Origin of the sequence: Salinivibrio sp. IB643 (genome assembly GCF_001996105.1) — a bacterium.
GTDB lineage: Bacteria > Pseudomonadota > Gammaproteobacteria > Enterobacterales > Vibrionaceae > Salinivibrio > Salinivibrio costicola.
Genome location: NZ_MUFF01000014.1, coordinates 1 through 57,671, shown reverse-complemented (window position 1 = coordinate 57,671; position 57,671 = coordinate 1). Strand labels below are relative to the sequence as shown.

The 57,671-nt window shown below is 48.6% G+C and carries 48 protein-coding genes and 1 pseudogene (1 of these 49 running past the window's edge); 25 read left to right on the top strand and 24 right to left on the bottom strand.

What is annotated here, in order from left to right:
* From BZG77_RS08160 to BZG77_RS08135, 6 genes are all read left to right on the top strand, one after another.
* Positions 1-1,069, top strand: partial view of a M13 family metallopeptidase gene (locus tag BZG77_RS08160; RefSeq protein WP_077646879.1) — the 3' portion only. It extends 1,010 nt beyond the left edge of the window; only the last 1,069 of its 2,079 coding nucleotides appear in the window; its start codon lies off the left edge, out of view; the stop codon is at positions 1,067-1,069.
* Between the two features lie 53 nt (positions 1,070-1,122).
* Positions 1,123-1,338, top strand: a complete 216-nt coding sequence (locus BZG77_RS08155; RefSeq protein ID WP_021022754.1) for a DUF4177 domain-containing protein — start codon at positions 1,123-1,125, stop codon at positions 1,336-1,338.
* Complete coding sequence (gene yidD / locus BZG77_RS08150; RefSeq protein WP_077646878.1) at positions 1,338-1,562, top strand: membrane protein insertion efficiency factor YidD; 225 nt, start codon at positions 1,338-1,340, stop codon at positions 1,560-1,562. Before BZG77_RS08155 ends, yidD begins: the two co-directional genes overlap by 1 nt.
* Positions 1,563-1,955, top strand: coding sequence for a hypothetical protein (locus tag BZG77_RS08145; RefSeq protein ID WP_021022756.1), 393 nt, complete (start codon positions 1,563-1,565; stop codon positions 1,953-1,955).
* 108 nt (positions 1,956-2,063) lie between these two features.
* Positions 2,064-2,591: a nucleotidyltransferase family protein gene (locus tag BZG77_RS08140; RefSeq protein WP_241844134.1), complete on the top strand. Its 528-nt coding sequence runs from the start codon at positions 2,064-2,066 to the stop codon at positions 2,589-2,591.
* Positions 2,592-2,680: 89 nt separating this feature from the next.
* Complete coding sequence (locus BZG77_RS08135; RefSeq protein ID WP_077646876.1) at positions 2,681-3,103, top strand: GNAT family N-acetyltransferase; 423 nt, start codon at positions 2,681-2,683, stop codon at positions 3,101-3,103.
* A 177-nt stretch (positions 3,104-3,280) separates the two neighbouring features.
* Here the strand turns inward: BZG77_RS08135 and BZG77_RS08130 are convergent, their stop codons facing one another.
* Entirely contained in the window at positions 3,281-4,123 is an 843-nt protein-coding gene (locus BZG77_RS08130) for a universal stress protein (protein ID WP_077646875.1), read from the bottom strand.
* A gap of 10 nt (positions 4,124-4,133) precedes the next feature.
* A complete protein-coding gene (locus tag BZG77_RS08125; RefSeq protein WP_077646874.1) occupies positions 4,134-5,621 on the bottom strand; it encodes a SulP family inorganic anion transporter in 1,488 nt (495 codons plus the stop codon).
* A gap of 276 nt (positions 5,622-5,897) precedes the next feature.
* Between BZG77_RS08125 and BZG77_RS08120 the strand changes: the two genes are divergently transcribed.
* Positions 5,898-6,638 carry a FadR/GntR family transcriptional regulator gene (locus BZG77_RS08120; protein ID WP_077646873.1) on the top strand — a complete coding sequence of 247 codons (741 nt, stop codon included), beginning with the start codon at positions 5,898-5,900 and terminating at the stop codon, positions 6,636-6,638.
* A 105-nt stretch (positions 6,639-6,743) separates the two neighbouring features.
* The gene (gene betA, locus BZG77_RS08115) at positions 6,744-8,435 is read left to right on the top strand and encodes a choline dehydrogenase (RefSeq protein WP_077646872.1); all 1,692 of its coding nucleotides are present in this window, start codon (positions 6,744-6,746) and stop codon (positions 8,433-8,435) included.
* Positions 8,436-8,485: 50 nt separating this feature from the next.
* Here betA and BZG77_RS15205 read toward each other — a convergent pair.
* From BZG77_RS15205 to BZG77_RS08100, 3 genes and pseudogenes are all read right to left on the bottom strand, one after another.
* A pseudogene (locus tag BZG77_RS15205) lies at positions 8,486-10,384 on the bottom strand (ATP-binding protein).
* A 91-nt stretch (positions 10,385-10,475) separates the two neighbouring features.
* Positions 10,476-12,434 (bottom strand): sensor histidine kinase, encoded by a 1,959-nt coding sequence (locus tag BZG77_RS08105; protein WP_077646871.1) that lies wholly within the window; start codon positions 12,432-12,434, stop codon positions 10,476-10,478.
* Between the two features lie 59 nt (positions 12,435-12,493).
* Entirely contained in the window at positions 12,494-14,038 is a 1,545-nt protein-coding gene (locus BZG77_RS08100; RefSeq protein WP_077646870.1) for a DUF3369 domain-containing protein, read from the bottom strand.
* Positions 14,039-14,417: 379 nt separating this feature from the next.
* On the opposite strand from BZG77_RS08100, the gene BZG77_RS08095 reads away from it, so the two are divergent.
* Entirely contained in the window at positions 14,418-16,301 is a 1,884-nt protein-coding gene (locus tag BZG77_RS08095) for a methyl-accepting chemotaxis protein (protein ID WP_077646869.1), read from the top strand.
* A 156-nt stretch (positions 16,302-16,457) separates the two neighbouring features.
* Entirely contained in the window at positions 16,458-16,691 is a 234-nt protein-coding gene (locus tag BZG77_RS15200; protein ID WP_077646868.1) for a DUF3955 domain-containing protein, read from the top strand.
* 41 nt (positions 16,692-16,732) lie between these two features.
* Here the strand turns inward: BZG77_RS15200 and BZG77_RS08085 are convergent, their stop codons facing one another.
* The 3 genes from BZG77_RS08085 to BZG77_RS08075 are packed head-to-tail and all read right to left on the bottom strand — an operon-like array spanning position 16,733 to position 18,831.
* The gene (locus BZG77_RS08085; RefSeq protein WP_021022769.1) at positions 16,733-17,053 is read right to left on the bottom strand and encodes an AzlD domain-containing protein; all 321 of its coding nucleotides are present in this window, start codon (positions 17,051-17,053) and stop codon (positions 16,733-16,735) included.
* Positions 17,050-17,772: an AzlC family ABC transporter permease gene (locus tag BZG77_RS08080; protein WP_077646867.1), complete on the bottom strand. Its 723-nt coding sequence runs from the start codon at positions 17,770-17,772 to the stop codon at positions 17,050-17,052. Before BZG77_RS08080 ends, BZG77_RS08085 begins: the two co-directional genes overlap by 4 nt.
* A gap of 33 nt (positions 17,773-17,805) precedes the next feature.
* The gene (locus BZG77_RS08075) at positions 17,806-18,831 is read right to left on the bottom strand and encodes a bZIP transcription factor (protein WP_077646866.1); all 1,026 of its coding nucleotides are present in this window, start codon (positions 18,829-18,831) and stop codon (positions 17,806-17,808) included.
* A gap of 370 nt (positions 18,832-19,201) precedes the next feature.
* Here BZG77_RS08075 and BZG77_RS08070 point away from each other — a divergent pair, with 370 nt between their 5' ends.
* Entirely contained in the window at positions 19,202-20,053 is an 852-nt protein-coding gene (locus BZG77_RS08070) for a universal stress protein (RefSeq protein WP_077646865.1), read from the top strand.
* A gap of 86 nt (positions 20,054-20,139) precedes the next feature.
* Here the strand turns inward: BZG77_RS08070 and BZG77_RS08065 are convergent, their stop codons facing one another.
* The 3 genes from BZG77_RS08065 to BZG77_RS08055 form a co-directional block, all read right to left on the bottom strand.
* On the bottom strand, positions 20,140-20,688 hold the full coding sequence (locus BZG77_RS08065; RefSeq protein WP_077646864.1) for a hypothetical protein: 549 nt from the start codon (positions 20,686-20,688) through the stop codon (positions 20,140-20,142).
* 134 nt (positions 20,689-20,822) lie between these two features.
* Positions 20,823-21,323 (bottom strand): response regulator, encoded by a 501-nt coding sequence (locus tag BZG77_RS08060; protein WP_077646863.1) that lies wholly within the window; start codon positions 21,321-21,323, stop codon positions 20,823-20,825.
* Entirely contained in the window at positions 21,320-23,263 is a 1,944-nt protein-coding gene (locus BZG77_RS08055) for an ATP-binding protein (RefSeq protein ID WP_241844132.1), read from the bottom strand. The genes BZG77_RS08060 and BZG77_RS08055 overlap by 4 nt, the downstream gene beginning before the upstream one ends.
* A gap of 271 nt (positions 23,264-23,534) precedes the next feature.
* Between BZG77_RS08055 and BZG77_RS08050 the strand changes: the two genes are divergently transcribed.
* Positions 23,535-24,821 carry a DUF945 family protein gene (locus BZG77_RS08050; protein ID WP_077646861.1) on the top strand — a complete coding sequence of 429 codons (1,287 nt, stop codon included), beginning with the start codon at positions 23,535-23,537 and terminating at the stop codon, positions 24,819-24,821.
* 164 nt (positions 24,822-24,985) lie between these two features.
* Positions 24,986-25,726: a flagellar brake protein gene (locus BZG77_RS08045; protein WP_077646860.1), complete on the top strand. Its 741-nt coding sequence runs from the start codon at positions 24,986-24,988 to the stop codon at positions 25,724-25,726.
* Positions 25,727-25,770: 44 nt separating this feature from the next.
* Here BZG77_RS08045 and BZG77_RS08040 read toward each other — a convergent pair whose 3' ends face one another.
* On the bottom strand, positions 25,771-27,402 hold the full coding sequence (locus BZG77_RS08040; RefSeq protein ID WP_077646859.1) for a VRR-NUC domain-containing protein: 1,632 nt from the start codon (positions 27,400-27,402) through the stop codon (positions 25,771-25,773).
* Positions 27,403-27,450: 48 nt separating this feature from the next.
* On the opposite strand from BZG77_RS08040, the gene BZG77_RS14790 reads away from it, so the two are divergent.
* The 3 genes from BZG77_RS14790 (at position 27,451) to BZG77_RS14830 (ending at position 32,376) form a co-directional block, all read left to right on the top strand.
* The gene (locus tag BZG77_RS14790) at positions 27,451-28,932 is read left to right on the top strand and encodes a bifunctional NUDIX hydrolase/phosphatase PAP2 family protein (protein ID WP_198532403.1); all 1,482 of its coding nucleotides are present in this window, start codon (positions 27,451-27,453) and stop codon (positions 28,930-28,932) included.
* A gap of 127 nt (positions 28,933-29,059) precedes the next feature.
* Positions 29,060-32,152 carry a D-2-hydroxyglutarate dehydrogenase YdiJ gene (ydiJ, locus tag BZG77_RS08025; RefSeq protein WP_077646858.1) on the top strand — a complete coding sequence of 1,031 codons (3,093 nt, stop codon included), beginning with the start codon at positions 29,060-29,062 and terminating at the stop codon, positions 32,150-32,152.
* A gap of 68 nt (positions 32,153-32,220) precedes the next feature.
* Positions 32,221-32,376 (top strand): hypothetical protein, encoded by a 156-nt coding sequence (locus tag BZG77_RS14830; protein ID WP_158011426.1) that lies wholly within the window; start codon positions 32,221-32,223, stop codon positions 32,374-32,376.
* Between the two features lie 142 nt (positions 32,377-32,518).
* Here BZG77_RS14830 and BZG77_RS08020 read toward each other — a convergent pair whose 3' ends face one another.
* Positions 32,519-34,609 carry a YgiQ family radical SAM protein gene (locus BZG77_RS08020; RefSeq protein ID WP_241844133.1) on the bottom strand — a complete coding sequence of 697 codons (2,091 nt, stop codon included), beginning with the start codon at positions 34,607-34,609 and terminating at the stop codon, positions 32,519-32,521.
* A 327-nt stretch (positions 34,610-34,936) separates the two neighbouring features.
* On the opposite strand from BZG77_RS08020, the gene BZG77_RS08015 reads away from it, so the two are divergent.
* A complete protein-coding gene (locus BZG77_RS08015) occupies positions 34,937-36,154 on the top strand; it encodes an MFS transporter (RefSeq protein WP_077646856.1) in 1,218 nt (405 codons plus the stop codon).
* Positions 36,155-36,239: 85 nt separating this feature from the next.
* Here BZG77_RS08015 and BZG77_RS08010 read toward each other — a convergent pair whose 3' ends face one another.
* Positions 36,240-37,547 (bottom strand): GGDEF domain-containing protein, encoded by a 1,308-nt coding sequence (locus tag BZG77_RS08010; protein WP_241844131.1) that lies wholly within the window; start codon positions 37,545-37,547, stop codon positions 36,240-36,242.
* A gap of 75 nt (positions 37,548-37,622) precedes the next feature.
* Here BZG77_RS08010 and BZG77_RS08005 point away from each other — a divergent pair, with 75 nt between their 5' ends.
* Together BZG77_RS08005 and BZG77_RS08000 are read left to right on the top strand one after the other, a co-directional pair.
* Positions 37,623-38,372 (top strand): hypothetical protein, encoded by a 750-nt coding sequence (locus BZG77_RS08005; protein WP_131826143.1) that lies wholly within the window; start codon positions 37,623-37,625, stop codon positions 38,370-38,372.
* Between the two features lie 191 nt (positions 38,373-38,563).
* A complete protein-coding gene (locus BZG77_RS08000) occupies positions 38,564-40,147 on the top strand; it encodes a CHASE domain-containing protein (protein WP_077646854.1) in 1,584 nt (527 codons plus the stop codon).
* Between the two features lie 102 nt (positions 40,148-40,249).
* Here BZG77_RS08000 and BZG77_RS07995 read toward each other — a convergent pair whose 3' ends face one another.
* On the bottom strand, positions 40,250-40,750 hold the full coding sequence (locus tag BZG77_RS07995; RefSeq protein WP_077646853.1) for an META domain-containing protein: 501 nt from the start codon (positions 40,748-40,750) through the stop codon (positions 40,250-40,252).
* Positions 40,751-41,350: 600 nt separating this feature from the next.
* Between BZG77_RS07995 and folE the strand changes: the two genes are divergently transcribed.
* The gene (folE, locus tag BZG77_RS07990) at positions 41,351-42,007 is read left to right on the top strand and encodes a GTP cyclohydrolase I FolE (RefSeq protein ID WP_077646852.1); all 657 of its coding nucleotides are present in this window, start codon (positions 41,351-41,353) and stop codon (positions 42,005-42,007) included.
* A gap of 61 nt (positions 42,008-42,068) precedes the next feature.
* Here the strand turns inward: folE and BZG77_RS07985 are convergent, their stop codons facing one another.
* The 4 genes from BZG77_RS07985 to BZG77_RS07970 form a co-directional block, all read right to left on the bottom strand.
* Entirely contained in the window at positions 42,069-43,622 is a 1,554-nt protein-coding gene (locus tag BZG77_RS07985; protein ID WP_077646851.1) for a methyl-accepting chemotaxis protein, read from the bottom strand.
* A gap of 164 nt (positions 43,623-43,786) precedes the next feature.
* Positions 43,787-44,980, bottom strand: a complete 1,194-nt coding sequence (locus BZG77_RS07980) for an amino acid aminotransferase (protein WP_077646850.1) — start codon at positions 44,978-44,980, stop codon at positions 43,787-43,789.
* Positions 44,981-45,063: 83 nt separating this feature from the next.
* Positions 45,064-46,464, bottom strand: a complete 1,401-nt coding sequence (asnS, locus tag BZG77_RS07975; RefSeq protein ID WP_077646849.1) for an asparagine--tRNA ligase — start codon at positions 46,462-46,464, stop codon at positions 45,064-45,066.
* Positions 46,465-46,566: 102 nt separating this feature from the next.
* Positions 46,567-48,186, bottom strand: coding sequence for a methyl-accepting chemotaxis protein (locus tag BZG77_RS07970; protein WP_077646848.1), 1,620 nt, complete (start codon positions 48,184-48,186; stop codon positions 46,567-46,569).
* 263 nt (positions 48,187-48,449) lie between these two features.
* Between BZG77_RS07970 and queD the strand changes: the two genes are divergently transcribed.
* The gene (gene queD / locus BZG77_RS07965; RefSeq protein ID WP_021022792.1) at positions 48,450-48,812 is read left to right on the top strand and encodes a 6-carboxytetrahydropterin synthase QueD; all 363 of its coding nucleotides are present in this window, start codon (positions 48,450-48,452) and stop codon (positions 48,810-48,812) included.
* Positions 48,813-48,998: 186 nt separating this feature from the next.
* On the opposite strand, the gene queE is transcribed toward queD, so the two are convergent.
* Positions 48,999-49,664, bottom strand: coding sequence for a 7-carboxy-7-deazaguanine synthase QueE (gene queE / locus BZG77_RS07960; RefSeq protein WP_077646847.1), 666 nt, complete (start codon positions 49,662-49,664; stop codon positions 48,999-49,001).
* A gap of 265 nt (positions 49,665-49,929) precedes the next feature.
* On the opposite strand from queE, the gene mlc reads away from it, so the two are divergent.
* A complete protein-coding gene (gene mlc, locus BZG77_RS07955) occupies positions 49,930-51,144 on the top strand; it encodes a sugar metabolism global transcriptional regulator Mlc (protein WP_077646846.1) in 1,215 nt (404 codons plus the stop codon).
* A gap of 90 nt (positions 51,145-51,234) precedes the next feature.
* Here the strand turns inward: mlc and sstT are convergent, their stop codons facing one another.
* From sstT to BZG77_RS07935, 4 genes are all read right to left on the bottom strand, one after another.
* Positions 51,235-52,452, bottom strand: a complete 1,218-nt coding sequence (gene sstT, locus BZG77_RS07950; RefSeq protein WP_028569616.1) for a serine/threonine transporter SstT — start codon at positions 52,450-52,452, stop codon at positions 51,235-51,237.
* Positions 52,453-52,758: 306 nt separating this feature from the next.
* A complete protein-coding gene (locus BZG77_RS07945; protein WP_077646845.1) occupies positions 52,759-53,463 on the bottom strand; it encodes a ChrR family anti-sigma-E factor in 705 nt (234 codons plus the stop codon).
* Positions 53,460-54,029, bottom strand: a complete 570-nt coding sequence (locus BZG77_RS07940; protein ID WP_108743965.1) for a sigma-70 family RNA polymerase sigma factor — start codon at positions 54,027-54,029, stop codon at positions 53,460-53,462. Before BZG77_RS07940 ends, BZG77_RS07945 begins: the two co-directional genes overlap by 4 nt.
* A 126-nt stretch (positions 54,030-54,155) precedes the next feature.
* Complete coding sequence (locus BZG77_RS07935; RefSeq protein WP_077646843.1) at positions 54,156-54,725, bottom strand: LON peptidase substrate-binding domain-containing protein; 570 nt, start codon at positions 54,723-54,725, stop codon at positions 54,156-54,158.
* Between the two features lie 154 nt (positions 54,726-54,879).
* On the opposite strand from BZG77_RS07935, the gene BZG77_RS07930 reads away from it, so the two are divergent.
* The 3 genes from BZG77_RS07930 to BZG77_RS07920 all read left to right on the top strand — a co-directional run bounded on the left by BZG77_RS07930 (position 54,880) and on the right by BZG77_RS07920 (position 57,554).
* Positions 54,880-55,677 (top strand): MetQ/NlpA family ABC transporter substrate-binding protein, encoded by a 798-nt coding sequence (locus BZG77_RS07930; RefSeq protein WP_077646842.1) that lies wholly within the window; start codon positions 54,880-54,882, stop codon positions 55,675-55,677.
* Between the two features lie 165 nt (positions 55,678-55,842).
* Positions 55,843-57,057 carry a multidrug effflux MFS transporter gene (locus BZG77_RS07925; RefSeq protein WP_077646841.1) on the top strand — a complete coding sequence of 405 codons (1,215 nt, stop codon included), beginning with the start codon at positions 55,843-55,845 and terminating at the stop codon, positions 57,055-57,057.
* A 215-nt stretch (positions 57,058-57,272) separates the two neighbouring features.
* A complete protein-coding gene (locus BZG77_RS07920) occupies positions 57,273-57,554 on the top strand; it encodes a GNAT family N-acetyltransferase (RefSeq protein WP_158011425.1) in 282 nt (93 codons plus the stop codon).
* Positions 57,555-57,671: the final 117 nt, after the last annotated feature.

The window sequence follows — 57,671 nt, the reverse complement described above, 5'->3', positions numbered from 1 at the left end:
TGAGTTGGTTGAACGTCAATTTGCGTTCTATTCCAAAACCCTCAACGGTATTCCTGAGCAGCGTGACCGCTGGAAGCGCGGCGTGCAAGCCACCGAAGGGGTATTGGGTGAAGCGCTTGGCCAAGAATATGTCGCGCGTTATTTCCCGCCAGAAGCCAAAGCGCGTATGGAAACCTTGATTGATAACTTGCGTGCCGCGTTTAAAGACTCGATTGAGTCCTTAGCCTGGATGAGCGATGAAACCAAAGCGAAAGCATTGGATAAGCTGAGTAAATTCACGCCTAAAATCGGCTATCCAGAGCAATGGGAAGATTACAGCGCGCTGACCATTAACGTCGATGACTTGGTTGGCAACAGCAAACGTGCCGCACGCTGGGGCTATCAAGATATGCTGTCGCGGATTGGTGCGCCAGTTGATCGCAAAGAGTGGGGTATGACCCCGCAAACGGTCAACGCCTATTACAGCCCAACTGCCAACGAGATAGTGTTCCCCGCTGGGATCTTACAACCGCCGTTTTTTGATATGAATGCGGATGATGCCGTGAACTACGGCGGTATCGGCGCGGTGATTGGCCATGAAATGGGGCATGGTTTTGATGATCAGGGCTCGCGTTATGATGGCGATGGCAACCTATCAAACTGGTGGACGGATGAGGACCGGGCGCGCTTTGATGCACGCACCCAAAAGCTGGCCGAGCAATTTAGCCAGTTTGAGCCATTGCCGGACTTGTTCATTGACGGCAAAGTGTCTTTGGGTGAGAACATTGGTGATTTAGTCGGCTTGACCACCGCTTTCCGCGCCTATCAAAAATCGTTGCAGGGTGAATCGTCTCCAGTGATGGACGGGTATACCGGCGAGCAGCGATTCTTCCTCAGCTGGGGGCAGATTTGGAAAATGAAGATGCGTGAAGATGCCTTGCGTGAGCGCGTGTCGCTGGGTCCGCATGCGCCACCGCAATATCGCGTACTTGGTGCACCGCGCAATGTCCCTGCGTTCTATGAAGCCTTTGATATTAAAGAAGGTGATGGCATGTATTTACCCGAAGATCAGCGGGTGAATATCTGGTAATCTCGGATGCCGCCGCAAGGGCGGCATTTTTGTTTCGGAGAGGGAGAATGTTGATGAGCAAGTTTACCGAGTACAAAGTTGTTCATATTGTTGAAGGTGGTTGCGGCACCTTATTGCTGGGCTCAAGTGGCTTGCCGTTGCAACGCCTCGAAGCCGAACTCAATCAATACGCGCAAGATGGCTGGCAGGTTGTTTTTCAAGTCATTGAAAAGAAAAGATACATGCTGTTTTGGCAGCGTGAGGCAGTGATTGTCACCCTAGGTCGCTAATGCTCAAGTATTTGTCGCTTACTTTAATCCATCGTTACCAAGCTAAAGGTGGATCAAAGAAACGGTTCAATATTGCGTGTAATTTCGAGCCGAGCTGCTCGGAGTACACGCGCCAAGCGATCGAAAAGTACGGCACACTTCGCGGCTGGCAACTCGGCTTAGCGCGCATTCGTCGTTGTAATGATCCCGATGCAGTAGAAATAATTCACGATGAGGTGCCTTAGATGCGGATAACGCAACCATGGCAAGAGCTGAAAACACAGGAAGCCTTGCTGCGTGATCAAGTGAATGGCTTAACCCCAAGCCAGAAAAAACGCTATTTTGCCGAGCAAACCAGACAACTGAAAGATCCAGACACCTATGCGGTACTCAATTGGGCTTTCTTAGGCGGATTCCATCATCTTTACTTGCGAAAGTACCGGTTGTTTATCGTAGAATGTACGTTATTGGTAATCGCCATTATTGGCTTAGTGATGAGCCAGCCGTATTTCGCTTTGATTTTGGTTGGTTTAGTGCTATTTGAATTACCACAGCTTTTTTTGGCCCAAAAAATTGCCAGGCAGTACAACTACCATGTATCACGCTCAATTTATGAACACGTCCGCCACGGTGATTAATCCATGAAGCGCCGTCGGATCCGTAAACGCCACCAGCATCAATTCTTTTTATGCCAGAAGACATATCGTCGCGCCTTAATTGATTTAATTGAAGCAGATCCTGTGAGGATGCGAGCATTACGATGTGTTCAGTCTCTCAATTTGCCTCAGTGCTATATCGCCGCCGGGTTTGTGAGAAACCTTGTCTGGGATGCGATGCATAAATATCCGCCCAGTGCGCTGAATGATATCGATGTGATCTACTATGATCCGAGCGATACCAGTCGTGAGCGTGAGCAATATCTTCAAGGGTTACTACAAAAAACCATGCCAGAGATTACCTGGCAAGTCCGTAACCAAGCACGGATGCACGAAAAGCATCACGACCCCGCGTATGCTGGCACCCTGGACGCCATGCGATTTTGGCCTGAAAAAGAAACGGCCATTGCAGTCCGTCTCGATATGAATCAGCGCTGTGAGATCATTGCCGCGTTTGGGGTTCAGTCGCTGTTCGAGTTGAAGCTGAGCCATAACCCGGCACGGCCATGGGCGGTTTTTCAGCAGCGTATTGAAGAAAAACAATGGTTAACCCATTGGCCTAAACTGACCGTGACCACCCAGTGCTCAGTCGCTGCCAAGCCGATTGATGAAGAGTAAAGCCAAATAGAGTGCGCCTTGGCACAGATTGGCGAAAACACAAAGGGCATACTATCCCAATCTTCTGATTGGTAAGTAAATGGACGACAATGAAATACCGCATGGACGCAAGCCCGAGTGATGACGATATTACCGCTATCCGTCAGGGGCTAAAACAAAGCAACGCCCCCTTCTTAGCCGGTCTCCCTGAGGGCACGCTTGCCGGCTACGCCTATAATGATAATGATGAGCGCATCGGTGGCATTGTTGCCAATACCTGGGGCCAATGGCTATTGATTAAATACCTTTGGGTCGATGATGCTTTTCGCCATCGTCATGTCGGCAGCCATCTATTAGATAATCTGGAAGAATATGCCAAGGACATAGGCTGTAAAATGGCGTTTGTCGATACTTTCAGCTTTCAAGCCAAGCCCTTCTATGAAAAGCACGGTTATCAGTGTCAAATGACATTGACGGACTACCCTGTTGATCATGCACTGCACTTTATGACCAAGGTGCTTAACGAAGCTTAACGAAGCTTAACGAAGCTTAACGAAGCTTAACGGCCACGTTTGTCTTGTTCGTTATGTCAGTGTCTTGTTCGTTGTACCAGTGATAAGTATGAACGCGTTAAAGTAAATGAATTGGCTTGATACAAAAACGCCACGAGCAAGGCTCATGGCGTTTACGTATGATTCAATAGATAACCTTTATCGAATCAATAACAGAGGGACGGGCGAATCAATCACAATGCGTGTGGTGGTGCTACCCACAAACAGCTGACGCAGCTTAGTATGACCGTAAGCGCCCATGGTGATTAAGCCCACATTTTGTTGCGCTTGGTACGCCAATAGAGCCTGAGCGGGCTCGCCCGATAAACGTGCTTGAACAACATCGACACCTTGGGCGGTTAAGCGTTGGGCTGCACGTTCAAACGCCTCTGAATGTGCGTCGTTATCCACCATCACCAAATGACAGGTCATGCCCTTGAGAAGTGGCGTGTTCAGGGCTTTCTCTACCAGTTTTTCACTGACCTCACTGCCATCAAACGCGAGAAGGTAGCTATCGGGTGGGGTGACATCCCCGGTGGCAATCAAAATATGATTGTGAATACGGCGGACGACGCTTTCGAGTTGCGATCCAATCGCTTTGGCATCGTTCTGGTGCAAATCACCGGACCGGCCAATCACCAGCACCCGCATGGTCGATTCAAGCGCTAGCAAAGATTCAAGCAAGTGGCCATGTTGCTGCAAGCGCGTGACCTCGGTCAGCCCCTTTGATAGCGCCACTTCTTCGCACTCATGCAATAGGGCCTTACCATGTTGCAAGGCCAGTTTGGCACGCTTTTCATCCAGCTCGACCAGCTCACTCATGAGCTGATCGCGACTGCCTAAACCAATACTGCCTGATAACTCAGAATCGCTACTCGCGGGTTTCTCCAACACATGTAAAAAAGTCAGCGGTGCAGACAGGCGTGAAGCCGCCCAAACGCTGAGATCTGTCACCGATTGGGTGTACGACGAACCATCAATACAAGCAATAATTTTATTCATCGTGCGCTCCTTAGTGTCCGCCCATCATTTTTTCCACTTCTTCCGGATTATCATGGACGCCAAACTTGTCCACAATGGTGGCGGTTGCTTCATTCATGCCCACTAAATTTACCTCGGTGCCTTCGCGGCGGAATTTAATCACCACGCGGTCGAGCGATGAGACGGCAGTAACATCCCAAAAATGCGCATCAGAGAGATCAATGGTGACGCGTTCAACGGCTTCTTTAAAATCAAACGATGCAATGAACTGCTCGGAAGAGGCAAAAAAGACCTGCCCAACAACGCGATAGGTACGCTCGTCAGCTTGGGTTTGCTCGCTTTTAACCACCATAAAGCGACCAATTTTGTTGGCAAAGAACAAGGATGCCAATAACACACCGACCAAAACACCAATGGCCAAGTTATGGGTTGCCACCACCACAATCACGGTGGTGACCATCACAATATTGGTTGATAAAGGATGAGTTTTAAGATCTTTGATAGAGCTCCACGAGAATGTCCCAATCGAGACCATGATCATTACCGCCACCAGGGCCGCCATGGGGATCAACTTAATCCAGTCGCTTAAAAACACCACCATGATCAACAGAAGTGTACCGGCACACAGGGTGGATAAGCGTGAACGACCGCCGGATTTGATGTTAATGATCGATTGACCAATCATTGCACAACCGGCCATACCACCAATAAAGCCGGTGGCAATGTTCGCGATACCTTGGCCTTTACACTCGCGGTTTTTGTCACTACCAGTGTCGGTCAAATCGTCCACAATGGTGGCGGTCATCATCGATTCGAGCAAACCGACTACCGCTAGTCCCGCTGAGTACGGGAAAATAATCATCAAGGTTTCAAGGTTAAGCGGCACATCGGGCCATAAAAACACCGGTAAGGTATCTGGCAACTCGCCCATATCACCCACAGTCCGAATATCTAACCCAACGCTAATGGCAAGCGTTGTTAGGACCAAAATACACACCAATGGCGATGGCAATAATTTACCGACCACAGGAACGTATGGGAACAAATAGATAATGGCTAATCCTGCCAGCGTCATGGCATACACGTGCCACGTCACGTCAGTGAGCTCGGGTAACTGGGCCATAAAAATGAGGATCGCAAGGGCGTTAACAAATCCAGTGACCACCGAGCGTGATACAAAGCGCATGAGATCGCCGAGCTTGAGGTAACCGGCCAGAATTTGCAAAACACCCGTTAGTACGGTGGCGGCCAATAAATATTCAAGGCCGTGCTCTTTAACCAGTGTCACCATCAGTAACGCCATGGCGCCGGTTGCCGCAGAGATCATCCCAGGTCGGCCACCGACAAAGGCAATGATCACTGCAATACTGAATGAGGCATACAGCCCCACTTTTGGGTCGACACCCGCAATAATAGAAAAAGCAATCGCTTCTGGAATTAACGCTAGAGCTACCACAATGCCAGCCAGCACGTCACCACGCAGATTGGAGAACCAATCACGTTTCATCGTTTCAATCATGAACAGTCTCAGTCTTTTAAAGGAATATGATTATACAAGGTGAAAAAATAAGGCGGGAACGACTAGGGCGGCGTCATGCGCATGGCAACTCTCCTTTATAAATAAAAAACGTGATGATAGTCACTGACTACTCTCTATTCAAGACCCAACCCCAAATATCGAGGTTTAATCGCCAAGCTCATCGTTAAGGTACTACCAAAAGAGGTTTTTAAAGATAAATTTGACGATATTACGATTATTTTGCTAGTTTGGTAGGACCAAAAAAGAGGAGCCATCATGACAGCATCCACAACCAGTCTGTTTCATCCGGTACAAATGGGACGTGCCAGTGAAGACGTTGCCTTGCAGATCGAATCTGCGATTTTATCGGAAGCGCTGAAGCCGGGAGACAAGTTACCCAGTGAACGTGAGCTACAGCAACAGTTTGGGACGGGGCGTGGGGTAGTGCGCGAGGCGATTCAATCACTCAAACAAAAAGGCTTGATTGAAATTCGTAAAGGGCAAAAAGGTGGAGCGGTTGTCCGCCAAGTTGACGTGCACAATATTAGCGAGTCACTGGCATTGTTCTTAAAACAAAGTCACGTCAAAGCAGACAAAGTGGCGGAATTTCGTGAAACCGTCGATCACAGCTTAGTACTGCTTGCGATCAGTCGTGGAACAACAGAACAAAAGCAACAGTTAAACGATAAGGTCGCCGAGCTTGCGGCACTTGCCAAAGATGATGAGCCCGATCTCGCTCGCTTAGGGGAGCTCGACCGAGCACTGAACTTGTTGATTGCTACCATGTCGGGAAATCCGATTTTTGAGTGGGTGATGCATGCGATACAGCAAGGGTTTAGCTCACACGACTATGCGCTTTATCAGGCGACGGATTACCGTCGTCTTACAGTGGAAAACTGGCAACAGACCGTTAACCACATTATCGCTGCGGAGCCGTTTAAGGCACAAGCAACGATTAGCCACCATTATCGGTTGCTACAACAATGCATTGATGCACAAGTATCAAGCGAATTATAAAAATCATCAAAAAGGAAACCTCTACACAATCATACCCGTCACCCGTGTTGCGATTATTTCGGGCTTATGCCCCTGCGCGCGGGAAGGACAAAAACTGGAGGTTTTATGGGACAGCAACAAAATTACGACTACATCATTGTTGGTGCAGGCTCGGCAGGCTGCGTACTGGCGAATCGTTTAAGTGCTAATCCAGATAACAAGGTGCTGTTACTCGAGGCGGGACGCCCTGACTATCGTATTGATTTTCGTATTCACATGCCTGCGGCGTTAACCTATCTGCTAACAGATAGCACCTATAACTGGCTCTATGAATCCGAGCCCGAACCGAATATGCATAATCGCCGCATTGCGCAGCCGCGCGGTAAAGTGCTGGGTGGTAGCAGTAGTATTAATGGCATGATTTATATTCGTGGTAATGCGCTGGATTATGAAAAGTGGGCCAACGATCACGGGCTGAAAAAATGGGATTATGCCCATTGCTTACCGTATTTCCGCAAGTGTGAGACGCGATTAAAAGGCCAAGATGACTATCATGGCAACAATGGTCCGCTGGCGATTGAAACCGCACAATGTGATAACCCTCTGTTTAGTGCGTTCTTTGACGCGACGCAACAAGCGGGCTATCCATTGACCGACGACGTGAATGGTTATCAGCAAGAAGGCTTTGGTATTTTTGATCAAAATATCTATCGCGGCCGTCGTCACAGTGCTGCCCGGGCGTATTTACACCCGGTCATGAACCGTAAAAATCTGACAGTACTGACAGGGGCAACGACCGATAAGATCGTGTTTGAAGGTAAAACCGCGATTGGGGTGGAATACCGTAAGTGGGGTCGCAAAAAAACCGCTTATGGGGCTGAAATTATCAGCTGCGGCGGCGCTATTAACTCACCCAAGCTCTTACAATTATCCGGTGTAGGTGATGAGAATACGCTGAAAAACTTAGGTATCAAACCGGTGCATCATTTGCCAGGCGTGGGAGAAAACTTACAAGATCACTTAGAGCTGTATGTGCAGTACGAATGTAAAGAGCCTGTGAGTATGTATCCGGCCTTGAAGTATCACAATCAGCCCAAAATTGGTTTTGATTGGCTTTTCCGTCGTAAAGGTGCTGCCGCGACTAACCACTTTGAAGCGGGTGGATTTGTGCGCGGTAACGACGAAGTCGCCTACCCGAATTTACAGTTCCACTTTTTACCGTTGGCGATCCGTTATGATGGTTCGGCACCGAACAAAGGACATGGCTTCCAGTTACACGTTGGGCCGATGAATACCGATGTGCGTGGCCATGTCAAAATTCGTAGTACCAACCCGGATGAGAAGCCAGAGATCTTCTTTAACTACCTTTCAACGCAACAAGAGCGTAAAGAGTGGGTGGAAGCGATCCGTGTCTCTCGCGATATCATCGCCCAGCCGGCTTTTGATCATTTACGTGGCAAAGAACTTTCGCCGGGCAGCGAGGCACAGACGGATCAGGAGATCCTCGACTTTGTGGCTCGAGAAGGGGAAAGTGCCTATCACCCAAGCTGCACATGTAAGATGGGCCTTGAAAGTGACGAAATGGCCGTGGTGGATGAATCGCTGAACGTCCATGGCGTGAATAACTTGCGTGTGGTGGATGCCTCCGTGTTCCCTGCGATTACCAATGGTAACCTGTATGCGCCGACGATCATGGTGGCAGAAAAGGCCGCTGATATGATCATGGGCCACACGCTTTCGCCGGCGAAAGATGCGGAATACTACCGCTATTTTCCTGAGCATGCCCCCGCACCGGAAGAAGACGCGGCGCTGGCTTAAATTCGGTCTGCGTTAGGCGTTAATCACCAAGAGCCAGCGATGCTGGCTCTTTACTCGTTTAAAGCCCCGCCACTTTTTGTTTCTGTGTCTTCCAAATGGGGAGATGCTTGAAGAAACTTGGGTAACGTTAATGTGACCGTCACGCCTTGGTTAACGTCAGAGTCAAATCTGAGCTGGCCTTGCAGCTTTTGATATACCAAATTAAAAACAAGGTTCAGCCCCAATCCTGACCCTCCTTTGCCGCGCTTGCTCGTATAAAAGGGCTCAAAAATGCGTTGATGTAAGTCGGGAGGCACCCCCACACCATTGTCAGTATATACGATGCCAACCTCGTCGTTATGGTCTATCACTTTGATGTGGATATTCGGATTGCTTACCCCTTCAAAGGCATGGCGAACGCTGTTCATCACTAAGTTTGAAATGACTTGCGTTAATACGCCCGGCAAGCTACTCATCAGTCGTTCCGCATCGCCCTCGACAACAGGTGTTACTGGGACTTTTTTCGTTTCAGGATGTAGGCTCCCTACGAGCGCATCCAGGGTTTGTACAGGGCGGAATTGACTGCGGCTTTCAGAGACTTGATCGACTGCGGTTTGTTTAAAATCTCGAATCAAGCGGGCGGCACGATTGAGGTTATTTTCTAGCATGCCAGTGCCGTCTGTGATTTGTTGCATCCATTCTGTGTATTGTTGGCTGGTTAGCGTTTGCTGCTCGAACGCGGTATTCAAGCGTGAAACGGCCTCTTTAATGACTGAGTTGGCGGTTACGGCTATCCCAAGTGGTGTATTGACCTCGTGGGCGACACCGGCGACTAAACGTCCGAGCGCCGCGAGTTTTTCTGATTCGACCAACTGATTCTGTGCCGCTTTGAGATGGGCCATACTGTGTTCTAAATCTTGAGTCCGCGTTTCGACGGTAGCCTCCAAGGTTTGATTCAGTTTTTCTAGCTCAAACTGTGTTTGCTTTAGCTCGGTAATATCAATTGCTGTCCCTCGAAAACCGACGAAGCCTTGATAGTTGAAATGCGCGACACCCTGGAAAATAAAATAATGGGTATTGCCGTCGAGGGTGATATGCTCCTCACACATGGTGAAGTTTTCTCAGGCATCCATTTTGTTTAGCAGCGACGCGCAATGGATAAGTGCTGGAACCGCTTTTATTTTTGTGGGGGGCTCAATGGAAATAGCCAACGCAGACTGCATTGCTTCTGAACAAAGGGTGAGTCGCTGTGTCGCGTCGGTTTCCCAAAGCCAGTCTGACGCAGCGTTAGTAAAGTCAGCTAATCGTTGTTGCTCTAAGATAATATTTTGATAAAGGTTACTTATCCGTAAGGTGATTTTATTGGTTTCGTCAGCGAGCCAGTCCAGTTCGTCATTTTTTTCCATGATAAACTTACGATGTTTTAGGTTTAGCGGCTCATGAGTCGGTGCTAACGGATCAAACTGACGTAAATGCTTAGCGATGGCGAATACCCGCTGGCTGACACTTTGGTGAAATACCCATAGGATTAACGCGCAGACAATCAGTGTTTTAACGCCATAAAGAAGCAGCGTGACTAAAAATTGTTGTAGCAACAAGTCATAGACTTTTTGTGTGTCTGATTCGATCTTTAAAACCCCGAGTTCGATACGACGCTCGGTGTCTGGGTGCACGTAAGTCAGCACTGTTTCGCTCGTGACCGTGCTTTGTGTGTTGGGTTGACTGGCATCTAAAACAACCCCATCAAACTCAACGGATAGGTAATCAATATAGGGTAAATTAACCAGACCATTGAGGCGGTTCTGCGCACTGATCAGATCAAAGACCCAGAGTGACGATGCAAGCAGGTCTGCATGCACATTCTTGATTTCATATTGGCGTTTATCAACGTTATTGAATGCCTCTTCATAGTCCCATGATAGTTGCAAGAGTGTTGTCATGATGGTGAAAACGCCACTGAGAAGCACCATCAATAAAATGATCCGCCGTCCAACAATGCTAAACAGTGGATGACTTAACCCTTGTAAATTTGTGCAGCTTTCCCATACTCTTTTTATCGCCTTAGTGCTTGTCTTTGCTTACGTTTCGCGAGCTGCGAGTCGATAAGCTCAAAGGGATTAAAAACATAAATTTAGCGCCTTTTCCTGGCTCTGATTCAAATCGAAGCTCGCCTTCTAACTTTTGCCTAACCAAATTAAATACCAGATTCAGCCCTAGGCCTGATCCGCCCCGTCCGCGTTTAGTGGTATAAAAAGGTTCAAAGATACGATGATGTAGGGCGGGATCAATACCACATCCGTTATCCTGATAACTGAGGTATAGATGGTCGTCTTGTGTTTCAAATTCAATAGTGATTTCAGGCGATTGAGTATCTTCAAAAGCATGATTGATACTGTTCATGACAAGGTTTGAGATAATTTGAGTGATCACACCAGGCAAACTGTGCATTCGTACGTTGTTATCGCCTACAACTTCTGGCATCACTGGAACTTTACGCGTTTCTGGGTGCAGGCTAGCAATCAATGCATCTAAGGTTTGTTTGATATCGAATTCAGTGAGTGCTTCAGAGACTTGATCGACCGCGGTTTGTTTAAAGTCGCGAATAAGACGTGTGGCACGTGTTAGGTTATGCTCGAGCATTTGTATGCTCTCATTCGCCTGCTTCATTAAAGAAGCAAACTGCGTGCTGGTCAGGGTTTGGTTTTCAAATGCTTGATTGAGTGTTTTGGTGACGTCTTGAACAACCGAGGAGGCGGTAACCGCGATCCCCAACGGGGTATTAACTTCATGTGCAACGCCGGCGACTAAGCTGCCTAACGCGGCCAGTTTCTCTGACTCAACTAACTGCTCTTGCGCCGCTGTTAGGTGTTCCATACTTTCTTGCAGCTCTCTAGTTCGCTCATCCACCTTTAACTCTAGATTTTGGTTCAATGCTTCCAGTTCAAATTGCGCGGCTTTGAGCTCAGTGATATCAATGCCGGTACCACGAAATCCCCGAAAGCCATTCACACCATGATGGGCGATCGCTTGAAATACAAAATAACGGCTTTGCTCTCCGAATGGGATGGTTTCTTCACACATGGCAAAGTCTTGTTGATGATTAAGATAAGTCACAAATTGCTGACAGCCAATGCCATGCACTAAGTCTTTGAGGTTGGGAAAGCGATTGGCCCCTAAACCGAATGCTTGTCGCATTGGCTCAGAACAAAAAGTGAGCTTGAGATCGGCATCGGTTTCCCAGAGCCAGTCAGAAGATACATGGGTAAAGTCCGATAGCCGTTCACGCTCTAACATAATATTACGGTAAAGCGTTGACATATTATTGGTGATTTTATTGGCTTCGTCGGCAAGCCAGTCGAGCTCATCCTCTCTTTCCATAATGAAGCGTTTTCGCGGCAAAATGAGTTTGTCGTCCTTGGGATCGAGTGGGTTGTAGTGGCGAAGAAATTGCGCAATTTTAAAGACTCTTTGACTGACGGTATAATGAAAGGCTAAGAGAATGAAGAAGCAAACCAGTAAGGTTTTTATGAGGTTGAGTAGCAAGGTAATAAAAAAACGCTGCGTCAATTCGGTATAGATGGTCTGGATATTTGACTCAACATAGACGGTACCGACGCGCTGCGTTTTACCTGTATCTGGGTCATCATATTCCAGTGGGTACTCATTCACCATCTTTTTCAGGTCGACTGGCTTGCCTGCCTCAAAAAGATAGTTTTCGGACCGTATGGCTAGGTAGTCAACGTGAGGAAGGTTGACTAATCCATCGATTCGCTCTTGAACACTGGTGAGATCGTAAACCCACAGTGAGCTCGCGATTAATTCGGCGTGGATATGCTCAATTTCATCATGGCGATTTCCAACTTGACTAAAGGCTTCATCATACTGCCAATAGCTCTGTAACACTGTGGTCAATAGCGTGAAAAAACCGCTGAGACAAACCATAATCAGCAGAATGCGTCGGCCTACCAGGCTGAAGAAAGGGTTACGAATGCTGTCATCGAATTTATGGCTTCGGGTCATAGATAGACTGGCGCGCTGTAATGATGATTAAGAGAAAAATCTAAATGTAAATCTTCAATTCAATCTGGGTACGCTTCCCTAATGGCAACGAAGTCATCCCAATGTTCAAGGAGTAAATCGACGAGCTTGGGTTCAAAATGTTTGCCGCGTTGCGCTAATAACTCATGACGGATATCGTCATCTGTCCACGCTTCTTTGTAAGACCGTTTAGACCCTAGCGCATCAAATACATCGGCCAAGGCTGAAATGCGCCCGCTAATCGGGATTGCCTCTGCGGCTAGCTGGTTAGGAGAGCCACTGCCGTCCCACTTTTCATGATGTGTGGCTGCTATTTCCTTGGCTTCTAAAATTAATCGTCGCTTTGAATGGCTCAGTATTTCTACGCCATATTCAACGTGTTTTTTCATGATGTCCCACTCTTCTGCATTGAGCTTACCGGGTTTATGTAAAATCGCGTCAGGAATGGCGACTTTACCCACATCATGCAGCGGTGAGCCGTGTTTCATCAGCATCGTTTTTTGTTCATCCAGCCCATACAATTCGCCCAGTTTTTCACAAAATAAAGACACACGTTGTACGTGAGCGCCGGTTTCTTTACTCCGCGCTTCAACGGCATTGGCAAGGTTGTACACCAACTCTTTGGAGGTTTCGCGAAGATCCACCATGAGGCTGAGATTCTCAAAGGTTAAACCAATGTTCTGCATATAGATTTTGAGTAAATGCTGATCTAATTCCGAAAGAGTTGTCGCGTGGTTGACGTACAACAGAAATTCGACCTCCTCATCATCACGATGGAATAGAACAAACCCATCATCAAACTGAATACTCGTCCGAGTTTCGAGGGCTTGTTTGCATCGAGCTGATACAATAGGAGGCAGTTTTTCAAACGCGCACTCGGTATAGCAGTCCACATATTCACCGGTCGCGGCTAGGGTTAACGCTCTTGTTTCTTCGGCGCCAGGGCGTGGTTGTACCACGCAATAAAAGGCAGAATCGTGAATATGAAGCAGTGAGGTAAGCTGTTCTAACACCGCGGTGGCGTAATGTTGTAGATTAGTGGTGTTCTGTACATTGGCTGATGCCTCAATCACGCGCTTAAGGCCTTGCTTTTGTTCTTCTATCGTACATAGATCGCGGTACGAGCGGAGCATCGAGTAGAGTAAGGTTTTCAACTTTTGTGTCGTCAGCTCGGTTTTTTCTTTGTAGTCATCAATGTCATAGTCACGAATCACGCTATCTTCTGGCGCCTGACCTGCTTGACCTGTGCGTAGCACTAGCCGAATAACATGATCGTTCATCTCGTCACGGATATAGCGCACCAGGTCAAGTCCAGCGTGTTCGGTTTCCATCACCACATCGACAAGCGCTAAGGCAATGTCCTGCTCTCGCTGTAAAATCTCTTTTGCTTCCTGACCTGATAAGGCAGAAAGCAGCTCTAGCGGGCGTCCTTGAAAAGTGAACCCTGTCAGCGCTAGCCGTGTCACTTCATGCATCAGATCATCGTCATCAATCAGCAGTATACGCCATGGCGTTGCCGCCGACGTTGTATTTGTGTCAGTAGACTTGGGCGCTGCGCCGTCACGTTGATCTGCAAACAAGTCCATTCAATTCGCCCCTATTAGCGTTTATCACAATTAGTTAAAGCCTAGTGTAGGTCATTAAAAGTTGCGAGGTGAGAATGAGGATTTGGATGTTGAACGTAATATTCAACTCTTTAGCTTGTTACATTTATCTGATCTGGCGCAGGCAATCCGCTACCATGCCTGTTAAGCTGCGAGCGCGATACAATAACGGTGACCATAAGCTTAGGTTTGTTGCAGCATGTGGTCTGTTTTATCGCCAGTTAACAACAGCCTGAGTAACCCTTTCACAAAAATGTTGTGATGGACCTATCAGTTGTTTGGCGCCCGTTTTGCCGGGCGTCAGGAACACTGTTTTACTGAAATTATAATTAACACATTATGACGGACTAACAAGGCAGTTATGTTTAAAAAACTTTCCCTCAAGCACAAGCTGGCGGTCTCTGCCGGGCTGGCCATTATTATCGGAGGCTTTCTGGTCGAGGCGCTTTCTTTTCGAGCCTCTTTGTCGCGGCTCGATACAGAAGTGGCGCAACGACTAGAGAGTACAGCGGCGTCGTACAATCAGTATGTATCGGATTGGGTGGCATCCAAAGAGCGAGCCATGACATCACTGACCCGCGAAGCGGATCCAGACAACATGGTTACTCATCTCAAACAGGTTCGCGATTCGGGCGGATTTGATAACGTCTTTCTCGCGTATCCGGACGGTAGCCAAGATAATGCCAATGGGGTGGTGTTGCCGCCGGGTAATGACGATCCTAGAAAATGGGGCTGGTACATCAATGCCAAGGCTTCGACGTCTAATGTGTTTATGGATAATCCAACGGTAGCTGCAGCAACGGGGGCGAATGTTGTCTCATTGGGTAAGGCATTGCAGTTTAATGGGCAAACCCTGGTGTTGGGCGCAGATGTAGAGATTGGCGATATCATCGAGGGCTTAGAGAAAGTTATTTTGCCTGGTAGTGGTTATATGTTTATTGCCAACCAGGATGGCAATGTCTTTACGCATGCGAACACCGATCTGCTTAATCAATCCATCAGTGAACTAGGGTTATCGTTTAATACGATAAAATCGGCGATGAATTCCGGTGGGAGTGTCACCGCTGAGGTAGGCGACGCTGAAAGTGTCGTTTACGCAAAAGCGATCAAAGATACCGACTTGATCACAGTGACCGTCATTAATTACGACTCCCTAGTGGCACCACTGTTTGATGCGGTGTGGGGACAAATTGCGGTCACTATTGCGGTTGTTATTGCATGTACGCTGTTATTTAACTTACTGGTCAATATACTGTTTAGGCCGTTAACCAATGTTTCTAACGCGTTGGAGCAAATTGCTCATGGTAGCGGTGATCTTACGCAACGGATTGAGGTAGAAAGCGACGATGAAGTGGGGCAGTTGGCAAAAAACTTCAACACTTTCGTTGGCAGTATGCATCAGCTCATCAGCCACATTCGTGAACAAGCGCAGCAGTTGACCTCGCAATCAGATAGCAGTACTGAACGCGCTCGCCGTAACGTAGATGATATTAATCAACAGCAGCAAGAAGTCACTATGGTGGCCACGGCGGTTACTGAACTGGCCTCCGCCACGCAAGAGATTGCTTCTCACGCGGAGCACACGGCCAGCACAGCGCAAGCGTCGACAGAGAGTACCGATAACGGGCGTGCGGTGGTTGAAAATACCAAAACATCGATCACACGCTTATCGGATGAACTCAAGCAGGCGAGCACCATCGTTGCCGAGTTGGACAAACACTCGCAAGAGATTTCAACCGTATTATCGACCATTCAAGGTATTGCCGAGCAAACCAATCTGTTGGCATTGAATGCGGCGATCGAGGCGGCACGTGCGGGTGAACAAGGTCGCGGCTTTGCGGTGGTAGCCGACGAAGTTCGTATCTTATCGCAACGTACACACGCCTCCACAGAAGAAATCAAATCAACGATCGAGACCTTGCAAACCACGACTGCTAGCGCTGTGTCGGCCATGGAAAGCAGTTCATCCTTGGCGGGCGATTCGGTTGCTGATGTTGATAAAGCTACTGCGGCGCTGAGTGAAATTGATGCGGCGGTAAATCAGATCAGTGACATGGCGACGCAAATTGCCACGGCAGCGGAAGAGCAGACTCATGTCACGAGTGAAATTACACAGAATATTACCTCAATCAAGGATGTGTCTGAGCACTTAGTACACAGCGCTAACGATACCTCACAAGAGGCGGATAATCTGCGTCATCAAGCCACGAAACTGAACGACAAAGTCTCGACCTACAAGCTGTAGGTTCGATGATTTATTGGTGTTAAGCTAATCACGTAGGCCAGCGTTCACCTTGGTACCAACATGGTGAACGCTTTTTTTTGAAAAAATGCAAAAAACAGGGAACTTCTGAGACAGTAGTCAGTCATAAAGGGTACTGAAGCAATTAAAAAAGGTTTTATGTTAACCCTACTGCGACATTTTCGTACATCTTTTATCTTCTTTCTACTCGGCATCGGTTGCCTGCTCGCTTTCAAGCTTTCCACACCTCAAATAGCTGCAAACAGTTCGATACAAGAGCTATTCGCCTTCATTCCTCTTGCATGGTTGTTTTTAGGCATGAGTGCTGTCACCTTCTTCTTGAATATGGTGCAGACGATGCTGGGGATTAAACGCCAACACATTGACTGTTAATACCATCGATTATTAACACCAAGGTCCAGAGGACGCTGGTGTTAGCCGAACACCTGTAGCTGAAGGGCAACAAAGAAGCCAATCGATATCCCGACGACTAATAACGTTGATAAACGGGTGCACGCTAAGCCAATGGCAACCATCGCTCCTAGCAAATAAGGGTTGGTAGTAGAGATAGCCAGTTTATCTTCGGGAAAGAAGACAATCGGCACCCACAGCGCGGTCAATACCGCCGGTGCTGAGTAGGTAAGCAGCCGTTGCAATCGAGGACCGATGCGCACAGGCACACTGCGTGCAAGCAGAAGGTAGCGCACGGAGAAGGTGATTAACGCCATGGCGACGATCATTAACCAGTAGTTCATGATGTCATGCTCCTAGCGGGTAGCGATTCAGCGAGCAATCCCGACGCCATGCCAATTCCGGTCGCCATAATCAGCGCATGGGGGATCTGGTAATAGGTGAGTAGCAACATGCTTAAACCGCTCGCTAAGGCGCACAGTAAAACGGGCCGTGTTTTTATGCTGGGTACCGTGAGCGCGATGAATGTTGCCGCAATGGCAAAGTCGAGCCCAATGGCCTCCAATGCTTTAAGTTGTGACCCCGCCAAAATGCCCGCTAAGGTGGCAAGATTCCAACCGATGTAAAACGCCGCGCCGGTATAAAGGGCATAATGTTTAGAAAACCTATCGTGCTTGCGAGTATGTGCGGTTGAAAGTGCATACATTTCGTCAGTCAATAAGAAGCCAAGGCCGAGGCGCCACTTGAGAGGCAAAGGGGTAATGTACTGACGAAAGTGTGCGCCATATAACAGGTGGCGTGCGCTGATCACCAAAGTAGAGCCCAACACGGCGGGTAGACCAGCCGCACTGCCAACCATCATGGTGCCGGACAACTGCACTGCACCCGCGAAAACGAGCAATGACATCGCCTGTGCTTGCAAGGCACTAAAGCCCATTTGCAGCCCTAATGAACCACATAAAATTCCCCACGGGAGAACGGCGAGGCAAAGCGGACTAACATCGCCTAATGCGCGCCATAGCGATGCTTTGGGAGCATGCACCTCTTGTGCAGCGTTATGCATAGGTCACCTTCTTGTCGTGTTTTTTCGTCTAGTCTAACCGACCCAATGATAATGATGGTTAGGTTTTTTGGCGACGAGCCCCTCTTTTTGCAATTGAGTAAAAAGCGCATCAACAGTGTCTTGGCTTAGCGCATACTCAGTACTTACTGCTTTTTTACTACAGCGTATCGTTTTGGCAGCAAGTGCGGTTTTTATATCGGTGTAGGGGAACCCAAGCGTCTCATCGTTAGGCGTTTCAGGCAAGGAGGTTGCCTGGTCTGAGGTCGTCTGGGTCTCGCTCGATGCTGCAGGTGTAGTCGCGTTTAAAGGGGCGCTGCGTCGGTGATGGTACCAGTGGCGAAAGCGTTGTTCCTCACCGATGACGCCAACAAAAAAAGCCGCGAATAAATCTAATAATACGGAAAGAAATATCACCAGCCAAGATTGGGCCTGATCCGTGCTCACCCCTAAGGTATTGGCGAGATTACTGATGAGTCCTAAAACAGAGCCTTGAGCCACCGCCGGTAAACTGTCACGCGTTAATGCCAGTTGTTGTTGTTCTTTGCGCAACTGGGTGTTTTCCCGTTGCAGCCGTGCAACGCCCGTCGCAATTCTATCGAGCTCAATATACCGTTCAGCGGCCTCGTTATTCAGTGCAATTTGCTGCTCAATTGCTTCAATTTGGCGGTCATAAGCCGCGACCTTGGCTTGGCCTTGTCGCTGCTCACTCTGTGCTGCATTCGTGGCACTGTTAATGCCGCCGATGCTACCGCCAATCGAGATTAGAGCCAAAATGAGATAAAAACCGAGTGCCGAGGCGGCGCCAGTATAGTTACCGTGGGCACGACGTTCGCCAAACTCATACCAAGCATAAAACTTACCTGCTTCAAAAATGACAGCAAGCGCGCCAAACAACCACTGCATTAACGGGTTGTCATCAAGCGAGAGAAATAAAAGGAGCGAGAAAATCGTTGAGGCCACTATCGCGGCACTGGTAAAGCTGTAAACACTCACTATCGAAAAGCGGCCCTTTGGGAAACGATAGGTATCTCGAGAGAAAGGCCCGGCAACTGGATTCATGCTGTCTTTTTATCCTGACGAAATGAAGAAGTTGCAAAGCCTAGCGCAGATCGTGGCGTTTGTGTGTTAGTCAGGTGTGAAAATTCGAATGAACGCCTGATTCCTCACCAACCTGCGTTAAAAGGCATCGTCAGTGAGAAAAAGACATCGTCAGTTTGGTGAACCAAGGTGTGATTTGCCCTGTTACTGTCAGGATACCGGATATCTAAGTATAAAAGTGGCGGGATCAATTTTTTACCGATTTACGCTTTACGAGACGCGTGTGTCTGTCACTATCAATGGCATAGTAGCAAATATGATAAAAGGTTGATCGTTGTCAGCAAATGATTGAGTGAATGGGCAGCGATATTCAACAAAGAGGAGAGAAGGTTTGGAGCAACGGATCCTAGCATGCGTCGATGGCCCGCATTATTCAAAGCCAGTGGCAGCGTTGAGCATTTGGGCGGCAAGCCGTCTGTCTGTACCCTTAACACTACTCCATGTGCTGGATAAATCGTCTCGCCAGCCGGAGCCTGAACTATCCGGTAACTTAGCTGCAGGCAGTCGAGAGCAACTATTACAAGAATTGGTCGAGCTAGATGGTCAGCGCGCTAAGCTCGAAATGAAGCATGGGAAAGTGCTACTTTCTGAGCTGGCAGACGACGCCAAAGCGAAGGGGTTGAATGATGTTAGCGCCTTGCAGCGTCATGGCAACTTGGTTGAAAGCTTGCTTGAGCTGGAAGCGCAAACGCGTGTCTTGGTGCTGGGAAAATCTGGTGAAGTACATCAAAGTGATGCTAGAGCCATCGGTTCACAACTTGAAAGTGTCGTGCGTTCTATTAAGGCACACACGCTGATTGCTAATGGTGAGTTCTCGGCACCTGACAGTTATTTGCTCGCCTTTGACGGCAGTGACATCAGCGAAAAGCTGGTGGAGAAGGCGCTCGTCACCCCATTATTAGCAGGAATGACTTGTCACTTAGTGATGGTAGAAGATTCACAAGAGAAATTGGCTGCTTTTAAACGGGCGGCTGAGCGATTGCAAGCGGCAGGCGTCAATGTCGTGCAAGCGCAACTCACGGGTGAGGTACACCGAGCTATCTTAGATTATCAAGCGTCAAATCAAGTGGGTATGATTGTGATGGGGGCGTACGGGCATTCAAAACTACGTCAGTTCTTTGTCGGAAGTAACACCACCAAGCTGCTGATTGAATCGACGGTACCCATGTTATTGATTCGCTGAGGACAGGGCAGAAGCGAACCTTCGTCACGGACAGAAAAATAAAAACCCGCATCAAGGCGGGTTTTTTGATCTTGGCTGTATCGCTATCAGTACTTAAAGCGTGTCGTAAACATAAACTGATCGCCATACCACTCGTTAATCCGGTATGCCGCGCCTAACGAGAACAGTTCGGTTGCGTGGAATCGACCGTAAGCAGAGCCAAATGTATCTTCTTCATCATCCACGGTAAGTAGGCCGATTTCACCGCCCACTTCAACTTGTGGCCCCAACCATTGGCGAATACCAAGATTGATTTCTACACCCACATCGCTATTGAAGTTCTCTTTATTGACGCCGCGTGCAAGCAATTCACCGGTTAAGTCTGCCCAGTTATTGATCGGTGCATGAAAACCAATCCCTGCAGCGGTATCCCAATCCGAATCAAACTCGGTATCTGCTTCGACACGAATGTGCGCATTAGGGTGAATAGACATGCTAAATCCTGCACCATAGGTGAGGGGGCTAACACCGATACGTCCTTCCAAGTAATCGTAACTAAAATTACTCATGGTGGTGAGGTTGGCGTCTTCTTCATTGGCCACGGCGCTGAAAGAAGCCAACGCGACAATCGCGCTAGCTAAAAGAGATTTACGCATTATCAATTCCACTTGTTATTGGTGTTGAAATCATTCTATAAGACGATTGCGCGCTGAAACAAGCACATCCGCCCGTCATTAAGGCTTTTTTACGCATTTCTGACCCAATGCGCGGTTATGGCAATAAATTGAGACTATTCGCCGTCCATATTCCATTTGTTGCGGTTAATCGCCTCCACGACACGCGGGGTATCGAGTACGCTAGCCCAAGGGAACAAATTGGGTTCGTGAGTAACCACATAGCTGGTTAATTGATCGGTCACCACGCTCACTAAGGYGTCTTTCTGCCACGGCTTTGCGAGATAATAGTGCAAACTGGCATGATTCACCGCTGATATTGTATCTTCCAGCCCTGCTTGACCCGTGAGTAAGACCTTGCGTGCCGAAGCGGTTTGAGGCTGATTAGCCAGCTCAATGAGAAAATCGACGCCTAATTCACCTGGCATAATGTGATCACACAAGATAAGTGCCAGTTGTGTTCCTTCCGTGGCCATATCGCGAATCACATCGCGTGCCTCGGAAACGGACTCGGCGGCTTCGACCTCAAAGTGATCGGTAAAACCTTGCAAATCGTCTATCACGCTATCGAGGACATCGCGTTCATCATCCACACATAATATTAAATATTGGCTCATGCTTGTGGCTCCTTACTGGCAGAGGCGGGGAGTGCTATGGGCAAGGTGACTGTCATCGTGGTGCCGTTCCCGAGTTGGGAGCGGACCTGAATATCACCCCCTTGCTGATGAACAATTGTTTGACACATGGTCAGGCCAATACCCAAACCAAAATGCCCTTCGCGCTTGGTGGTGTAGTTTAACGCGAACATTTTTTCTTGCTGTTCTTGCGTCATTCCTATCCCCGTATCCGTCACCGATACTTGAATCATGCCAGATGCTTGGTCGTTAAGGGTTTTAACTGTCACGGTAAGTGTGCCTGGTTCTGGCATCGCATCCAGTGCGTTGGCAATAAGGTTGGTCCAAACCTGTGCCAAAGCTGATGGCTGAGTGATAATGTCAGGCACCCAGTCATAGTACTTTTCTAATTGGTGTGGTTTGAGTCGGTGCTCGAATAACGTCAGGGTGTCATCAATGCTTTCAATAATATGAGTACGCTGGCGCTGTTCGCTGTCTTGGCGCGCGTAGGTGCGTAAGCTTTTAACTAAATCGGCAATTCGAGCTGCACACACATGGTTAGAGCGCAATAAACGGCCACAACGCGCGTATTGCTTCCAAGTCGCCAATTCAGTGTCAAAATGTGATCCCAAACGTTGTTGCCAGTTGGTCACCGTATCTTGTTGATACAGGCCAATATTCACCAGGTCTCGTGCCGTGCGTTTATTCCCGGTCATTTCACTTAACGTACGTGTATGTGCGCGCGCGGTGGCGGTTGATAGCGGGGTGCTGTCGCGGTTGTTTTGCAAAAGGGTAAGGGCTTGTTCGCGGCTGGCAGCATCAAGGGGCGTTTTTGCGACGTGCTCTAAAGCGTCGGCAAGTGCGTCGCTATTGCGTAAAATCGCGGAAACAGGGTTATTGAGCTCATGTGCGACACCGGCGACCAGCTGGCCCAGGAGCGCCATTTTTTCTTTTTCTAACAACTGGCGATTGGCCTCATCCAGCGAAGCGAGTGTTTGCTGTAGCTGGATTTCGGTATCAATGCTGCGCTTTAAGCGTTGGTTAAAATGCAATAGTAGGTATTGAATAAACAGGGGTAACAGCTCTGAGCGGCTGGTCATTATTTTACTAAATAGCGTATGGTCGATTTTGATCACCCGGGTGCGAGTGAGTGTGCGCCCAGTCGAGAAAGAGACCTCGCCAGTGACAAACGACATGCTACCAATCAAACTGCCGGCAGAGAGGGTAGAGACATGGTGCACTTGCCCTTTATCATCGGTTTTATAGAGCCCAACGTCGCCTTCGGCAATAAACCATAAAAATGCGTTATCTTGGTTTTCTTTCGTGAGTACATGGTTGGCGCTGTAGGTTCGGCAGGCACGGCTTTCGTCATTGCCGTCAAAAAAGGCATAAAGGCCAGCAATCACTCGGTCGGCAATGTCTGCTTTATTGCTTTCGGCTGGCGCGAGCAATTGTGACTGAAATTGGTTTATCTCACGTTCGACTTGCGCATCCAGTAAGGTGCGATGATCCAGCACTTCGCTATAACGCAACAGATCGTGTTGGCAATGCCGTAAGACATAGGTTGTGAGTTCTTTCTCTGCGACCCGCTGTAATTCATCTGCTCGCCACGGCTTGTGCATGCAATAATTTAACCGGCCCTCATTGACTGCCTGCAAAATGACATCGTACTGCGGCGCTTCGCTGAGCAAAATAGTACGCGCCCCTTTACTGGCGGCATGGTTGTCAACGTTGACTAATAAATCAATGCCATCATTGTTCCCAGGCGCGTTATGACAAATCAATAACGCCACCTGTTGCTCGTTCGCTTTCAAATCATTTAACAACGCATAGGCATCGTCAGGGGTGTCAGTACTGCATAGATCAAAGACATCGCGAAACGGCGCGAGGTCGTGAGAGAGCTTTTCCACCGCGAGAGGGTCTTGGTCAATGCATAATATCACATAAGGGTTCATACACTCTGCCGATTTGTCGCGAATTCGCTTTGATTATAGGCATTTATTCGCTTCAATGATGCGAAATAGTCGACATTCATGAACATATCCTGCTAAACCTCGCAACCTTAATGCGCGCGCCCATCGTGACCTATTCGATGGATAGACAAATGATGCTTGCTGACTGACTTAAACCTGTGTCCCAATCTATCAGTATATTATCGTCAGCGTCCATTTTTGGTTACACTAATGGTTTTCGTGTCCTTGGAGCAAAAAAGACATGTTTTTAGGAAAGTATGGCGCCATTGCCGGCGGCCTTGCGGTGGTTGCATGTTGGCCATTTGCGACGGGTCAAATTGCACATTCAATGTATGAGCGTGAAGTGGATCAACGCACAACCGCAGATTTTACGCTCGAGGAACAGAGCTATGAGCGAGGCTACTTAAGCTCACAAGCGGTTACGCGTGTCCAGTTTAAGGGCGAGAGTAAAGCGTTATTGGAGCAGTCAGGGTTACCGGTTGCCTACGAGATCACATCAGAGATATCTCACGGTATATTGGGGGTCTCGTCGAGCAATACCTTGGCAATGACCCCAGAGCTACAACAAATTACTCAAAAGGTATGGCCAGGTAATCCGACACCGGTTCGCTTAGATCTTGATACGCTACTGACCGGCGCCTCTGACTATCATCTGACGGTAGCGCCTTTCTCGTTTTCGGAGTCAAACAGCAATCTAACCGCAAGTGAGCTGAGTGTTAAAGGCGAGATTGACCGCAAAGGACGCGGTAAAGCAACCCTCTCACTGCCTGCTCTCGCCTTTAATGATGATAATGGTCAGCAGTTGAAAGTTGATACCATAACAGGGAGCGGCCAAGGTTATCTGCAAGAGGGATTATGGATTGGTAATCAGTCGCTCTCTATTGATCAAGCGCAGCTAGATAACGGCAATGGTCAATCGGTCCAGCTTGCTCAGGTTGCGCTTGAAATTGGCAATGAGCTGGTTGAATCGGCGTCAGCGCCGTCGCTGAATAATACCAATCAACTCACCGTTGGTGAGATAACGTTGCCAGATCAAACCCGTTGGCGCAACTTGGTGGTCGCGTTAGATGCTAACCACCTTGATTATACGGCTATGTCTCAGATCGCATTGCTATCGTCACAGTGGCAAGAGGGCCAGGCGCCGGGAAGTGCGTCTGCGATGGAACAAGCCGTTGTGGATTTGTTGCAGTCGGGGTTATCGGTTAATTTGTCGCCGGCAAGCCTGACGCTTCCAGAAGGGGACGTTAGTGTTGATATGCGCCTTGAGCTAAGCGGTGGCGACGCCACGGGTGAGTTTGGCCTGAATCAGCTGGTGAGTCAGTTGTCTGGCAATCTGGATGTGGCGGTACCAAACGTGTTGCTTTCACGGTCGCCATGGCGAGAAAAAGTCAGTAATCTATCCAGTGCGGGGTTTGTCACGCAGTCGGAAAAAACAACCACGCTTACCGCCCGGATTGAAGGTAATCAAGTGGTTGGATCGAGCGGCAATACGGTACCTTTAATGCAGTTTGTTATGTACCTGCTGTAGCCAACGGCTGTTATAGTTAACGTGCAATAGCTTGATGTGTTGACAGCTTGATGTGTCAACAGCTGGGCGTGCCAATAACGCATTACGTGCGCGTCATGGCTTCCAAGTGGTAACGGGGATTGAATTTGCCGTTACCTTTGTTTTCTTAACCGCAAGAATTTAGAATGATGCAGTCTTTGCCTCAGCTTAAGGCCAAAAAATATAGAACCGTAAGAGAAGACACCGTCATTGGTCTGCGAGCCGTGGCATTCATGAAACACGGAACGACCACCCAGGTACAAATTAAAACCCCGGTGGGGCAAACATATCGCTCTGACTGTACCTTTATCGGTTTTGATGGCGAAAAACGGTTGTTCTTTTCTCTGCCCACGGAAAACCTCAATCAGGTTAATCAATTTTTTATTGAAGGTTATCGCCTCGCCGTGGATGCGGTTTCTGATGAGGGTGAAGGCGCGAAAGTGCGGTTTGCATCTAAAATTTCCACCGTACTCAAAGCGCCCGTTAATTTGGTGGTAGTTGAGTTACCACAGCAAGCCAAATTGATTCAACAGCGCAAAGATAATCGTTATGAATTAAATGTGAAAGGTGAAGTTCCTCTAGGTAATCGTCGTTTGTCGGTCAATCTTACCGATATTTCTGCAGGTGGCTGTGGCTTTAGTTTTGATGCTATTGCGCCCGTTTTTGAAAAGCACCATCAAATCGCGATACAAATCCAAGCGCCCGATAGCGACGATTGCTTTGTATTAAGCGGGCAAGTGGAAAACCGTCAGCAAAAATGGGGAATGCAACGCTACGGCGTATCGTTTGACCGCGGTGGCCTTAAACACTGTGAAGCCTTGATTAAACGACTTGTTTACGATGGCTCGCACTACATCTTTAATCCTCATACTGAAGACGCTAAGTGACAACGTCACATACATTGATCGTTTCTATTGACGATTAGACCTGACTAGCTGTTTGACGTAGCTGAAGTGACATAGACGACTTTGGCACAAATGCCATTCTGGTGAAAAAACTGAAGCCAGCGGCTTTGATGAGGCTGCAACACATCTCCTGGGCCTTTCACTTCTACCCATTGATAAGCGTCGCCTCGACACATAAACAAATCGGGGTGACCGCGTCGATTATGGCGTCGATCGAACAAAATACGCTTAAAACACGCGCTGAGCTGTGTGTCGCTGAGGGCGTGTAAGGCGGCGTCAAGCAGCGGCCATTCAATCACAGACCAGTTGACCCAGTCATTACTAAGCCCCTGTTTTTGTTGATAGTGTCGTGCTATCCAATCGCGTGCTTTATCAATGTTTGCCAAGCGCGCATGAATTTGGGGCTGTCTTTTGGTGACAAAGTCGTCGCTATACAGGTCGCGCGGGCCACGTTGAAATGGATTCACAAAGGCGCCACTGATGGGTAAAAACAGAATGTCCCAAAAAAAGAGCCCGAACAGCGCATTCAGCAAACTGTTTTCGCTATACCATACTTGCCAGCCTTGGCATCGATAATACGCCGCAACGTCCCATTCCACCCGATGTTCAAGGGGGAGTGTCAATGTCTCACTATCCACAATGGCAGGATTGACTGAGTTTGTCGGCACCAAACGGGCATGCTCTCGGAGGGGCTTTTGTTTGGCGATACGACAAGCGACGTCATATTCTTCCTCATCGTGAGGTGCGTCGAGCATGGCCGCAATGATGCGTGATGCGTCATCAATATAACCTTGTTTAATCAACATGCGAGCTTGTCGCTCCCGGCTTGGCGGTTGCGTGGTGGTTTGGTAAAGCAATGTGGCACAAGGGAAGTCATCGTGGCGCTCAAACTCACGTGCAATACGATTAACTAATCGTTGCCGTTTGCGCTCAAGTGGCGGCCACTTAAACGGCTGAGGAAGGCGTGATTGTAGCGCAAGAATCGACGCTGGGCGCTTGGCTTTTTTTGCTTGCCAAACCGTGTCGGTAAGCGCAGACAAGTGCAGCCAATCATCAATGTGTTGGCGGTGTTGAAATAAACGCTCAGACTGACTAACAGGATACGATTCAAATTGCTGAATACCGAGCTCGGCGACGACAAATTGGCTCAAATCTTGGCGTGAATTACCAAAATACAATAACAATAAGACGGGGAGTAGGTCCGGTTGGTGGCAGACGACTAGCGCGTAGGGACTGGTGAGCGGGTCGTCATAGGTGTCAGTGATCGCTGTTTGCCACTTTGTCTTACTCGCACTTTTCGCTAAGGCCACTGCTGGAAACGCATCGATCAGTTGCGTCTTACTCAGTAGGTTAAATAAGACGTCAGCGGGGGCAGTATCGGTGATGCTCACAAATCCGTTATCGGCCAAGTTGTGGAGCAGTGGCCAGGTGTCTCCGAGCTCGGGATAGATCAGTTTGTCGGCTAAGAAGTAATCATGGCGGCGCATCAATAAACGGACCAGCAAACATTGGGCTTTGAAGCTAAGCTGTTGAAAGCAGGTAAGCCAAGCCCGTTCTTTGCCTGTGAGCAGATCCCAGTCACGTTCAGACACTAAACCGATCAAGCTTTGAAAGTTATGATGGTAATAATAGGGACTGAGAGGGTCTGGCTGTGTCATTCTTTTTCCTTATCTTTTATCAGGACAGGTGCATTCAGGAGCCGCCGAATGAAACGGAGTATCGCTGTACTATTGTCAGTATTTAGCTGGTGGGTGTCGAGTTATGCCTTAGCACAAGGTGACGATACGTTTTCAAAGGAGCAAGGGATCGCAGGGGTCGCCTGTGTGATTACCGATCCTGCTGGGCGACTACTGTTGATAAAAGATAGAGTCACCGGGCGATATGGTTTACCCGGTGGACGAGTGAATTTGGCTGAATCACCGACCCGAGCCCTGGCGCGTGAAGTGTTTGAAGAAACGGCTCTTCGCGTCAATGTGGGGAAGGTCGCTCACAAAGATAAACGTGGGGTATTGTTTGCTTGCCAAAGCCAAACGCCGCTACCGGTTGTCTCGAACGCCAATGGCACAGGCGTGTTGCCGGTTTGGCAGGCGCTGCACTTTGGATCTGAAATCGATAAAGCCTTGTTAATACCGCCTGCACAGGCAGGCGACTATCGCTATCGATTTAAAGATCGCGGTGAGTTGCTATGGTCTCTGGCGGCAAAAACGCCTAGCAGTGATGTCGCTGCTTTAGCGGATTTTAGTGCCCTAGCGCCTGCCTTTTACGTAAGTCAGTATAGCCTCGTCTCTGGCCTACAAACGGCGATCGCGCACTTGGGCGATGTCGCGAGCGCGATGACTAAATACTTATTCAGACTGATCAACATCTTAGGAGAAATCGCATTTTACGTTGCCTTGGTACCACTATTTCTTATTTTTCGTGGCCATAAATCGGCGCTGTCGCTGCTTTTTCTTTTGATCAGTGCGGCGACTGTCTCTATCACGTTAAAAACAGGATTTGCGATGCCAAGACCGTTTTACCTATGGCCTGACTTGCAAATCGGTAAGGCAAGTGGCTTTACGGTGCCAAGCGGTCACACCTTATTAGCGGCAGCCGTTGTCACCGCCTGGTACCTAAAGCGTCGTGATACGCATAGAAAGGCATATGGGTCGTTAGTGCTTGCTTTGGCGGTGATGATTTTGATGGGGCTCAACCGCATGTATTTGGGCGTTCACTTTGCTAGTGATGTGGTGATTGGCGCCTTAGTGGGAAGCAGCCTAGCCTGGGCAACCGTGAAAATAGGTGCAGTGACCATAGGGAAAGATCGACCGCTACTGACCACCGGTCGGCTGTGGCTATTGGTCTGTGCGTTGCTAGCATTATTGGCGTTAGCATTAAAGTTACCCGATCTGCTCTACTTAGCCGCATTAAGCGCTGGGATATATACCGGCCAGGTCTGGCACAAGCTTTTCCCCAGTCATAAACCGGCCGCGAGCATGATGGGAAAACTATTGACCTTGGCCTGGATTTTCTTGGGGGTCGCTGGGCTGCTTCTGGCCGCTTGGGGCGTGGTGCAGGTGACGGGAATGAGTTGGATTGTCTTGATCGTTGTATCCATGGCAGCGTGGAGTTTAGGGCCTTGGATTTTGATTGCGAGCCCAGAGCTTGCGAGATGGTCAAGCACTCGGCTCGGTTGGCGGGAATGGTGATGAGGATTTAAGGATTGACTCGCGAAGGATTTACCCTGTGATCGCTTTGGCTGTGCCAAGAGTTAAGGTAAAGTAGGCGCATAACTAAAATTGCACCAGGCATGGTGATACTCGCACAGGAACCGCAATGATACCGGCAATACACCCACAGGCGGGCTTGTCGTCCGCCGTCGTTGATTTTCTTACCGCTTTGCAAGACGCGGGTTTTCAGGGCGATATCGAATCGACCTACGCAAGCCGTCTGGCGGTAGCGACGGATAACAGCGTGTACCAAGCACTGCCTCAAGCCGTTCTTTTCCCTTCGTCGGTTGATGATCTGCGCATCATTGGTGAGACCGTTCAAGCCCCACCTTTCAGTGACATTAAGTTTTCGCCACGCGGCGGCGGCACAGGAACTAATGGTCAGTCACTGACCCAACATGTGGTGGTGGATATCTCCCGTCATATGAACCAGGTTTTAGAGGTTAACCCTGAACAAGGGTGGGTGCGTGTTCAAGCTGGGGTGATTAAAGATCAGCTCAATGATGTATTGCGTCCGTATGGCTACTTTTTCTCGCCGGATTTATCGACCAGTAATCGCGCCACGATCGGTGGGATGATCAATACCGATGCATCGGGGCAGGGGTCGTTACGTTACGGCAAAACGTCGGATCATGTGCTGGGATTAAAAGCTGTATTGATTGATGGCAGTGTGTTGGAGACCCAACCGCTTAAGCCGGAGCCGCTCAAGCAAGCGATGGCGCGAGGTGATTTAGCCGGACGTGCTCTGGAAACCGTGTCGTCCGTATGTCGCGAACATCGTGATCTGATCACTGACACCTTTCCGCCACTCAACCGATTTTTGACTGGGTATGATCTTAAACATGTTTACGATCAAACAGTAACGGAATTCGATATTGGCCGTGTGCTCTGTGGCGCCGAGGGGTCTTTAGCCTTCATCGCCGAAGCCAAGCTCAATATTACGCCCATTCCAAGTGTACGCACCTTGGTAAATATTAAATATGACAGCTTCGATTCAGCGTTGCGTAATGCGCCCATGATGGTAGAAGCCAAGGCGCTTTCAGTTGAAACCATTGATGCTAAAGTCCTTGATTTAGCGCGTAATGATATTGTGTGGCATACCGTCAGTGATCTGCTGGAGGATGTGCCGGGTAAGGTCATGCACGGCATTAATATGGTCGAGTTTGCTGGCAATGATGCCGACGACATTGAGGCACAAATTACGACCCTGTGTGAGCAACTCGATCGCTTGATAGCGAAACAGCAAAAAGGCGTGATTGGTTATCAGATCTGCCGTGATCTGGCGTCGATCAATAAAATCTATGCCATGCGCAAAAAATCGGTTGGATTACTGGGCGCGACGAAAGGCAAGGCCAAACCTGTTGCCTTCACCGAAGACACCTGTGTGCCACCAGAAAACTTGGCGGACTTTATCAGTGAGTTCCGCGCATTACTCGATAGCCATCATCTGCACTATGGCATGTTTGGCCATGTTGATGCAGGGGTTTTGCATGTGCGCCCCGCGCTTGACTTGTGCGATCCCGAACAAGAGCGGGTGATGAAAACCATTTCTGATCAGGTCGTAGCACTGGTGGCGAAATACGGCGGATTGATGTGGGGGGAACATGGTAAAGGCTATCGCTCTGAGTACGGTCCCGCCTTTTTTGGTGAGACCTTGTTCATGCAATTACGTCGGGTAAAAGCGGCCTTTGATCCGCAAAACCGGATGAATCCTGGAAAGATTTGTACCCCGATTCACAGCGACGATGCTTTGGTGCAGGTCGATGATACCAAGCGTGGTTTTTATGACCGCCAGATCCCGGTTGAGGTTAGAGATAGCTTTAAAGGCGCGATGGAATGCAATGGCAACGGGTTGTGCTTTAACTATGATACGTCGTCACCCATGTGTCCGTCGATGAAAGTCAGTTATGACCGTCGGCACTCACCTAAAGGCCGGGCAGGGATTGTGCGCGAGTGGTTACGTTTGCTTGCGGAGCAAGGCGTTGATCCGTTGGATGTCGAGCAAGCACTCATGACGCAATCTCCCTCAGTCCGTGAAATGATGGCGAAATTCGGGCGTTACTTTACCCGCCAAAAAGAGGCAGATGACTTTAGCCATGAGGTTATGGATGCGATGAGTGGCTGCCTGGCGTGTAAAGCGTGCGCCAGTCAGTGTCCGATTAAAGTCGATGTCCCCAGCTTTCGTTCCCGGTTTATGCAGTTGTACTACAGCCGTTATCCGCGTCCGATCAAAGATCACCTGGTCGCAAATATTGAAAGCTTGCTGCCATTAATGGCTAAAGCGCCTAGGTTAGTCAATGCCGCAACCCAACCCCAGTGGGCACAAGGCTTAACAGCCAAACTCATTGGTTACACCGATACACCCGCTTTATCGGTGCCGACATTGGCCCAGGCATTGGCAGGCGATCATTCCCTCAAATTTGATCTCGAGTGGCTACAAGCCTTGTCCACGCAAGAGCGTGAAAACTATGTGTTGATCGTGCAAGACCCGTTTACCAGTTTTTATGAAGCGCCACTGATTCACGACTTGATCAAGTTGGTCCGCCGACTGGGAAAAGTGCCGATGCTGATTCCCTTTAAGCCCAACGGTAAAGCACAACACGTAAAAGGTTTTCTACGACGTTTTGCCCAAACCGCGCGTAATACCGCTGGCTTTTTAAATCAGCTAGCGGCGCTGAATATTCCGATGATAGGTGTCGATCCTGCTTTAGTGCTGTGTTACCGCGATGAATATCAAGAGGCGCTGGGCCGTTATCGTGGTGATTTTAACGTCCTACTGAGTCATGAGTGGTTAACGAATGTGGTGCCTAGCCTACCAGCAAAAGCTGAGCATACGTCCGAGCCTTGGTACTTATTTGGTCATTGCACAGAAAAAACGCAGTTACCTCATGCAGAGCAACAGTGGGTTGATTTATTCGCCCATTTTGGCGCAGAGCTTAAACCCGTCTCTGTAGGATGCTGTGGCATGGCGGGTACCTATGGCCATGAGGCCGATAAGCGCGATACCTCAGAAGCCATCTATGATTTAAGTTGGTCGCCTAAACTGGCTTACTTACCCAAAGAGCGGGTTGTCGCAACTGGGTATTCGTGCCGTAGCCAAGTGAAGCGATTTAGTGAGACACCGCTGTTGCATCCACTGCAGGTATTATTGCGACTTGCGCATACGCGCACTGATCTTGCGCGCTCTGGCAACGTATAGATTAAAGGATTGCACCTGTGGTTATTTCGCGTACAGTAAAATAAAGAGCTAAAAGCTAAGGCAAACAAATGCTTAAAACAGTTGTTATTATCTTGCTAGTTTTACTCGGTATTACCGCTGCGCAATACTTGGAAGAGAGCGCGCAGAAAAAAATTGCTTGGGTCATTGGGGCCATTGCATGCGTGCTGGCATTGGGCGTCATCGTTATGGAGCTTATCCGTTAGCCAAGGCCGTAATCACCATCGCTTATATTGGCCTAACGCCGACACGTTATCGTAAACGCCCCATTGGTGGGGCGTTTTGCTTTCTATTTTTTGTTCTTTGTCTTTTGTCCTTGAGCCGTATAGTGACGTTTGACTACAAATCTTAAGTCCGTTTATCTCGACGCTTGGCGTTGGAACCGGCTTCTTTATGGGTCTTCGGTTTGTGCCTGTTAGGCTGGCGGATATCGGGCTGCTTTGGATGCTTAGTGGCAAAGCGCTGAGTGCCGTGACGCCCTGAGCGACGCTGGCGACCTGTTGTCGCTACGCTATCTTCTGTGGGGACTAAACATTTCGGGCCGTTACCAATTAAATGTTTTTTACCCATCGAGACCAACGCCTCACGGATCAGTGGCCAGTTCGCCGGGTCGTGATAACGCAATAAGGCTTTATGTAAGCGACGTTGGCGCTCTCCTTTGGCGACGGTCAGTGCTTCGCGTTTTTTATAACGTACCTTTTTGAGTGGATTGGTCTCTGAGTGATACATCGCTGTGGCGTTACACATTGGCGATGGGTAAAAGTTTTGCACTTGGTCGCACTCAAAGTCATTCTCTTTCAACCAGCACGCCAGATGCACCATATCCTCGTCGGTACAGCCAGGATGAGCGGCAATAAAGTAGGGAATTAAATACTGCTTTTTCCCCGCTTCTTTACTGTATTTCTCAAACAAGGCTTTAAATCGATCGTACGCCCCCATGCCAGGCTTCATCATCAGATCGAGGGTGTTTTTCTCGGTGTGCTCGGGTGCGATTTTGAGGTATCCACCGACATGATGCGTGACCAGCTCTTTGACATATTCTGGAGATTCGATCGCGAGGTCGTAACGTACGCCTGAAGCGATCAGCACCTTCTTAATCCCTTCGACTTGACGGGCTTTACGATAGAGATCGATGGTATGACGGTGATCAGTATTAAGCTTGTCACAAATTTTTGGGAAAACGCAGGACGGGCGACGACAGTTTCGTTCAGCTTTCGGATCGGCACAGCCTAAGCGATACATGTTGGCTGTCGGTCCACCTAAATCTGAAATGGTACCTGTAAAGCCGGGCACTTTATCGCGGATATCATTAAGCTCTTCAATGATCGACGCTTGCGAGCGATTTTGAATAATCCGGCCTTCATGCTCGGTAATTGAACAGAACGAACAGCCACCAAAACAGCCGCGCATGATATTCACCGACGTTTTAATCATATCGTAAGCCGGGATCTTAGCTTGGCCGTATTGCGGATGTGGCACGCGGGCGTAAGGTAAGCCAAAAACGTAATCCATTTCTTCTGTGGTCAGCGGCACCGGAGGGGGATTAATCCAAAGCAGTTGGTCACCATGCTGTTGCGCGAGCGCACGTGCAGAGTAGGGATTCGCCTCTAAATGCATCACTCGACTGGCATGCGCATATAAAATCCGGTCGTTTTTGAGTTTTTCAAACGAGGGTAAGCGAACAAAGGTGTTTTTGGCATCGTGGCGAGAAGGGCGAATACTAATCGGTTTCGCCGCGTCAGGTTCCGTTTTTTTGCTGGTCTCGCACTGGGTCTCAGTGGCATAAGGGTTAGGCATCGTCATTGCTTTACCCGGCTTATCGATGCGGGTTGAGTCTACTTCTACCATTCCCTCAGGCGGTGACTTCATCATTACGGCTGTGCCCGCGATACGCGTCATATTGACCAATGAATCTCCGCGTGACAAGCGGTGTGCAACGTCAATCAATGCACGTTCCGCGTTACCAAATAATAAGATATCGGCTTTTGCATCACACAACACAGAGCGACGAACTTTGTCTGACCAATAATCGTAGTGGGCCAGGCGGCGTAAACTTGCTTCAATGCCTCCGAGCACGATGGGTGTCTGTTTGTAAGCTTCTCGACAACGTTGAGAATACACCAAGACAGCACGATCAGGTCTTTTACCCCCCTCATTATTCGGGGTGTAAGCATCATCATGGCGCAGTTTACGATCCGCTGTGTAGCGATTGATCATCGAGTCCATGTTACCCGCGGTGACACCAAAAAAAAGGTTAGGCTCACCGAGTGCCATAAAGTCTTGTTTAGTTTGCCAATTGGGTTGCGAAATGATCCCGACTCGAAAGCCTTGTGCTTCTAAGGTGCGTCCAATCACGGCCATACCAAAACTGGGGTGATCGACATAGGCATCGCCCGTGACAATGATGATGTCACAGCTGTCCCAACCAAGAATATCCATCTCTTCTCGGCTGGTTGGCAAAAAAGGCGCAGGCCCGAAGCAAGCGGCCCAGTAGGGGGTATAGTCGTATATAGCAGTCGGTGTCACGTCTTTGTCTCTTGGTCTGCCGCGCGTGTGAGCAAATGATTTGCAGTCATGCGCCAAAGCGGGCGATTAATTGGCCGGCGATTTTAGCGATATTCCTGCATAGAGTATAGGGGCAATATGTGATGTTCGGCATTGTGACGCACTAATAGCTGACAATGAAACTAACTTAACGTGAATCTATTTTATTACGCACATTGCCGTTGCTAGTATAGGGTCATCTGACTAAACGGTGAGGTTGTCATGATTGAGCTTGGCTCATCACGTTATCGGCTGACGGCATTTGCACTTGCGTTCGGCTCTTTTCTGATTTTTTGTAACCTTTACTTGTTCCAACCGATGTTGCCTGTGTTTGCGGCCAGTGATGGGATCAGTGAAACGCGTGCGAACTGGTTGCTTGCGGCGGCAACGCTAGGATTATCTTTTTCCTTGGTGCCTTGGGCGGTGCTCTCTGAACGTATTGGGCGTCGGCCTGTGATGCTGACCAGCTTATGGATGCTGCCGCTTGTTGGGCTTGCGATGGCGAGTACCTCATCATTTTGGATGATTGTTGTGCTGCGTGCGTTGATGGGCTTGTCTCTTGGTGGATTTGCGGCGGTGGCGGTCGCTTATATGGCCGAAGAGTTCTCTCCCAAGGCGCTAGCGATCGCCGTGGGCAGTTACATCAGTGCTAATTCACTGGGTGGCATTTCTGGTCGCGTTGCTGGTGGCATAATGATCGATTGGTGGGGCTGGCATGGTGCGGTCCTCGCCATGGCGGCCTTCACACTGGCGGGAGTGGTGATCGTGACAAAATTGCTGCCTCGTCAACGCTATTTCTCTCCAGGTAGAACATCGTTGCTCACCCATTCACGTGGGGTCTTGTCGCATTTACGTACGCCAAGTTTGTGGATAGCCATGCTTATTGGTGGGGTGAACTTTGCATTGTTTGTTAACTTATTTTCGGTCACCGCCTTTCGATTTGTAGCACCCCCTTATCAGTTACCAGTAAGCTTAGTGTCATCGGTATTTGTTTGTTATCTCGCCGGTACGGTGACATCACGGCTCAGTGGCCGGTGGGTGCTCAAGTATGGTGCAATCAGAGGCATGGCCTTTGGCACCTTGGTGGCGATGCTAGGCGTATTAGTGACATTAAGTCATGATATACCTTGGATAGTTATTGGGTTGTTGGTGGTTAGCGGTGGGGCTTTTTTCACTCACTCTTTAGCTTATGGGTGGGTGAGCCGCCAAGCTGCACAAGGCAAAGCAACCGCAACGGCTTTGTATTTGGTACATTATTATGTCGGTGGCAGTCTTGGCGGCTTTTATCTCATCGCGGCTTGGCAGCATTATGCATGGTTCGGTGTGGTCATCGCTGCATTAGTGTTGGGACTGGTTTTATTAGGTTTGGTGTTTGGGTTATCCCGGGTGGTGAGTCGAAGCCGCGCTCGCAAAATACACCAGCAAACGGCGGCCCCATGAGCACGGCCTCGTATCATACTAAGCCATGAGCTTGCCGTACGATGGGCTTATGGCATGAACGCCGTCGACTCACCGTGCGGCTGATTTAAAGTGATGCTTCGGTCGGCATATCAATGTTGTCGCGGCTCACTGAATTTCGTGCATCAACACTGGTTTGATGATCCGGCTGGTAGGCACGGACACAATTTCGTCCTGCGGCTTTGGCTTGGTAAAGCGCACAGTCCGCTCGTTCAATCAATGATGAGAGTGTGTCACCGGGTTGAAAGGTGGAGATACCAATCGACGCGGTCACCTTGAGCGGCGTTCGGCTTTCATCAATTGGGACATCCATACTTTCGACTTCTTCGAGTAATCGGTTAGCGATTTGTGCTGTGACCTCAGCACTGCATTTAGGTAAAAATACGATAAACTCTTCGCCACCAAAACGACCAAAGATGTCAGATTTTCTTAGTCGCTCTTGCACTGTACGTGTAAACGACTGTAAAACAACGTCGCCAGCGTAATGGCCCCATTTGTCATTAGTGCGTTTAAATTTATCCAAATCAAGCAACAACACAGAAAAGGGGGAATGTCGTTCCTCGCTCACGGCGAGTGCACGCATTGCCAGTTGAAGCAGCATTCGGCGATTATAGATCCCCGTGAGCGGATCGAGTGTCGCCTGGCGATAAAGGCGCAAAATCATATGTAACTGCGAAAGCTGTGACCAGACCACCATGAAGGCAATCACTGTCTGTAACCAGTATGAGGCCATATGGTCGGGACTGGTCATGGTGCCACCAAACGAATCCACCCAGAGATGGCAAACTAAAGTAATTGTCATTAATGATAAACTTTCGCGCATGGTGAGCGGAAAGATAGTGAGCATGACTATCTGAATGATCGGCAATAGCGTGTAGCTATAGGAAAACGCGGTGTTCTCCGTAGGGAAATGAAGGGTATGGCTGGCAGAGAAATAAAAGGCGTTGGTGGCAATCACCATCGCGACGAGACCGAGTTTAGCCGATTTTAGATTGTTAGCTCGACTCACTGCATAACCAATCGTTATCAGCACCCCACCTAATAGCAAGCGTTGCAATGAGAGTTGGGCGGCGGCGGTAGTGTCCGATAGGAATAAAAAATCAGCGACAGACCAAGCAATCGTGAGCCCTGCCCAAACGTAACACAGTACACATAAGCGACTGCGCAGATAAGTACTACGTGTGTTATTAAAACTGTTGGCGTGTTTTTTTGCACTCCAAAGTTCAAAAAATGATATTTGGAGCTTATAAATAATGTGCCCTAAGGTCTCACTCATCATTGCACCCATTGTCCTTTCCATTTGTGCAAAGGTCCCCGCTGCTCGCGCCACTTTGTTATTATCGCGTCGTGCGGTCATGTTGTTTTTATCTGTCATAAAGGTTGGTATAAGTGTACAAACATGCCAGTTTATTGGCGGTTTTGAGTCTGTTTCGTGTATTCAATGTGATCGATGGCGCTTTTTAATGTAATCAGTTCAATAGTGGACTCTTTTTTTAATGCTTTATGTAAGGTGATTTTTGTTATGTACGTGTTACTTGTTCCCGCGATCGTGTCTGCTGTTTTGGGGGCACAACTCGTGTTGTCGTTAGCCCTTTTGAAGGGCGATATTTGCCCCGGCCAGCGAGGGCGTTTCCATCATGCTTTTTGGGTGCCGACTTTTGCTTGGTTGATCTTGGTTCCATCTAGTTTTTTCGCCATCTTACCCTTCTTAACGTTAGGGATATTTGCGTTTCGATCAAAAACGGGCAAAACACGTCGATCAGGTCCCATTCCTTTGTTGTATATCGCAAATTTATTGGGCGTTGTTACATGGATTACAATACTGATGGCTGAGGGTGGGCTACTTGTTGTCGCCGGGGTATTACAGCTGGTGTTACTTGGTGCAAGCTTGGGGCATGGTCTATTAGTGCGTGCGCGTTCACGTTTACAGGCTTTTGACACGTTATTGCCACTGGCAAGTGTGATGGCGTTTATGGGGCTGATAGTGTTCGTCGCAAGCGTGGCGGCGTTAAGTCATTCAGATATCGCACCTACCCAGATTAATGCGTTTGTTGCCGGAGCTGGGTTTGGTTTGTTGGCTCTCGCTGCGCAAATTTGGCACTTAATGAAGCGAATTAAGCCCACATTGTGGCGTATAAATGCAGGTGTCTTGTTTATGTTTGCAGCCGTTACTTGTCTCAACTCAGTTGTCATGGGGTAAATGTAGTTTGCATGCCAAGATAGTGTTAAAAAATTGATCGTTTATAGTCTTGCCCACTACGCTTACAAGATAAGTGGGTTATAACGCCCCCTCGTTTATCGCGTAGGTAACATGTTTATCGCGCAGCTAACATATTTATCGCGCAGCTAGCATATTTATTGCGTAGGTAATATAGGGTAAGGATAGTAATAATGCCTCGGCGTGCATGGAGTATCATCATCATAACGGCGCTTATTGGTGTAGGGTTTGCGGCATTCACGGCGCATCTACTCTATCAAAAAGAGCAAGAAGCCATTCGTAAAGAGCTGCACAAGGATGTTAATAATGCGGCAATGGCGCTCGCGCGCGAGGTCAACCTGGGTCTTGAACTGCTTTATGCGGTTAAGAATCACTTCGATGCTGGGCATCGCTTAAACGCCCGCAATTTTCAGCCTCTAACCTCTGGGGTATTAAAGCGTCATCCTAGTTTCAAATCGATCGAGTGGGCCGATATTGTCATGCATCATCAACGCCGGCATTACACACAAGGTATGACAGCGGCTCAGCCTGATCGAACAAGCTTCAATATTGTTGAACTCAACGATCAGAGCCAGTTAGTAACCGCCTCTCGCCGTGATATGTATTTTCCCCTTAGATTTACCTCAGGTAACAATCAATCAGACGCTGTGATGGGTTATGATTTGGGCTCAACACCCATCACACGCCAGGCACTTAAAACTAGCTTTAATACTGGTGTACCAGTGGCTACGCCTGCTACGACCATGGAACGGGCGTATGGTGATGTACGTGGCTTTTTGCTCATTATGCCGATTCTCGTCGATCCCGAACAACTAGCAGGGGATGATACCCAGGATTTGCGTGGATTTTTAGTGGCAGTGATCGATGTAGAAACCCTGGTCAATCTTGCGATAAAAACCGTGATCAATGACGGTATCAATTACACCCTAATTGATACCACCGATCCTAATCATCGCCAAGTGTTGCATACCCATCGCGTTGAACTGGCGCAAATGAAGGATTCGCTGGCACAACAGCCCGCTGAACCCATTTTATTTGCCGGACGAGAGTGGGAGTTGGTGGGCTATCCCACAGTCAGTTACATGCAACAAAGACAAAGCTGGGTGCCAATGTGGACGTTTTTGATCGGTAGTGGCATCTTTTTTGTGATTTGTTATCTGCTCTATCGCCTGCAGGCACGGGCGTACAGTGTTCAAGTCCAAGTCGAGCAAAAAACACATGCGCTCAAAGATGCGAATAGCCGATTAGAATCAATGACCAAATGTGATGGGTTGACGGGGTTATATAACCGAACCCAATTTGAGCAAGCATTAGAGCGCGAAATCCAGCGCGCGGTCCGTGATGAAGCACCTCTGAGCTTAATGCTGGTCGAAATCCAGCACCTATCTAATTACAACAGCCAATACGGTCGGGTTGCGGGTGATCAGTTGATCCGTCAAGTGGCAAAAGCCATTGATGAGATGCTTAAACGACCAGGCGATCTCGTCTGTCGTTACACGGGAAGTCAATTTATTGCAATATTGCCTCGCACGGAGGGTGCCTCGCGATTAGGTGAAGAATGCGTCACCGCGGTTAAACGGCTTCAGATACCTTTTGAGGACGAACCGGAAAGTCGGGTTGCCGTGTTTGTAGGCGGCGTCACCGTGACTAAGCAAAAAGAAATGACGGCTTCAAGACTATGCGCTTATGGCGAAATAGGCTTGACGCGAGCGAAGGCTGATATCGATAAAGGTTGGCATTGGATGGTGGTTTCTTGAAAAAGCGAGCGGTACCAAGTACCGCCCTCTAGGATAACTCATCGGCTTTTTACGTTCACGAGCCGGTCTTTAGGATCAGGAATCGATCTTTGAGATATAGAGTTAATATTTCTCACCCTTGTTGAAGCGTGAATTTACCGCTGGGCTCTTAAGTAACGGATCATCTGTCGCCTTGGATGAGTTGACTGGGGTAAAGACTAAGGTGTGCGTATCATTACTGAGTAACAATGTGTTATTGCGCACGCTAGCGTCGCTCCATTGACCCAACACTTGGCTCATGGTTTGTTCTAACGCCATTGAGTTTTCCGCGCAAGCCATTCTCGTACTGGCCATACGATCAATCTTGAAGCGATTATTGTCGAGTTCCGCCTTACCAAAGTAACGGTTACAGCCGGTATAGCCGTTGACTTCCATATCCTTATTGACATTTAACGTTGGGGATCCTTCCGCACTGATAGCCTGTTGATCAATCATGGTTAGTTGCCATTGCTGAGCAATGCTAGCGGTTGTGACCTCGTTTTTAGCATTGTTCGCATCATTGCTACTGCTACAGGCGGTGACGCCAGCAGCGAGCATGACCGCCATCAATACGTGTCTCTTCATAATGACTCCTTAGTCACTAAAGGTGGGTGTCAATCCAAGCGTAGTTAACTTGATAACAAATATGCCAATAAAAAATTGGCTTTATGTCAAGATAATGTCTTTTTTGGTGGGGGATAAAAAAAGTCCCCGGTAGAGGGGACAAGATATACCATCGCGTGTTTATTATTATTGAAATAACCTCACTAGGGAGGTGTCTTTTGTCAGCATAATTGCTAAGCAGGAGAGTGCTGCGGTCGATTTGGATATCAACTTTCGACTGTGATTCGGATGCGTCAACCATACGATACAGTCTGCAAACGGTATCAAACAAAAATGACAGTTTGATTTCATTGATATGATGGTATTTGAGATAGAGAAAAGGGTGTGATCTTAAGCAAGTTTGCATCTGGCGTAAGGTAAATCGAATGGATGTTCACGATTCTTGACAAAAATGAACTGCCGAGATTAGGCAATCCGACGCCAGCGGATAAATCCACAGTCTCCGCGAGGTGTATTTTTGGCATATTAACGTTATGCTTCTATTTAATGACAACACTGATCTGATAGTGACTACAGTGTGTAGGTGAAAGAACGGCTTAAGGCATATCTAAAAAGGAATCCATCATGGCATTAAGCGATGCTGCAAAAAAAGTTCAGGAAGCTCTGCTCGCGCGTGGGATCGAAACCCCAATGACAACAGCATCAAAGATGTCTTCTGAAGAACGAAAAGAAAAAATCGAGTTTCACATGCGTGAAATTCTGCAGTCGATCGACTTGGATCTTACCGATGATAGTTTGGCAGAAACACCAGCGCGTATTGCCAAAATGTATGTCGATGAGATTTTTTCCGGACTCGATTACTCACAGTTTCCCAAAGTATCCATGATTGATAATAAAATGGGATGTGATGAGATGGTTCGGGTAAGAGATATTTCTGTGACTAGCACCTGTGAGCATCACCTTGTAACCATTGACGGTCGTGCGACTGTGGCGTATCTGCCCGACAATAAAGTGGTTGGCTTGTCTAAGATTAATCGCATTGTACGATTTTTTGCCCAGCGTCCGCAGGTCCAGGAGCGCTTGACTCGTCAAATTTTAGTCGCGTTACAAACGCTGCTAGAGACCGACAATGTCGCGGTACGTATCGAAGCGACACACTATTGCGTCAAATCACGCGGGGTGATGGACGCGAACAGTGAAACGACTACAACGGCGTTAGGGGGCCAGTTTAAGAAAAATGCAGCGACACGCGCTGAGTTCTTGCACGGTATCCAATAATAAAAGCGCCAGATGGCGCTTTTATTCGCACTGCTTAGCTAGTTTTTGAAGCGCTCAGCGATTATTCGAACTGCCTAGCGATGTCATGGAACTGGCGTACTTTATCGCGAAGTTGGCTGCTTGCCTCTGAGACATCGTTTACTTCATTGAGGTTCTGCTGAGAAACGGACTCAATGCTATGTATGTCGCGACTAATGTCAGTAAATGTCTCTAGTTGCGCTTGCGCGGAATGATGCGTCTCATTCGTTCTTCCCACCACATCTTCGATGGCCGTCGCAACAGCATGTAAGCTTGAAATACTGTTAGACGTGGTATCAACACACTGCTGTGTTTGTTCATGGCTTTCATGGATCTGAGTTTGCCAATGTGCAATCGTGTTGTGCATCTCTTGTATTGACGCTTGAATTTGTTCGGTTGCACTTTGAGTGCGGCTGGAAAGTGCACGCACTTCATCGGCGACAACGGCGAACCCGCGACCCTGCTCACCGGCTCGTGCTGCTTCAATGGCCGCGTTTAACGCGAGCAAATTGGTTTGCTCAGCAATGCCACTGATTTCACTCATCGATTCGGTCACGCGTTCAGCGGTAGCCGATAGCTGTTGGGTTGCCGTGAGCGAGTGTTCAGATTGCTGGGAAAGCGCTTTTAATTGTTCCCCGGTCTGCTGTAACCAGTATTCGGTTTCTTGGCTCTGCTGCTGCACAGACTGAAGCAGTTCAACGCTTTGTTGCGCATTGTCAGATACCTTATTCGCCGATTCCGAGGCATGGTCAATATTGCTAGCAATCGACGAAATCTGATCGCTTTGCTTGTTAATCGCATCGGAGACGCGTTTCGACAAGGCGCTTAATTCGTCCGAAAACTGGTTCAACGACAGGGAAGCATCGAGCATACGACCCAGAATGGTGCGAATTCGGGCATTAAGTAGCTTAACCTTATAATCAACGACCGAACTTAGCCCTGTGCCCGAATAAATATAGCGACTAATACTGTCGTAGTCCGTTTGAAAGCGGCGGCTAAGCGTAGGCAGGGTAAAAAGCTCATCGCGAAAAATCGTCCCCAGTATCAATGGCATCGCAATGGCGCCGGCAATATCCCATCCGGAAATCACGCGATCAAAGATAAGGGAAATGGGCGCGGCGGCTAAACCGATTGCCATTAAACCCCGTTTTACGCCTGTGGGCAGGTCTGCAATCGAAAAGTGTTTAAGCGATTTCCCTGCTTTTTCTGCCGCACAGAGCTTTTGGTAAACCTGTGCCGCGCGATGCTTCACGGCGGGATCAGGCTTAACACGTACGGACTGATAGCCCATGACTTGGCCCCGATCATAAATCGGCGTAACATACGCATCGACCCAATAATAATCACCGTTTTTACAGCGGTTTTTGACAATTCCCCGCCACGGTTGATTGGCCTTAAGGTTACGCCACATATCCGCGAACGCCGCTTTCGGCATATCGGCATGACGAATAATATTATGGGGTGCCCCGGTCAGCTCATTGTCTTCATAACCCGCAATACGAATGAATTCCGGATTACAATAAGTAATGACGCCGCGCTTATCCGTGGTCGAGACGAGGCGTTCATCGTCACCAAATACAACTTCATTATTGCTCATAGGGTTTATCTTTTTGGTCACAGTTCATAAAAAACCTGGTTGGTTTTAGTGTAGCGGCTCTGGGCTTGTTATTAATTGTTTTGTTAATAAATTGTTTAGATATAAATGCCGCCAACAAAAAAAGGGCCTAGCGGCCCTTTGTTTCATTTTTAAGACAGCGACGCTTAGTCTAAAACCTTTGCGATCGCAGTGCAAAGTGGCACCATATTAGTGTGCGTCATGCCCGCAACATTAAGCCGACCGGAACCGACAATGTAGACACCATGATCAGCCTTTAATGCATTCACTTGATCCTTATTCAGCCCTGAGAACGAGAACATACCGTTTTGTTGCTCAATAAAGCTAAAATCACGTGAGACGCCTTGCGCTTTGAGTGTTTTGACAAATTCCGTGCGCATGGCTTTAATGCGGTCTCGCATCGTCGCCAATTCCTGTAACCATTCCGCCTTGAGCGTTGGGTCATTAAGAATCGTCGTTACCACCGCTGCGCCATGGGCAGGTGGGTTAGAGTAAATCACTCGGGCAATACTTTTAACTTGGCTAAAGGCGGTGACCGCTTCTTGCTCTTGACGCCCGACCAGTGTAAAGGCACCAACGCGTTCGTTATATAAGCCAAAGTTTTTCGAGAATGAGCTTGCGATCAGCAGCTCTGGGCAGACGTTAGCGAAAATACGCAGACCGACTGCGTCTTCTTCTACGCCTTTGGCAAAGCCTTGATATGCAAAGTCAAACATAGGCAGTAAGCCTTTACGTTGGCAGAGATCTGCTAAGGTTTGCCATTCTTGCTCGGTCGGATCGATACCGGTTGGGTTATGACAGCAGCCGTGGAGTAGCACGACATCGCCCGCTGCCGCTTTCTCGAGATCAGCGACCATCGCTGACAAATCTTTGTCATTTTTGGCCGGATCATAATAGCTGTATTCTGCGAGCGTTAAACCTGCCGCGGTAAACACGCCTTTATGGTTAGCCCAAGTTGGGTTACTGATCCAAATGGTGACATCGCCCAGGTGGCGTTTAATAAATTCACCTGCTAAGCGAAGGGCGCCGGTGCCGCCGGGAGAATGTGCGGTTTGTGCGCGTTTGTCTTTAATGACATCCGCATGCTCACCAAAAAGTAATTGCTGAACGGCAAGGCCATATTCGGCGGTGCCTGGAATGCTCAAATAAGATTTGGTGGTTTCTTTATCGAGTAGTAGTGCCTCGGCTTTTTTTACTGAGGTTAAAACGGGCGTTTCGCCGTGCTCGTTTTTATAGACCCCGACCCCGAGGTTAATCTTATCTTCACGTGGATCCGCTTTAAATTCTTCAGTTAGCCCTAGGATAGGATCAGCAGGTGCCGCAGAGATTTTCTCAAACATTGGTGTCGTCCATGGTTATGATGAATGAAAGCTAAATGCAAATAAAAGGCTGCAACCTGCAGCCTTTGGATAAGTGTATCTATTTAGAAACTGGCATTGCGTGGTGAGCGAGGGAATGGGATCACGTCACGAATGTTGCTCATTCCCGTCACGTATGAAACCAGACGTTCGAAGCCCAGACCGAAACCAGAGTGAGGGACAGTGCCATAACGGCGAAGATCGCGGTACCACCAGAAATCTTCTTTTTCTAGACCCATTTCTTCAAGGCGTTGGTCGAGCACATCTAGGCGCTCTTCACGCTGAGAGCCGCCGATGATTTCGCCGATACCCGGTGCGAGTACGTCCATCGCAGCAACGGTCTTACCGTCATCGTTCATACGCATATAGAACGCTTTAATGTCTTTCGGGTAGTTTTTTACCACAACCGGTGCATTAAAGTGCTCTTCTGCTAGGTAACGCTCATGCTCAGAGGCTAAATCAATGCCCCACTCAACGGGGAATTCAAAAGTTTGGCCGCTGTTTTGCAAAATAGTGACCGCATCGGTGTAATCCACTTGCGCAAAGTCGGCGTTGACGAATTTCTCCAAACGAGTCAGAACATCTTTATTGATCCGCTGTTCAAAGAATTGCATGTCATCTTTGCGCTCATCCAACACGGCCTTGAAAACATATTTTAACATGGCTTCTGCAAGCTCAGCAGAGTCATCAAGATCGGCAAACGCCACTTCTGGCTCAACCATCCAGAACTCAGCCAAGTGACGGCTAGTATTGGAGTTTTCTGCACGGAAGGTGGGACCAAACGTATACACTTTACTGAGTGCACAGGCGTAAGTTTCGGCATTTAACTGACCCGATACGGTCAAGAACGCTTCTTTGCCAAAAAAGTCTTGATCGTAATCGACTTCGCCTTGTTCGGTTTTTGGCACATTGGCCATGTCTAGGGTAGACACCCGGAACATTTCCCCCGCACCTTCACAATCCGACGCTGTGATCAGCGGTGCAGACATCCAGTAATAGCCTTGCTCATGGAAAAAGCGATGAATGGCTTGTGAGAGCGTATGACGTACACGTGCAACGGCACCAATTACGTTCGAACGTGGGCGGAGATGCGCCACTTCACGCAAGTACTCAATCGAATGGCGCGTTTTCGCCATTGGATACGTGTCTGGATCGTCAACCCAGCCAACGACCTTCACTGCCGTTGCCTGAAGCTCATAGGCTTGACCTTTTCCGGGCGATTCAACAACCTTACCCGTGACCTCAACGGAGCAGCCTGCGGTCAGGCGCAGAACGTCTTGCTGATAATTACCCAGCTCATTAGGGACCACGGCCTGAATAGGGTCAAAACAAGAACCATCATAAATGGCAAGAAAAGAAATACCGGCTTTGGAATCTCGGCGTGACCGGACCCATCCACGCACAGTCACTTCAGTGTCGACTGCCGCCTTGCCGCGCAGGACGTCTACTACAGGCGCGTATGTCATAATTCGCTTCTATCTCCGTTTAGGTAATGCGGCCAACGGGGTGTGACCGCATCAGTGATTTTGCAAGTTAGACTAGCAAGTTTACCTGTATCCTGTATAGCTTCAAGGTTTGAGCGTGTCTGAGAGCTGAAATTGGCCAATTAACCCTTCAAGTTGTTCAACCAGCTGCTCGAGATTTGCACTAATCGCTTTCACCTCATTCGCATTGGTTGCGGTATCGTTGGCGTGACTTTGAATACGACCCACTTGAGCGAGCAAGGCATCGGTCATTTGCGCCTGGTGATCACTTTGTTTGCTGATGTCATTGGCGTTGTCGTTGACCGTTCTAACTTGGTCGGCGATATTACCCAAAGCGGTAGAAAGTTCCATCACGGTTTCTGCACGTTGATTAGCACTTTCACTGGTCGCTTCAACTGCTTGCGCAGAGGCTTCACTGCCTGCACACAAGTTTTCAATGATGGTTTGGATTTCACCAGTGGCATCATGGCTACGACTGGCAAGGTTGCGTACTTCGTCGGCAACCACCGCAAACCCTCGGCCTTGCTCTCCGGCTCGAGCGGCTTCAATGGCGGCATTCAGCGCCAATAAGTTAGTTTGCTCGGCAATTTCCCGGATCACGCTGAGGATCGTCGTTACTTGCTGGCTTTGTTGGTTAACATCCAATATTTGTGTGCGTACTTGGCCAATATCAGCCACCAACTTACGAATATCATTGGCCGCGACATTCGCCAGATCACTGCCCTGATTGGCACTGCCTGCGGCAGATTCACTCAATTGCGCCGCTTCTTGAGTACGATTTTGAATGTCGTGTTGATGCTGTTGCACATCATCGATGGCTGAAGACATGTCATTGGTTTCGTGACGTTGGCTATCAGCTAATTGATCGGTATGGCTTGAGACACGGATCAGGTTCATGGCCTCAGCAGACAGGGTTTCTGAGGTGCGCTGAACTTGTTGCAAGCTGGCAGAAAAGTTATCAAGCAACTGGTCGCAACTATTGCACAGTTCACCAATCTCGTCGTCACGGGTATTGTTGAGGCGCTCGGAAAGATTTTTGTCATGGCTGGTGCGTTTCATAAAGGCAGAGACACGCTTAAGCGGGGAGACCACCCAGCGGCGAATCACAGTGAGTGAGATTAAAAATCCAATCACAGCGATGCTGCCCATTATCCCAGCGGTAATTAACATTTCTCTATCGATGGTGCTATACAAAGGCTCAAGATCATACTCGAGCCGGATAACACCGAGTACGGTGCCTTCCTCTGCTACGTGGCATTGCAGACAATTGGTGCCGCGATAATCGCTGCTCGCTTTCATCGGCAGGGCGACCACCAATCCTTTTCCCGCATCAGCATCAAAGGTTTCGACAATGGTTTCACCTTTGAGGGCACGTTGGTCAATGGCATCCTGGGCAGATTGCTCAGGGTTTCCTGGGCCAAAAAAGCGGGTAATTGCCTCTCCACGGATCACGCGAGCGTCGTCGATGCCTTTGTGTGACAGCATTTTCTCTCGCAACGTATTACGCTGGCTGATGGTGCCGGTGAGCATCAGCATATTAAGGCTATCAAAGTAGTTGGACGCTTTATCTAAGGTTTGCTCGCTGACAATCGATGTCATCAAGGCTTTTTGTTGATGCGACTGATAGCCCAGCGAGGTGGCGAGCACAAGAGCGAAAACAAGAAAAAGAGCAAGAAGAATTTTGCTCGCAAGGGTCATACGCATGAGTCAACCATTTGTTATTAATTTATAGAGTTATCAGTTCTAGCCTGTAGCGACTATGTTAAACCGAGAGCGCACTTGTGGCGGTACCCTCATATAAAATGTGTGATTTCATCGACGTAAATCGTCCCAATAATGAGACGGAAACCCGTATTGCGAGGCATTCTGGCCGCACAGACTAACGGGTGTGGTCGGATGAATGCGTTTGAGTCGGCCAGCGAATTTAAGTAGCATGCGGCCTCTTGTTGTTGTTGGAATGAAGTAAAATGACCACTGAGTTGTTTAAAGAATTTACCTTTGAGGCGGCACACCATTTACCGAATGTGCCAGAAGGCCATAAATGTGGGCGTTTACATGGGCATTCATTTACGGTGCGTTTGTATGTAGAAGGCGACGTTGATCCGTATACGGGGTGGGTGATCGACTTTGCCGAAATAAAAGCGGCTTTCAAACCGATTTATCAGCGCCTGGATCACTACTATCTCAATGACATTGAAGGGCTAGAAAATCCAACCAGTGAAGTGCTAGCACACTGGATTTGGCAACAGGTAAAACCGAATCTGCCTCTGTTAAGCCAGGTCATGGTGAAAGAAACTTGTACCGCAGGTTGCACTTATCGAGGTGAGTAACGAAACTCGACGTGAGTAACAATACTCGAGGTAAATAAGAAGCAGTCGAGAGAAATAAAAAACGCCGAGTAGCAGTGCCTAACTTTATGAGGTTACTTTAGTACTCGGCGTTTTTTGTCGCTTTTCGACGTGTGCTTTGCTCCATGACGGCGCGATTTATCTTGCCACCGTCCTCGTCATCGTCACTTAGGCGATATTCAAATACTTGTGTGTTTGCACGGATAAACGCCAGCCGCGCGCAATGCAGGTGTCGATGCAAAGTTTGGTTGCACGTGGCTTTTGGCTTACCGGCTGCAGCGCAATGGTTGCACCAGGAGAGGCTGGGCAGGTCTCAAGTAGAGTCTCTAATTGTGTAATGTCCTTTTCTGTCCCCACCGGATGTTTTATCTCATTGGCTCGCGCCATCGCACTGGCGAGAACGGGCAATTTACCGCGCATATTGATTTTGGGCGACACCGTTACCCAGGTGGCTTGGCTCGCATAGACCGTATAGGTGCCACTGGTTTCAATTTGGCATTGGCATCCAGCCTCTTCCAAGGCTTCCGTTAAAGGTACCAAATCATAAAGACAGGGTTCGCCCCCGGTAATCACGATATGCTTAGCGTGATAGCGTTGCGTGATTTCAGTGACGATATCTTCGGCTCCTAGCCAGCACCAAGTCGGTGAATCCTCTGACTTATCAATGATAAAGATCTTATCTTGCTGATCCTTATCATCCGTTTCCCAGGTTTGCTTAGTATCGCACCAGGCACATCCTACTGGACATCCTTGCAAGCGGACAAAAACCGACGGAACCCCTGTGAAGGTGCCTTCGCCCTGGATCGTTTCAAATATCTCGTTGACTCGGTACATGGTGATTTATAGCGATAGAATATGAGCTCCGCATTATGCCAACGAATAAGTTTGAGATCTTGTTTTTTAGCCCGTGATTAGAGGATGAACAGCGTTACTGTTTAGACAGGTTTTGTGAGTTTGTACGCGATTTCAAAGATACAAAGTGACAAATGTCACGTGCTAGCGGCCAATTGCTTCACAATTAGTTCGCGAAGTAAAAAAATTCACCTAAATAGGCGGTGTCAGGGTTTATCGCCACAGCCACGTAGTAATAGGAAAGGGCATGATTATTGGGCAGCCGGGACATATCGATCATATCAAGCGCAAAAATGCGGGCACGATTTATAACTTAATCGATCGTTTTGAGCCTATTTCGCGGATCGAACTCTCGAAACGCAGCCAACTGGCGCCTGCCAGTATCACCAAAATTGTGCGCGAACTGATGGACGCTCACCTTGTAAAAGAAGCACCGATCCAAGAAACGAGCATGCGCGGGCGTCCAGCTGTAGGGCTGATGCTGGATAACGAAGGCTGGCAATTTTTGTCCATGCGTCTAGGAAGAGGTTATCTCACTCTGGCGCTGCATTCGCTAAGCAGTGAAATCTTGATTCAAGAACGGCATGAATTAACGGTGGTGGCGCAAAGTGCATTACTCACCACCGTGGTCGATCATGTCAATGCGTTTTTCTCTCGTCACCAACAAACGGTGGATCGTGTCACTAGTATTGCGATTTCGCTACCGGGCTTGGTAAATCGTGCCCAAGGCACCGTGATTCAAATGCCGCACTTCGAGGTCGACCATATGCCTCTAGGGCCAGTATTGCATCGAGAGACCGGTTTGCCGGTGTTTGTGGGGAACGACACCCGTTCTTGGGCACTAGCGGAAAAGTTGCTTGGTAACGCGAAAGAAGCAGACAGCGCCGTGCTGGTAGCGGTTCACAGCGGCGTTGGGGCCGGTATTGTGCTCGAGGGCAAAGTGCTTCAAGGGCGGATCGGTAACGTTGGYGAGTTAGGTCATCTTCAAATTAAGCCCTTTGGTAAGCGGTGTTTTTGCGGTAATTATGGCTGTTTGGAAACGGTCGCAAGCCTGTCCGCGATCTATGAGCAGGTGAAGACATTGCTCAATGAAGGGCATCCGAGTTGCTTGCACGACCAACCGCTCACGATAGAGGCTATATGCGATGCAGCGGTGTCAGGCGATGGTTTGGCCCACCAAGTGATCACCGAGCTGGGGCATCACTTGGGAACCGCTATAGCGATTGTGGTGAATTTATTTAACCCAGAAAAAATATTATTTGGTGGCGAATTCAATCGCGCTAAATCGGTCTTGTATCCTGCGATCATGGAATGTTTAAAAACGCAGACGATTCCGCTGTATAGCAAGTACCTAGTCTTGGAAGAAAGCTATTTCTATGCCCAAGCGACGATGCCTGGGGCGGCGATGGTAAAGCAGGCGATGTATGATGGCAATTTGCTGATGAAAGTGCTGGAGGGCTAATCGTTGCCTTGGTTGACAATTAAAAAGCGGTTAAAGAAAAAGCAGGTGTTGATGCACCTGCTTTTTTTTGATCTTGGCTAATGGCGTTGGTTAGCTGTTTTTACGCTCTTCACCCAAGCATGCCGCCGCGGTAAATACTACGTCGGTTGAGCTATTCAGGCCCGTTTCGGCAGAGTCTTGTAAAACACCGATAGTAAAGCCAATCCCAACCACTTGCATGGCAATCTCTTGTGGAATACCAAACAAATTACACGCGAGTGGGATCAACAATAGGGAGCCGCCAGCAACCCCCGACGCGCCGCACGCGGATACCGCGGCCACCACACTCAACAGCACAGCCGTGGCGATATCCACTTGGATACCGAGTGTATGAACAGCAGCCAGGGTTAATACGGTAATGGTGATCGCCGCGCCTCCCATATTGATGGTGGCACCGAGTGGGATAGAGACAGAATAAGTATCTTCATCCAAATCAAGGCGGCGGCATAGCTGCATATTCACTGGAATGTTGGCTGCAGAGCTACGGGTGAAGAAAGCGGTGAGACCGCTCTCACGCAGGCAGCGAAAAACAAGGGGATAGGGATTTTGACGCGTTTTGATATACACAATCAGCGGATTTACCACCAAGGCGATGGTTGCCATACTGCCGAGTAGCACCCCCAAAAGGTGTAAATACCCCATCAAAGCATCAAAGCCACTTTTCGCTAACGTGCTTGCTACTAAGCCAAAAATACCCAAAGGCGCAAACCGGATCACAAAGCGGACGATCATCGATACCCCCTCGGATACATCCGAGAAGACACGTTTGGTTTCGTTCGACGCATGATGAAGAGCAATACCTAAGCCAATCGCCCAAGCCAAAATACCAATATAGTTACCACTCATCAACGCGTTAACAGGGTTGTCAACGATATTGAAAAGTAGCGTACTTAATACCTGGCTAATGCCCTCTGGCGGCGTAATGCTAGCATCCGTCGCAGCAAACTCGAGGGTAGTCGGGAATAAAAAACTCATGGTCACCGCGGTCAATGAAGCCGCAAGGGTGCCGATAAGATAAAGCCCAATAATGGGGCGCATATTGGCTCGTTGGCCTTGTTTCTGGTTAGCAATGGACGCTGCCACTAAAACGAAAACCAAAATGGGTGCGACGGCCTTCAATGCGCTGACAAAAAGTTGTCCGAGCAATCCGGCTGTGCCAGCAAGCTCGGGGGATAGATAGGCTAAAACACCACCGGCAAGAATACCGATGAGTATTTGAAGTACCAGCGAGTTACCTCGACTGACACTGGCGAGTTGTGTTTGACTCATGTGACTCTCACTTCACTGTGTTTATTATCAATGGCTGTTAATGAATCGTTAGAAGTGACGAATTAAACCAGTTAAATTCACCCTATGTAAAGGGAAAATTGTTACTTTGAACTAGTTAGGTAGGACTGAAGTGGCGAGTTATGATTAATGAGAGGTTTATTTAGTGTAATTATTCTGTTATCGCTGCAGAATAAATGGTGATAATTCTAGGTCTAGTCGAGTAAATCCGTGGATTTAGGCGGCCATCTAGCATAAAAAAAGGCGACCATAGCGGTCGCCGAAGGATAACAACTAGCACAGAAATTTTTAGTAAATCGCATGTCCCACGGTATTGAGCAACTTACTCACGCCTTTTGTGAAGTAGAGAGGGGCATCTGCAATGGTATAGCAAAGGCAACCTTCTTTTGTGTATGGCGTATGATGGTGACGGCTATCGAGTAAAATAAAGTCACCTGGCACATACCGACCACTTTCATCTTCAAACGTACCGTCCAACAAAAGAGTTAACTCATAGCCCTTATGAGTGTGCGCAGGCACTGAACCGCCTTCATCTATATGAAGAAAACTGGCTCGCGTTGCCCCTTCGTCGAGATTAAGTCGCGCACGTTGGACTTTCCCAAAGAATGCCCAATTTGAATCGCCGAATCGTTGCAGCGCCCGGGGTAAGGCATATGTTTTTTCACCGACAGTAATTTGTGTTGCGCGCGCTTCAGGTTGTTCCGCGCCAGATTGCGTCAGCGCATCGGCATCGTTGGCAGTCACTTGTTCAAAAATGGCGGATAGCATTTCATCTTCAGCATTGTGATCCCACTCATTTACCATCAACGCGTCGTCGCAGACTGATTCTTGATCAAACACCACTGATGCAAACTTTTCTTCTGCAATAGCCACGTAAGCTTGACACTCCTGGCAAAGTTCAACATGGGCAGACAACGCAATCGCCATCGAAGTCGGCAATTTGCCAGCAGCAAAAGCATCCAGTAAATCGGTCGATGGGTGATACTTAATCATTGTTTTACCTCCAGGTGATTGCGAAGCTTTTCCAGACCTAAACGCAATCGGGACTTGACGGTGCCCAATGGCACATTTAATTGTTCTGACAACTCTTGATGAGTCAATTGCTTGAGATAAACCCCTCTAACCACCTGCTGCTGGACCGCGGGTAACTCATCAATAAAACTGAGAAGCTCTTGGTCCATCATGGACTGAGCACCGGAATCAGTTTCGTTGTCCTGTTGCCCTGACTCGAGAATGGGCCAAATATCATCGCTAAAATTGTCTTCGCGATTCGATTGCACCTTGCGAAGCATATCGAAGCTTAAGTTACGCATGATCGTGAATACCCAAGTCGTCGCCGCGCCTTTATCAGAGTTATACAAATGGGCTTTGCGCCATACCACTAGCATAGTTTCTTGTACTAACTCCATTGCTTGACCGTCAGCTCTTAAATGTTTTGAACCGTAAGCGCGTATCTTCGGGCCAAAAAATCGGAACAAATGCTCGAACGCTATGCGGTCGCTATCTTCTGCAACTTTTGCTAATAATTCAGACAACTCTTCCTTCGTCACGTCAGTCATGTTGGCACGCGTGTCCCGTCTGGAAATGGTGGTCTCAGTATACATGGTTTGTGGCGCAGTCATAGTTGAGTCCTATCTGTCGTAGCCGTCCATCTCGCTTGTAGTACGAGGCTTAAAATAATTGGATCACTCGACTTCTTGCTCGAGAAGCTGACTGATAAATTGCATCGCCTCTTCTGCCGATTCTTGCGCGATAAACCATTGTTTTTGCGCGCTAGAAAGCGGCAAAATTTCTAACCAGCGTTGGCAACTCCAGGTTAAGTCTTCGAAATACGGCGCCTCATACTGCTCAGCATGATCCGGGTGGGCAGCGAAGACATTTTTAAGTCCCGCGGCGATACGCATTTTTTCTTCATTTTCTTCCTGGTCAATAAACTCGTCATGTGGCCAGTCATTCAGTGCCTGTATCTCGCCCACCCAGAGCTTGTCGGCCTCTTGCTCTGTCGATTGAATTTTTACCCGTTGACGACCTGCAATGGTAATGCCTAATAAACCATCGGGTAGTGTTTCAAAATCGACAATGTCCACCAGTGTGCCATATCGATATAAACGTTTACCTTGCATCATCGCCAGCACGAATCCCTGTTGATTCGCCGAGCATTCACGGACCAAGCGCAAATAGCGAGGTTCAAAAATGCGCAGCTTAGCTCTGCCCCCGGGTAGTAAGAACAAGGGTAGAGGAAACAGCTTCGTCATATCTACGCCTCCTTATTGATTCAACATGCCTGCCACTACGCGACCAGGGTTGGATACGATCAAGACAGAGACTGCGTTAACACAATCAGGTTGACATCATTATAAGCTGTGGCATTCTGGACGTCTAAACATCTATTTTTCTAAGGGAATCAGAATGACGTTAAAGCGACCAGGATTTTGGATTGCGTCAGTGTTACTGGCGTTGGTTATCAGCGGCTGTTCAGATCAGCCAGAAACGATAAAGATTGGTGCGACTGTCGGTCCCCATGCGCAAGTCGTAGAAGCGGTTGCGAAACAGGCAAAAACAGAAGGAATTCATGTCGAAGTGGTGGAATTTTCGGATTACATCTCTCCGAATGCCGGTCTGGCAGATGGCAGTCTTGATTTAAATAGTTACCAACATCAGCCGTTTCTCGATAACTTTAATCAAAACCATGATAGTGAATTGGTCTCGATTGGGCGTTCCATCCTTATGCGGATGGGGATTTACTCAGACAAAGTACAGCGCGTGGACGATTTACCCCAAGGCGCACAAATTGCGATCCCTAACGATCCGACCAACGCCGGGCGCGCTTTGCTATTACTGCAAGACGCAGGGCTGATCACCTTGGCCGATAACGTTGGCTTTCAAGCGACGCTACAAGATGTTACCGCTAATCCCAAGCAGCTCGATTTTGTCGAAGTAGAAGCGGCACAATTGCCTCGCAGCCTACAAGATGTCGATGCTGCAGCAATTACCATGAACTATGTGATGTCATCAGGGCTTAATCCAAGTGATCAAGGTATTTTCTTAGAATCGAAAGACGCACCGCTCGCAGTGATGGTCGTGGCAGCGCGGGCAGAGGATAAAGATAATCCGACCTATCAGCGTTTGTTGGCGCTATTTCAATCAGAGGCAACACGTGCGTTTCTACAAAAAACCTTTGATGGCACGATCGAACCGGCTTTCTAGTTTTTAAAACCGGCCAGCGATAGCTGGCCATTGATGTACATTCTTAATCATTGTTTACCATTCAGGGAGTTATTGCGTTAACATGCCTCTCAGCTTGTGGTTTTAGCATTCGCTAGAGTCACAGTTTCCTCGCTCGCCTAACACACAGAACGCATAGGAATTGAGATGCAATCGGCTACTCGTCCATTTAATTGGTCGCCCGTATTGCTGGCATGCTTAACGGTCAGTATCGGGCAATTCAGCATGGGATTGGTTTTTCCATCATTACCTTGGATCGCTCGTGACTTCAATCTCAGCATGGACGATGTCCAACTGCTTATTTCCGCTTACCTGCTCGGGTTTGGCCCGTCACAATTTATCTATGGCCCCATTTCGGATGCACTCGGACGCCGCCGCGTGCTATTAGCCGGTGTCTTGCTTTCACTGGTTGGGTTAACCGTGATGGTGAGCTTTAGCGCCAGTTTTACCGGGTTGGTGATTGGCCGTTGTATTCAGGGGATGGGCACGGGGTGTTGTGCCGTCCTCTCGCGAGCCTTTACCCGTGACTCGTATTCGGGGGATCAGCTTCCTCAAGCCATGTCATACCTGATCATGGTCGCCTCATTTACGCCCATTGTGGCTCCTGTGATTGGTGGCTTTGTTAACCATAACTTAGGCTGGTTGGCGATCTTTATTTTATTGATGGTTTATACCAGCTTGGTGTGGTGCGTGCTCTTTTTCTTATTTAAAGAGAGTATGCATACGCGATCGCCATTACCTAAGATAAAAGTGATCCTTGGTCGTTATGGCGCACTGTTAAAAACGCCATACTTTCTTTATTTCGCCAGTATCAGCTGGTTGAACTTCACCTTGGTGATCACCACGGTGTCACTGATGCCATTTTTGATGCAAGAGCGCATCGGGATGACCTCGGATCAATATGCGCTGTGGGCGCTTATTCCGACATGTGGCTTATTGCTGGGCAGCACGCTGGTGTCGCGCATTCGGCCGCGTTTGGGTACTAAGCGTATGCTGCTAATGGCACCGGTGATGCAGCTCATCTCAGCGATATGGCTATGGTTTACCCCCATGGATCCCTTGCTGCTGATGATAGGGCAGTTTTTTATGGTGTTTGGCAACGGGATTGCGCTGCCGTGCKCYCARTCGCAGGTGATGCAGCCTTACTCTAACCAAGCCGGCACCGTCGCCGCGCTCTCGGGTGGTGGACAGATGATYATTTCTGCGTTGATGAGTATGGCGCTATTGAGCTTGGGSGTTAGCGAAGCATGGCACCTTGGTGTGGTGGTTGGCGTCTTTGCGCTGCTCTCCGTTCATAATATCTTCCGTGGCTTCGCAGCACCGAAAGTCAACGTCGCCAATACCCCGGGTAAGGCATCATGACAAAGTCACAATTCGAAAAGGGCATGATGCCATTAATAACTCCGCGCCCGAGCATGCGGCCAATGATCAAAGCAGATTAGCCGTTGTTCTACTGCTTGCATACTGATAATGCCGCCATTGCACAATGTTTTGAACCTATGCCACTGGATGAGATTGAACCCCGTTTTGAGTAACGGCTCACGCCGTGGTCTCCGGACGCTAAGCATTGGTTGTGTTTGGTAATCGTAGAGACGGCGACACAAACGCCAGTCGGCTATTTACTGTCACCGCCTTATCACGGGCATGGTTATGGGACAGAGTCTTTGCAGGCTGTCGCTGATTTTGCCATCCATCATGGTGGTGCGCGAACCATCAATGCGACAGTGACCGCTGGTAACCTTGCCTCTGCGCGCGTGCTAGAAAAGGTAGGGTTTCAACTAAGCCGTATTGATCCTGATGCGTTTGCTATTGGCGGTGTTTGTTACGACGACTGGATCTATACCTACACCGACGCGTGATTCTCGTATTGCCTCCCAGAACACTGATGTTGTTTTCGCTCGTTGACCTCAAGTTATATTGAGGCTTTATCCTTGATCTCGATACTTAGCTCTCCAAGCACATTGTCTGTTTTTTGA

Bases quoted from the DNA above. Each gene is read 5' to 3' on its own strand.
- BZG77_RS08065 (WP_077646864.1), bottom strand. From the start codon at position 20,688: ATGCGTAAATCTCTTTTAGCTAGCGCGATTGTCGCGTTGGCTTCTTTC.
- BZG77_RS15200 (WP_077646868.1), top strand. From the start codon at position 16,458: ATGTTAACCCTACTGCGACATTTTCGTACATCTTTTATCTTCTTTCTA.
- BZG77_RS07935 (WP_077646843.1), bottom strand. From the start codon at position 54,725: ATGACGAAGCTGTTTCCTCTACCCTTGTTCTTACTACCCGGGGGCAGA.
- BZG77_RS08050 (WP_077646861.1), top strand. From the start codon at position 23,535: ATGTTTTTAGGAAAGTATGGCGCCATTGCCGGCGGCCTTGCGGTGGTT.
- BZG77_RS08045 (WP_077646860.1), top strand. From the start codon at position 24,986: ATGATGCAGTCTTTGCCTCAGCTTAAGGCCAAAAAATATAGAACCGTA.
- BZG77_RS07995 (WP_077646853.1), bottom strand. From the start codon at position 40,750: ATGAAGAGACACGTATTGATGGCGGTCATGCTCGCTGCTGGCGTCACC.
- BZG77_RS07945 (WP_077646845.1), bottom strand. From the start codon at position 53,463: ATGATTAAGTATCACCCATCGACCGATTTACTGGATGCTTTTGCTGCT.
- yidD (WP_077646878.1), top strand. From the start codon at position 1,338: ATGCTCAAGTATTTGTCGCTTACTTTAATCCATCGTTACCAAGCTAAA.
- BZG77_RS08105 (WP_077646871.1), bottom strand. From the start codon at position 12,434: ATGACCCGAAGCCATAAATTCGATGACAGCATTCGTAACCCTTTCTTC.
- BZG77_RS08020 (WP_241844133.1), bottom strand. From the start codon at position 34,609: ATGGATATTCTTGGTTGGGACAGCTGTGACATCATCATTGTCACGGGC.
- BZG77_RS08040 (WP_077646859.1), bottom strand. From the start codon at position 27,402: ATGACACAGCCAGACCCTCTCAGTCCCTATTATTACCATCATAACTTT.
- BZG77_RS08100 (WP_077646870.1), bottom strand. From the start codon at position 14,038: ATGGACTTGTTTGCAGATCAACGTGACGGCGCAGCGCCCAAGTCTACT.
- BZG77_RS08080 (WP_077646867.1), bottom strand. From the start codon at position 17,772: ATGCATAACGCTGCACAAGAGGTGCATGCTCCCAAAGCATCGCTATGG.
- BZG77_RS08015 (WP_077646856.1), top strand. From the start codon at position 34,937: ATGATTGAGCTTGGCTCATCACGTTATCGGCTGACGGCATTTGCACTT.
- BZG77_RS08005 (WP_131826143.1), top strand. From the start codon at position 37,623: ATGGCGCTTTTTAATGTAATCAGTTCAATAGTGGACTCTTTTTTTAAT.
- BZG77_RS07970 (WP_077646848.1), bottom strand. From the start codon at position 48,186: ATGCGTATGACCCTTGCGAGCAAAATTCTTCTTGCTCTTTTTCTTGTT.
- betA (WP_077646872.1), top strand. From the start codon at position 6,744: ATGGGACAGCAACAAAATTACGACTACATCATTGTTGGTGCAGGCTCG.
- BZG77_RS08140 (WP_241844134.1), top strand. From the start codon at position 2,064: ATGCGAGCATTACGATGTGTTCAGTCTCTCAATTTGCCTCAGTGCTAT.
- asnS (WP_077646849.1), bottom strand. From the start codon at position 46,464: ATGACATACGCGCCTGTAGTAGACGTCCTGCGCGGCAAGGCGGCAGTC.
- BZG77_RS14790 (WP_198532403.1), top strand. From the start codon at position 27,451: ATGAAACGGAGTATCGCTGTACTATTGTCAGTATTTAGCTGGTGGGTG.
- BZG77_RS08075 (WP_077646866.1), bottom strand. From the start codon at position 18,831: ATGAATCCAGTTGCCGGGCCTTTCTCTCGAGATACCTATCGTTTCCCA.
- BZG77_RS08010 (WP_241844131.1), bottom strand. From the start codon at position 37,547: ATGACAGATAAAAACAACATGACCGCACGACGCGATAATAACAAAGTG.
- BZG77_RS08155 (WP_021022754.1), top strand. From the start codon at position 1,123: ATGAGCAAGTTTACCGAGTACAAAGTTGTTCATATTGTTGAAGGTGGT.
- BZG77_RS07940 (WP_108743965.1), bottom strand. From the start codon at position 54,029: ATGACTGACGTGACGAAGGAAGAGTTGTCTGAATTATTAGCAAAAGTT.
- queD (WP_021022792.1), top strand. From the start codon at position 48,450: ATGACCACTGAGTTGTTTAAAGAATTTACCTTTGAGGCGGCACACCAT.
- BZG77_RS07985 (WP_077646851.1), bottom strand. From the start codon at position 43,622: ATGAGCAATAATGAAGTTGTATTTGGTGACGATGAACGCCTCGTCTCG.
- BZG77_RS08120 (WP_077646873.1), top strand. From the start codon at position 5,898: ATGACAGCATCCACAACCAGTCTGTTTCATCCGGTACAAATGGGACGT.
- BZG77_RS08135 (WP_077646876.1), top strand. From the start codon at position 2,681: ATGAAATACCGCATGGACGCAAGCCCGAGTGATGACGATATTACCGCT.
- BZG77_RS07930 (WP_077646842.1), top strand. From the start codon at position 54,880: ATGACGTTAAAGCGACCAGGATTTTGGATTGCGTCAGTGTTACTGGCG.
- queE (WP_077646847.1), bottom strand. From the start codon at position 49,664: ATGTACCGAGTCAACGAGATATTTGAAACGATCCAGGGCGAAGGCACC.
- BZG77_RS08000 (WP_077646854.1), top strand. From the start codon at position 38,564: ATGCCTCGGCGTGCATGGAGTATCATCATCATAACGGCGCTTATTGGT.
- BZG77_RS08095 (WP_077646869.1), top strand. From the start codon at position 14,418: ATGTTTAAAAAACTTTCCCTCAAGCACAAGCTGGCGGTCTCTGCCGGG.
- BZG77_RS08130 (WP_077646875.1), bottom strand. From the start codon at position 4,123: ATGAATAAAATTATTGCTTGTATTGATGGTTCGTCGTACACCCAATCG.
- BZG77_RS07980 (WP_077646850.1), bottom strand. From the start codon at position 44,980: ATGTTTGAGAAAATCTCTGCGGCACCTGCTGATCCTATCCTAGGGCTA.
- ydiJ (WP_077646858.1), top strand. From the start codon at position 29,060: ATGATACCGGCAATACACCCACAGGCGGGCTTGTCGTCCGCCGTCGTT.
- BZG77_RS08145 (WP_021022756.1), top strand. From the start codon at position 1,563: ATGCGGATAACGCAACCATGGCAAGAGCTGAAAACACAGGAAGCCTTG.
- BZG77_RS08125 (WP_077646874.1), bottom strand. From the start codon at position 5,621: ATGATTGAAACGATGAAACGTGATTGGTTCTCCAATCTGCGTGGTGAC.
- BZG77_RS08085 (WP_021022769.1), bottom strand. From the start codon at position 17,053: ATGAACTACTGGTTAATGATCGTCGCCATGGCGTTAATCACCTTCTCC.
- BZG77_RS14830 (WP_158011426.1), top strand. From the start codon at position 32,221: ATGCTTAAAACAGTTGTTATTATCTTGCTAGTTTTACTCGGTATTACC.
- sstT (WP_028569616.1), bottom strand. From the start codon at position 52,452: ATGAGTCAAACACAACTCGCCAGTGTCAGTCGAGGTAACTCGCTGGTA.